The sequence below is a fragment of the Geodermatophilaceae bacterium NBWT11 genome, from assembly GCA_014218215.1.
Taxonomy (GTDB): Bacteria; Actinomycetota; Actinomycetes; order Mycobacteriales; family Geodermatophilaceae; genus Klenkia.
On sequence record CP043652.1, the window covers coordinates 401,492 to 459,162 of the forward strand.

Annotated in this window: 49 protein-coding genes, 3 pseudogenes and 1 riboswitch (2 of these 53 running past the window's edge); of the genes and pseudogenes, 26 read left to right on the forward strand and 26 right to left on the reverse strand. The window is 71.3% G+C overall.

Translation table 11 applies throughout. The features are described 5' to 3' along the window. From F1C76_01905 to F1C76_01930, 6 genes are all read right to left on the reverse strand, one after another. A protein-coding gene (locus F1C76_01905; GenBank protein ID QNG35525.1) for an ATP-binding cassette domain-containing protein crosses the window boundary here: on the reverse strand, positions 1–290 show its beginning. The gene continues 742 nt to the left of window position 1, outside the view; 290 of the gene's 1,032 nt are visible here — the first part of the coding sequence; it begins with the start codon at positions 288–290; the stop codon falls past the left edge of the window. Next, positions 287–1,270, reverse strand: a complete 984-nt coding sequence (locus F1C76_01910) for an ABC transporter ATP-binding protein (GenBank protein QNG38940.1) — start codon at positions 1,268–1,270, stop codon at positions 287–289. Before F1C76_01910 ends, F1C76_01905 begins: the two co-directional genes overlap by 4 nt. Before the next feature lie 26 nt (positions 1,271–1,296). Continuing rightward, on the reverse strand, positions 1,297–2,217 hold the full coding sequence (locus F1C76_01915; protein QNG35526.1) for an ABC transporter permease: 921 nt from the start codon (positions 2,215–2,217) through the stop codon (positions 1,297–1,299). Continuing rightward, complete coding sequence (locus F1C76_01920) at positions 2,214–3,173, reverse strand: ABC transporter permease (GenBank protein ID QNG35527.1); 960 nt, start codon at positions 3,171–3,173, stop codon at positions 2,214–2,216. The genes F1C76_01915 and F1C76_01920 overlap by 4 nt, the downstream gene beginning before the upstream one ends. A 70-nt stretch (positions 3,174–3,243) precedes the next feature. Then, positions 3,244–4,812 carry an ABC transporter substrate-binding protein gene (locus F1C76_01925; protein ID QNG35528.1) on the reverse strand — a complete coding sequence of 523 codons (1,569 nt, stop codon included), beginning with the start codon at positions 4,810–4,812 and terminating at the stop codon, positions 3,244–3,246. A 332-nt stretch (positions 4,813–5,144) separates the two neighbouring features. Beyond that, positions 5,145–5,708 carry a TetR/AcrR family transcriptional regulator gene (locus tag F1C76_01930; protein ID QNG35529.1) on the reverse strand — a complete coding sequence of 188 codons (564 nt, stop codon included), beginning with the start codon at positions 5,706–5,708 and terminating at the stop codon, positions 5,145–5,147. A gap of 87 nt (positions 5,709–5,795) precedes the next feature. Here F1C76_01930 and F1C76_01935 point away from each other — a divergent pair, with 87 nt between their 5' ends. Then, positions 5,796–6,707 carry an SDR family oxidoreductase gene (locus F1C76_01935; GenBank protein ID QNG35530.1) on the forward strand — a complete coding sequence of 304 codons (912 nt, stop codon included), beginning with the start codon at positions 5,796–5,798 and terminating at the stop codon, positions 6,705–6,707. 99 nt (positions 6,708–6,806) lie between these two features. Here F1C76_01935 and F1C76_01940 read toward each other — a convergent pair whose 3' ends face one another. Further along, on the reverse strand, positions 6,807–7,115 hold the full coding sequence (locus tag F1C76_01940) for a nuclear transport factor 2 family protein (protein QNG35531.1): 309 nt from the start codon (positions 7,113–7,115) through the stop codon (positions 6,807–6,809). Positions 7,116–7,195: 80 nt separating this feature from the next. Between F1C76_01940 and F1C76_01945 the strand changes: the two are divergent. Together F1C76_01945 and F1C76_01950 are read left to right on the forward strand one after the other, a co-directional pair. Beyond that, positions 7,196–7,988 (forward strand): annotated as a pseudogene (locus F1C76_01945) (MerR family transcriptional regulator). A gap of 16 nt (positions 7,989–8,004) precedes the next feature. Further along, entirely contained in the window at positions 8,005–8,919 is a 915-nt protein-coding gene (locus F1C76_01950; GenBank protein ID QNG35532.1) for a hypothetical protein, read from the forward strand. A gap of 2 nt (positions 8,920–8,921) precedes the next feature. Here the strand turns inward: F1C76_01950 and F1C76_01955 are convergent, their stop codons facing one another. After that, a complete protein-coding gene (locus tag F1C76_01955; protein ID QNG35533.1) occupies positions 8,922–9,668 on the reverse strand; it encodes a GntR family transcriptional regulator in 747 nt (248 codons plus the stop codon). Positions 9,669–9,728: 60 nt separating this feature from the next. Here F1C76_01955 and F1C76_01960 point away from each other — a divergent pair, with 60 nt between their 5' ends. Genes F1C76_01960 through F1C76_01980 form a run of 5 tightly spaced genes read left to right on the forward strand, consistent with a single transcriptional unit; the run spans position 9,729 to position 15,057 of the window. Next, the gene (locus F1C76_01960) at positions 9,729–11,063 is read left to right on the forward strand and encodes a D-tagatose-bisphosphate aldolase, class II, non-catalytic subunit (protein ID QNG35534.1); all 1,335 of its coding nucleotides are present in this window, start codon (positions 9,729–9,731) and stop codon (positions 11,061–11,063) included. Then, positions 11,060–12,223 carry an SIS domain-containing protein gene (locus F1C76_01965; protein QNG35535.1) on the forward strand — a complete coding sequence of 388 codons (1,164 nt, stop codon included), beginning with the start codon at positions 11,060–11,062 and terminating at the stop codon, positions 12,221–12,223. Before F1C76_01960 ends, F1C76_01965 begins: the two co-directional genes overlap by 4 nt. Before the next feature lie 56 nt (positions 12,224–12,279). Then, entirely contained in the window at positions 12,280–13,257 is a 978-nt protein-coding gene (locus F1C76_01970; GenBank protein ID QNG35536.1) for an N-acetylglucosamine kinase, read from the forward strand. 10 nt (positions 13,258–13,267) lie between these two features. After that, a complete protein-coding gene (locus F1C76_01975) occupies positions 13,268–14,215 on the forward strand; it encodes a DMT family transporter (protein QNG35537.1) in 948 nt (315 codons plus the stop codon). Between the two features lie 5 nt (positions 14,216–14,220). Beyond that, entirely contained in the window at positions 14,221–15,057 is an 837-nt protein-coding gene (locus F1C76_01980) for a class II fructose-bisphosphate aldolase (protein QNG35538.1), read from the forward strand. 10 nt (positions 15,058–15,067) lie between these two features. On the opposite strand, the gene F1C76_01985 is transcribed toward F1C76_01980, so the two are convergent. Beyond that, positions 15,068–17,764, reverse strand: a complete 2,697-nt coding sequence (locus tag F1C76_01985; protein QNG38941.1) for a glucosidase — start codon at positions 17,762–17,764, stop codon at positions 15,068–15,070. Positions 17,765–17,881: 117 nt separating this feature from the next. On the opposite strand from F1C76_01985, the gene F1C76_01990 reads away from it, so the two are divergent. Beyond that, positions 17,882–18,409, forward strand: coding sequence for a hypothetical protein (locus tag F1C76_01990; GenBank protein QNG35539.1), 528 nt, complete (start codon positions 17,882–17,884; stop codon positions 18,407–18,409). A gap of 375 nt (positions 18,410–18,784) precedes the next feature. Here F1C76_01990 and F1C76_01995 read toward each other — a convergent pair whose 3' ends face one another. The 3 genes from F1C76_01995 to F1C76_02005 all read right to left on the reverse strand — a co-directional run bounded on the left by F1C76_01995 (position 18,785) and on the right by F1C76_02005 (position 21,459). After that, on the reverse strand, positions 18,785–19,657 hold the full coding sequence (locus F1C76_01995; GenBank protein ID QNG38942.1) for a matrixin family metalloprotease: 873 nt from the start codon (positions 19,655–19,657) through the stop codon (positions 18,785–18,787). A gap of 205 nt (positions 19,658–19,862) precedes the next feature. Next, entirely contained in the window at positions 19,863–20,975 is a 1,113-nt protein-coding gene (locus F1C76_02000; protein ID QNG38943.1) for a DUF1524 domain-containing protein, read from the reverse strand. A 181-nt stretch (positions 20,976–21,156) separates the two neighbouring features. Next, positions 21,157–21,459, reverse strand: a complete 303-nt coding sequence (locus tag F1C76_02005; GenBank protein ID QNG35540.1) for a hypothetical protein — start codon at positions 21,457–21,459, stop codon at positions 21,157–21,159. A gap of 137 nt (positions 21,460–21,596) precedes the next feature. Between F1C76_02005 and F1C76_02010 the strand changes: the two genes are divergently transcribed. From F1C76_02010 to F1C76_02020, 3 genes are read left to right on the forward strand one after another with little or no spacing between them, the layout of a single operon-like run. Next, positions 21,597–21,929 (forward strand): VOC family protein, encoded by a 333-nt coding sequence (locus F1C76_02010; GenBank protein ID QNG35541.1) that lies wholly within the window; start codon positions 21,597–21,599, stop codon positions 21,927–21,929. 25 nt (positions 21,930–21,954) lie between these two features. Further along, entirely contained in the window at positions 21,955–23,688 is a 1,734-nt protein-coding gene (locus tag F1C76_02015; protein QNG35542.1) for a DUF429 domain-containing protein, read from the forward strand. A gap of 29 nt (positions 23,689–23,717) precedes the next feature. After that, complete coding sequence (locus F1C76_02020) at positions 23,718–24,317, forward strand: dihydrofolate reductase (GenBank protein ID QNG35543.1); 600 nt, start codon at positions 23,718–23,720, stop codon at positions 24,315–24,317. On the opposite strand, the gene F1C76_02025 is transcribed toward F1C76_02020, so the two are convergent. The 4 genes from F1C76_02025 to F1C76_02040 all read right to left on the reverse strand — a co-directional run bounded on the left by F1C76_02025 (position 24,298) and on the right by F1C76_02040 (position 27,845). Continuing rightward, the gene (locus tag F1C76_02025; GenBank protein QNG35544.1) at positions 24,298–26,052 is read right to left on the reverse strand and encodes a bifunctional diguanylate cyclase/phosphodiesterase; all 1,755 of its coding nucleotides are present in this window, start codon (positions 26,050–26,052) and stop codon (positions 24,298–24,300) included. The genes F1C76_02020 and F1C76_02025 overlap by 20 nt on opposite strands. 75 nt (positions 26,053–26,127) lie before the next feature. Further along, positions 26,128–27,075, reverse strand: a complete 948-nt coding sequence (locus F1C76_02030) for a D-2-hydroxyacid dehydrogenase family protein (GenBank protein ID QNG35545.1) — start codon at positions 27,073–27,075, stop codon at positions 26,128–26,130. 20 nt (positions 27,076–27,095) lie between these two features. After that, entirely contained in the window at positions 27,096–27,377 is a 282-nt protein-coding gene (locus tag F1C76_02035; protein QNG35546.1) for a hypothetical protein, read from the reverse strand. Positions 27,378–27,443: 66 nt separating this feature from the next. After that, complete coding sequence (locus F1C76_02040; protein QNG35547.1) at positions 27,444–27,845, reverse strand: hypothetical protein; 402 nt, start codon at positions 27,843–27,845, stop codon at positions 27,444–27,446. 32 nt (positions 27,846–27,877) lie between these two features. After that, positions 27,878–27,994: riboswitch (SAM riboswitch) on the reverse strand. Between the two features lie 90 nt (positions 27,995–28,084). Between F1C76_02040 and F1C76_02045 the strand changes: the two genes are divergently transcribed. From F1C76_02045 to F1C76_02055, 3 genes are all read left to right on the forward strand, one after another. Next, the gene (locus tag F1C76_02045; GenBank protein QNG35548.1) at positions 28,085–28,525 is read left to right on the forward strand and encodes a hypothetical protein; all 441 of its coding nucleotides are present in this window, start codon (positions 28,085–28,087) and stop codon (positions 28,523–28,525) included. 42 nt (positions 28,526–28,567) lie between these two features. Next, entirely contained in the window at positions 28,568–28,789 is a 222-nt protein-coding gene (locus F1C76_02050) for an antitoxin (protein ID QNG35549.1), read from the forward strand. A gap of 913 nt (positions 28,790–29,702) precedes the next feature. After that, on the forward strand, positions 29,703–30,128 hold the full coding sequence (locus tag F1C76_02055) for a hypothetical protein (GenBank protein QNG35550.1): 426 nt from the start codon (positions 29,703–29,705) through the stop codon (positions 30,126–30,128). Between the two features lie 9 nt (positions 30,129–30,137). On the opposite strand, the gene F1C76_02060 is transcribed toward F1C76_02055, so the two are convergent. The 6 genes from F1C76_02060 to F1C76_02085 form a co-directional block, all read right to left on the reverse strand. Beyond that, complete coding sequence (locus tag F1C76_02060) at positions 30,138–30,659, reverse strand: hypothetical protein (protein ID QNG38944.1); 522 nt, start codon at positions 30,657–30,659, stop codon at positions 30,138–30,140. Between the two features lie 80 nt (positions 30,660–30,739). After that, complete coding sequence (locus F1C76_02065) at positions 30,740–32,374, reverse strand: AAA family ATPase (GenBank protein ID QNG35551.1); 1,635 nt, start codon at positions 32,372–32,374, stop codon at positions 30,740–30,742. Beyond that, entirely contained in the window at positions 32,371–33,051 is a 681-nt protein-coding gene (locus F1C76_02070; protein QNG35552.1) for a hypothetical protein, read from the reverse strand. The genes F1C76_02065 and F1C76_02070 overlap by 4 nt, the downstream gene beginning before the upstream one ends. 1 nt (position 33,052) lies before the next feature. Further along, a complete protein-coding gene (locus tag F1C76_02075) occupies positions 33,053–34,087 on the reverse strand; it encodes a helix-turn-helix domain-containing protein (GenBank protein ID QNG35553.1) in 1,035 nt (344 codons plus the stop codon). Beyond that, positions 34,084–34,680, reverse strand: a complete 597-nt coding sequence (locus F1C76_02080) for a hypothetical protein (GenBank protein QNG35554.1) — start codon at positions 34,678–34,680, stop codon at positions 34,084–34,086. Before F1C76_02080 ends, F1C76_02075 begins: the two co-directional genes overlap by 4 nt. Positions 34,681–35,096: 416 nt before the next feature. Further along, positions 35,097–35,759, reverse strand: coding sequence for an NUDIX hydrolase (locus tag F1C76_02085; protein QNG35555.1), 663 nt, complete (start codon positions 35,757–35,759; stop codon positions 35,097–35,099). 84 nt (positions 35,760–35,843) lie between these two features. Here F1C76_02085 and F1C76_02090 point away from each other — a divergent pair, with 84 nt between their 5' ends. The 6 genes and pseudogenes from F1C76_02090 to F1C76_02115 all read left to right on the forward strand — a co-directional run bounded on the left by F1C76_02090 (position 35,844) and on the right by F1C76_02115 (position 40,762). Then, on the forward strand, positions 35,844–36,704 hold the full coding sequence (locus F1C76_02090) for a hypothetical protein (GenBank protein ID QNG35556.1): 861 nt from the start codon (positions 35,844–35,846) through the stop codon (positions 36,702–36,704). Then, the gene (locus F1C76_02095; protein QNG35557.1) at positions 36,701–38,086 is read left to right on the forward strand and encodes a hypothetical protein; all 1,386 of its coding nucleotides are present in this window, start codon (positions 36,701–36,703) and stop codon (positions 38,084–38,086) included. The genes F1C76_02090 and F1C76_02095 overlap by 4 nt, the downstream gene beginning before the upstream one ends. Before the next feature lie 16 nt (positions 38,087–38,102). Next, entirely contained in the window at positions 38,103–38,489 is a 387-nt protein-coding gene (locus F1C76_02100) for a hypothetical protein (protein ID QNG35558.1), read from the forward strand. Positions 38,490–38,618: 129 nt separating this feature from the next. Then, positions 38,619–39,212: a hypothetical protein gene (locus tag F1C76_02105; GenBank protein QNG35559.1), complete on the forward strand. Its 594-nt coding sequence runs from the start codon at positions 38,619–38,621 to the stop codon at positions 39,210–39,212. Between the two features lie 74 nt (positions 39,213–39,286). After that, on the forward strand, positions 39,287–39,799 hold the full coding sequence (locus F1C76_02110) for a hypothetical protein (GenBank protein QNG35560.1): 513 nt from the start codon (positions 39,287–39,289) through the stop codon (positions 39,797–39,799). Further along, a pseudogene (locus F1C76_02115) lies at positions 39,796–40,762 on the forward strand (restriction endonuclease). The gene F1C76_02110 and the pseudogene F1C76_02115 overlap by 4 nt, the downstream one beginning before the upstream one ends. Here the strand turns inward: F1C76_02115 and F1C76_02120 are convergent. Further along, a complete protein-coding gene (locus F1C76_02120; GenBank protein ID QNG35561.1) occupies positions 40,579–42,399 on the reverse strand; it encodes an SIR2 family protein in 1,821 nt (606 codons plus the stop codon). The pseudogene F1C76_02115 and the gene F1C76_02120 overlap by 184 nt on opposite strands. 7 nt (positions 42,400–42,406) lie before the next feature. Here F1C76_02120 and F1C76_02125 point away from each other — a divergent pair. Then, positions 42,407–42,523, forward strand: a pseudogene (locus F1C76_02125) (IS481 family transposase). A gap of 17 nt (positions 42,524–42,540) precedes the next feature. On the opposite strand, the gene F1C76_02130 reads toward F1C76_02125, so the two are convergent. The 3 genes from F1C76_02130 to F1C76_02140 form a co-directional block, all read right to left on the reverse strand. Further along, entirely contained in the window at positions 42,541–42,972 is a 432-nt protein-coding gene (locus F1C76_02130) for a hypothetical protein (protein ID QNG35562.1), read from the reverse strand. Further along, positions 42,969–43,943, reverse strand: a complete 975-nt coding sequence (locus F1C76_02135; protein ID QNG35563.1) for a hypothetical protein — start codon at positions 43,941–43,943, stop codon at positions 42,969–42,971. Before F1C76_02135 ends, F1C76_02130 begins: the two co-directional genes overlap by 4 nt. Before the next feature lie 128 nt (positions 43,944–44,071). After that, entirely contained in the window at positions 44,072–47,056 is a 2,985-nt protein-coding gene (locus F1C76_02140; protein ID QNG35564.1) for a DEAD/DEAH box helicase, read from the reverse strand. 63 nt (positions 47,057–47,119) lie between these two features. On the opposite strand from F1C76_02140, the gene F1C76_02145 reads away from it, so the two are divergent. The 4 genes from F1C76_02145 to F1C76_02160 all read left to right on the forward strand — a co-directional run. Beyond that, positions 47,120–49,747 (forward strand): ATP-dependent helicase, encoded by a 2,628-nt coding sequence (locus F1C76_02145; protein QNG35565.1) that lies wholly within the window; start codon positions 47,120–47,122, stop codon positions 49,745–49,747. 197 nt (positions 49,748–49,944) lie between these two features. After that, positions 49,945–50,829, forward strand: coding sequence for a hypothetical protein (locus F1C76_02150; protein ID QNG35566.1), 885 nt, complete (start codon positions 49,945–49,947; stop codon positions 50,827–50,829). 45 nt (positions 50,830–50,874) lie between these two features. Next, entirely contained in the window at positions 50,875–54,057 is a 3,183-nt protein-coding gene (locus tag F1C76_02155) for a DEAD/DEAH box helicase (protein ID QNG38945.1), read from the forward strand. Continuing rightward, positions 54,054–57,671: the 5' portion of an SAM-dependent DNA methyltransferase gene (locus F1C76_02160; GenBank protein QNG35567.1), read on the forward strand. The gene runs 405 nt beyond the window's last position; only the first 3,618 of its 4,023 coding nucleotides appear in the window; the start codon lies at positions 54,054–54,056; the stop codon falls past the right edge of the window. Before F1C76_02155 ends, F1C76_02160 begins: the two co-directional genes overlap by 4 nt.

Consider the following 57,671-nt stretch of genomic DNA (forward strand, 5'->3'; position numbering starts at 1 on the left):
CGGGAGGACTCCCGGTCGCGCTTGCCGTCCACGACGCCGTCGTGCTGCACGGTGCCCGAGGTGGGTCCGGTGCTGCCGACCAGGATCTTGGCCAGCGTCGACTTGCCCGACCCGGACTCCCCGACCAGGGCCAGCACCTCCCCCCGGCGCAGCTCCAGGTCCACGCCGTCCAGCGCGGTGAGGGTGCTGGACCCACGGCGCAGCACCTTGGACAACCACGACGTCCCGAGGCTGTAGCTCTTGGTCAGGCCCTCGACCTGCAGCGCGGGCGCCTTCTCCGTGGTGGTCACAACACGTCCCCCAGCCGGTCGGTCTCGAAGCAGGCGGCCAGCCGACCCGGGGCGACGGTGGCCAGCGGGGGCATCGCCGTCCGGCAGTGGTCGGTGACGTAGCCGCAGCGCGGGGCGAACGGGCAGCCCGGGCCGCGGTCGGCGACGTTGGGCGGGAAGCCCGGGATGGGCACCAGCTCGCGGTCGGGCCGGTCGAAGTCCGGCGCGCTCTCCAGCAGCCCCCGGGTGTAGGGGTGCCTGGGGGCGGCGAACACCTCGGCGACCGGGCCGGCCTCCACGATGTGCCCGGCGTACATGACGTCGACGTCGGAGCAGGTCTGGTTGACCACCGCGAGGTCGTGGGTGACGAACACCAGCGCCGTCCCGGTGTCGGTGCAGAGCTTCTCCAGCAGCTTGAGCACCTGCAGCTGCACGGTGACGTCCAGGGCGGTGGTGGGCTCGTCGCAGAGCAGCAGCCGCGGCCCGCAGGAGACCGCCATCGCGATCATGATCCGCTGGCGGAGACCCCCGGAGAGCTCGTGCGGGTAGGCGCGGGCCCGGCGGGCGGGGTCGGGGATGCCGGTGCGGGCCATCATCTGCACCGCGAGGTCGGCGGCCTCCTTCTTCCCCAGCCCGAGGTGCCGGCGGGGGCCCTCGGCGATCTGGTCGCCGACCCGCATGACCGGGTTGAGCGCGGTCATCGGCTCCTGGAAGACCATCGCGATCTCCGGGCCCATCAGCGCGCGGCGCCGGCGGGCGGACATGGTGAGCAGGTCGCTGCCGCCGTACTCGATCCGGCCGCCCTGCACCGCGACCCCGCGCGGCAGCAGCCCGGCGATCGCCCGCAGGGTCAGCGACTTGCCCGACCCCGACTCCCCGACGATGCCCGACCGCTCGCCGGCGGCGACGTCGAAGGAGACGCCCTCGACGATCGCGGCCGACCGGGTGCCGATCGACAGGTCCTGCACGCTCAGCAGCGGGACCGACGGGTCGAGGGTCACGCGCTGCTGGTCGGTCTCGATGACGGTCACTTCCGGCGCTCCGGGGAGAGGTGGTCGGAGAGGCCGTCGCCGAGCAGCGAGAGGCCCAGGCTGGTGACCACCACGGCCAGGCCGGGGATGGTCGCCTGCAGCCACTGGGTGGTGATGAACTCCTGGCCGTCGAGGATCATCGAGCCCCACTCGGCGGTCGGCGGGGCGATGCCCAGGCCCAGGTAGCCCAGCGTGACGATCGCCATGATGTCCATGACGATGTCGCTCATCGCGTAGATCAGCGCCTGGCTCATCACGTTCGGGGCGATGTGCTTGAGCAGGATCCGGCCGTGGCTCATCCCGCCCAGCCGCGCTGCGATGACGTAGTCCTGCTTCTTCGCGACCAGCAGCTCCCCGCGCATGATCTTGGCGTAGGCGACCCAGGAGACCGCGGCGATCGCCAGGTAGATGCTGCTCTCCCCCGCGCCCAGGACGAACACCAGCACGATGACCAGCACGTAGAACGGGAAGGCGAAGAACACGTCGACCACGCGCATGACGACGGTGTCGAACCAGCCGCCGAAGTAGCCGGCCAGCGCCCCGACCACGGTGCCGACGACGAACGGGATGAGGACGGCGAGGAAGCCGATCCGCAGGTCGACCCGGGCACCCCAGATCAGCCGGGACAGCACGTCGCGGCCGTACTTGTCGGTGCCCAGCCAGTGCGCCGAGCTCGGGTCCTGCAGGGCGTCCTGCAGGTTCTGCTTGACCGGGTCGTAGGGCGCCAGCAGCGGCGCGAAGACCGCCGTCAGCACCAGCAGGCCGGTGATGACCAGACCCACCACGAGGGTGCCGTTGCGGTACCAGGGCTTGAGCTTGCGGGAGCGGACCGGGCGGCCGGCGTCGGCCGGGGTGACCTCGGCGTCCGCTTCGGCCTGCACCGCGTCCACCGCCGGCGGGGCGGGTGTCGTCGTCATGCGCGCTCCTTGGAGGCGAGGTCCACACGGGGGTCGATGGCGGTGTAGACGACGTCGGTGAGGATGCCGACGACGACGACGAACAGCGCGACCACCAGCGCGACGGCCTGGATGGTCGGGAAGTCGCGGGCGAAGATCGCGTTCACCATCAGCGAGCCCAGGCCAGGGACGGCGAAGACCTTCTCGATCACCAGGGAGCCACCGACGAGGTAGCCCAGGTTGACCCCGATGATCGACACGGTCGGGATCGCCGCGTTGCGCAGCACGTGCTGGCGGAACAGCGGGACGCCGGCGGCGCCCTTGCTCCGCGCCGTCCCCACGTGGTCCGAGCCCAGCACCGCGATGGTGGAGGCCCGCAGGCTGCGGATGGTCGTCGGCGACATGGCGATCGCCAGCGTCAGCGCCGGGAGGAACAGGTAGTAGAGGTGCTCGCCGGGGGTCTTGCCGTAGCCGCCGACCGGGAAGGCCTGGGCCTTCACGCCCAGCAGCAGGATGAGCATGATGCCGACCCAGAACTGCGGCATGCCCTGCCCGAGCAGGGTGAACGCCCGGACGGCGGCGTCCCGGACCCGGCCGGGGGCGCTGGCGGCCACGGCGGCCAGCGGGATGCTGATCACCAGCGAGAGCACCAGCGCGTAGGCCAGCAGCGACAGCGTGATCGGGACGGCGTCGGCGACCAGCTCGGTCACCGGTCGCTGGTAGGTGATGCTCTGGCCGAGGTCGAGCTGGACCAGGTTGCCCAGGAAGCGCAGGTACTGGTCGAACAGGGGCTCGTTGAGGCCGAGCTGCTCGTTGAGCGCCGCGACCCGCTCGGGGGTGGCGGACTGGCCCAGCAGCACCAGGGCGGGGTTGCCCGGGAGCAGGTGGACCATGAAGAAGACGACGATCGTCACCCCGAACACCACCGGGATGGACTGCAGCAGCCTGATCGGGACGAACCGGAGCCGGTCGAACACGTGCCCACCTCCTCGGTGAGGCCGGGGGGTGCCCCGGGGGCGGCGCGCAGGCCGCCCCCGGGGCGTGGACTCACTCGGTCTTGTAGACCTCGGCGAGCGGGTAGTTGCCCAGCGGCGTGACCTGGAAGCCCTGGACGGCGTCGGTCATCGCGTAGGCGTAGGGCGAGTAGTAGAGGTAGGCGAGGAAGGCGCTCTCGCCGGCCTGCTCCTGGATCTGGGTGTACAGGTCCTGGCGGGTGCCCTCGTCGATCTCGCGCTGCGCCTGCTGGTTGAGCTCGATCACGGCCGGGTCGTCCCAGTAGGTGAAGGCGGAGTGCGAGCCGCCCTCGGGGTCCACCGCGAAGGAGGTCCACTGGTCGGGGTCCGGGATGTCCATGGTCCAGGCGGAGATCGTCATGTCGAAGTCCGAGGCCAGCCGGGCCTGCTTGTTGGCGGTCGGCTCGAGCTGGCGGATCTCCATGTCGATCCCGAGCTCGGCGAGCTGGGACTGCATGATCTGGGCGACCGAGGCCTGGTTGGGGTCACCGGAGGCGATGAGCAGGCTGGTGGAGAAGCCGTCCGGGACGCTGGACTGCGCCATCTCCGCACGGGCCTCGTCCAGGTCGAAGGTCGGGCCCTCGACGCTCTCGTCGTAGTACGGGGTGCCCGGGCTCAGCAGGGAGTTGGCCGGCTCGCCGTTGCCGTAGAGGACGGCGTCGACCATCGACTCGCGGTCGATGGCGAAGGCGATAGCCCGGCGCACGTGGACGTCCTGGAAGGGCTCCACCTGCTGGTTGAAGGCGATGTAGTCCATCCGGGTGGACGGGAACGCGGTCGCCGTGACGCCCGGGGTGGTGGACAGCGACTCGAAGCTGGACCAGTCCGGGGTGTCGTCGATGTCGATCTGGCCGCCCTGCAGCTGCAGCTTGCGGGTGTTGGCGTCCGGGACGACGGTCCAGGTCACGCTGTCCAGGTAGGGGCCGTCCTCGCCCCAGTAGGAGTCGTTGGCGGTGAGCGTCAGGTACTGCCCGCGCTGCCACTCGTCCCAGACGAAGGGGCCGGTGCCGACCGGGGCCTCGTAGAACTGCTCGGCGGTCTGGCCGTCGTAGTCGGCCGGGATGATCGCGTTGGCGAAGATCGACAGGTCGGCGATCAGCGGGGCCCAGGGGTACTTCACGGTGATCGAGACGGTCTGGTCGTCCACGGCCTCGACGGTGTCGATGGCGGCGTTGACGAAGCCCCAGCCGTCGGCGCCGGTGGCGGTGTTCTCGTCGAGGGAGAACTTCACGTCCTCGGCGGTCAGCGGGTCGCCGTTGGAGAAGGTGACGTCGTCGCGCAGCGTGATCGTGTAGGTCAGCTGGTCCTCGCTGACCTCGTAGCCGGTGGCCAGCAGCGGCTCGACGGTCGAGCCGTCCTCGCTGACGGTGAACAGCGGCTGCATCATCTGCTGCATCACGTAGATCGAGTTGTTGTCGAACGTCGTCGTCTTGTCCATCGAGATGGCGTCCGCGGCACGGGCGATGGTCAGGTCACCCCCCATGACCGGCTCGGAGCTGCCGCCGCCGGCGCTGGAGCTGTCGCTCCCGCCCCCGCAGGCGGTGAGCGCGACGGCCGCGACGACGGCGATCGCGGCGGACCTGGTTCGGGTTCTGCGTGTCATGACTGTCCTCGTCGATCTGCCCGCGACGCGGGTGGGTGGGAGGTGTGCCGAGAGACGTGCTGGGGGGTGCGCCGGGCCCTCCGGACGAGCTGCGGAGGGATCACCTCGGCCATCGCTCGTTCGGGTGAGGGGACCGTAGCGTTCATTACAAGGACAGCCAAGAGGCTGCTGCTCGTTACGTTTGTAACGTCTTGGTTGCGTCGGCCATCCGGATCGCTGACCTGCGCCTCAGCCCCCGAGCGCCCCTGGAACCGATCCCACCCGCCCCACGAACCCCACCCCTCCCGTGGCGACAAACGCCCTTCTCGTCAGCCCCGGGAGCCGGGCGGGCGTCAGTCGGTGGCGACGGCGCGCAGCTGGGCGAGGAGCTCGGTGATGACCCGGGGCAGGTCGGGGCCGGCCGGGTCGCCCGCCCACCGGTCGAAGGCCAGCCGGAAGACCGTCACGCCGGTCTCGGCGGCCAGCGTGGCAGCCGGTTCGGCGACACCGCGCTCCCCCAGCGCCCCGGCGACGGCACGGGCCAGCGCCGCCATCTTCTGCAGCTCGCGCTCGCGCAGCTCGGGGTGGGAGGTGACGACGGCGGCGCGCCGGCGGGCGTCCGCGCCGAAGGAGTCCAGCAGCAGCCCCCCGGCGTGCAGCCCGGCGGCGACCGCCGGCAACGGCGCCTCGTCCGCGGGTGCGGCGACCACCGCGGCGACCACCAGGGCCTCGAGCTCGCCGGTGCTGTCGAAGAGCACCTCGCGCTTGTCGGCGAAGTGCCGGAAGTAGGTCCGCTCGGTCAACCCGGCCCGCTCGGCGATGTCGGCCGTCGTCGTCCGGTCGTAGCCGTGCTCGACGTAGAGCTCCATCGCAGCCTGCATGAGCCGCCCGCGCGCGTCCGGTGCCCAGCGACCCATGAGGGCGAGGCTACCGATGACAGTGACTGACATCTGGTGCTAGCGTCCATGACAGTCACTGTCATCCCTCGTCCGGAGGTACCTCCCATGCACGTCCTCGTCACCGGCGCGTCCGGCTGGATCGGCTCCGCCGTCGTCCCCGAGCTCCTCGCCGCCGGCCACCGGGTCACCGGCCTGGCCCGGTCCGAGGCCTCCGCCCAGGCCCTCACCGCAGCCGGCGCCGCCGTGCTCACCGGGTCGCTGGACGACCTCGGAGTGCTGCGGACCGGCGCCGAGCAGGCCGACGCCGTCGTCCACCTGGCGTTCAAGCACGACCTGACGTTCAGCGGGCAGGGCGCCGCGGCCGCGGACGCCGACCGTGCCGCGGTCCAGGTGTTCATCGACGCACTGGCCGGGTCGGACCGCCCGCTGGTCATCGCCTCCGGGGTGCTCGGGCTGACCCCGGGGCGGCTGGCCACCGAGGACGACGGCCGGGTCGTCGAGGGCGACCCGCAGGGCGTGCTGGCCCGGCACCACACCGCCCAGCTGACCCTGGAGGCCGCCGACCGCGGGGTGCGCTCGGTGGTCGTGCGGCTGTCCCCGTCGGTGCACGCCGAGGGCGACAACGGGTTCCTGCCCGCCCTGGTCGCCGCCGCCCGGCAGAGCGGCAGCTCGGCCTACGTGGAGGACGGCGCCGCCCGCTGGCCCGCGGTGCACCGGACCGACGCCGCCCGGCTGTTCCGGCTGGCCCTGGAGCAGGCACCGGCCGGCTCGGTGCTGCACGCGGTCGCCGAGGAGGGCGTGCCCGTCCGCGACATCGCTGCGGCCATCGGGCGCGCCACCGGGCTGCCGGTCACCTCGATCCCGGCGGCGGACGCCGACGCCCGGTTCGGGTTCCTCGGCGGTCTGCTGTCCCTGGACAGCCCGACGTCCTCGGCCCGGACGCAGGAGCTGCTCGGCTGGACGCCGACCCACCCCACGATCGTCGAGGACCTGGACGCCGGCCGCTACACCCGCTGACCCCGGCCCCCGTCGACGAGAGTGCAGGTGCGGTCGTCGACACGGTGCGACCCGCCGGCGCTGGCGACCGTAACTGCACTCTCGCCCGCGGCCGCGGCGTCACGGGGCGATGTGAAGCCCCGCGATCAGCTCGCCGCGCAGCGTGAACCGGTAGGCCAGGTCGACCACGCCGCCGGGGAAGTCGCCCTCCAGGTGCTGGGTGACCGTCCAGTGGTCGTCGTCGTCCCGGACGGCGCCGGTGAACGTCGTGGTGAACGTCCACTCCGAGGCCGAGCGGGCGAGCCAGGTGGCGACGGCGTCCCGGCCGACGTGGGTGCGTCCCTCGTCGGTGACGACGGCGTCCTCGGTGAACTGGTCGATCGCGGGGGCGGCGAGGTGGGCGGTGACGGGGGTGGGGAGTTCGGTCATGCGGCCACCGTGCGGGCTCCCCCCACGACCGGGTCAACACGCTGGTGTCTCCCCCGGGGAGAGGGTGCAGAGTCGGCGGCGTGATGGGCATCGGGGAGTTCGCGGGCGTGACGCACCTGAGCATCCGGACGCTGCGCCGGTACCACGACGCAGGCCTGCTCGAGCCCGCCCGCGTCGACCCCGTGACGGGCTACCGCTCCTACTCCCCCGAGCAGGTCCCCACCGCGCAGGTCATCCACCAGCTGCGCGCACTGGACCTGCCGCTGGACGACGTCCGGGCGGTGCTGACCTCACCCGACCCGGCCGGTGCGGGCCGCCCGGGTGGCCGAGCACCTGGACCGGCTGCAGGCCCAGCTCGCCCGGACGACGGCCGCGGTCGCCTCGCTGCAGCGCCTGCTGGACCCGGGCCCGGTGGAGGTGGAGCTGCGCTCGGTGCCGGCGACGACGGTGGCCGCGGTCGCCGACGACGTCGACCTGGCCGACGTGCTGGTGTTCTACGCCGGGGCGATGGCCGAGTTGGACGCCGCCGTCCCCGCACCCGCCGGACCGCCTGGGGTGCTGGTGGACGACGCGATGTTCACCGTCGGACGCGGGCAGCTCGTGGTGCACGTGCCCGCCGACCGCGCGCCGACGACCGGTCGGGTGCGGCCCCGGGAGGTGCCGGCGGCCGACCTCGCCGTCCGCACGCACGTCGGTGACCACGACACCATCGACGTCACCTACGGCGAACTGGGCCGCTGGGTGGCCGAGCACGCGCTCGCCGTCGACGGCCCGGTCCGCGAGACCCACCTGGTGGGCCCACGGGACACCCCGGACGCCGCCGCCTGGCGGACCGAGATCGCCCGACCCGTCTTCCGGGTCTCGGCCGGTTAGGCCAGGGTGGGGCCGCATGGAGCTGTTCCCCCCGATCCCCTACGCCGGCTGGTCGGACACGCTGGCCACCGTGCACCGCGTCGCCCAGGTCGTCGGCCGGGTGCGGCTGCTGGCCAGCCCACGCCGCAACCACTGGTGGAACGTGCCCTTCCACCTGTCCGGCCGCGGCATCACCACCCGCCCGATGGGCCTGGACCCGACGTTCACCGTCGACCTCGACCTGCTCGACCACCGGCTGGACGTCAGCACGATCGAGGGACGGCGGGTGTCGTCCTCGCTGCTCGGCCGCTCCGTCGCCGACGTGCACGCGGGTCTGGTCGCCGCGCTGGCCGAGCTGGGCATCGACGTCGACATCACCGACGCGCACCCCTTCGACCTGCCCGACGCCGACCGGCCCTTCTCCGCCGACACCGAGCACGCGAGCTGGGACGCCGCTGCCGTCACCCGGTACTTCCAGGTGCTCAGCCAGGTCAACCTGGTGCTGGAGGAGTTCGCCGGCGGGTTCAGCGGCAAGACCAGCCCGGTGCACCACTTCTGGCACACCTTCGACATCGCGGTCACCCGCTTCTCCGACCGGGTGGTCGACCTGCCGGCCGCCGACCCGGTCACCCGGGAGGCCTACTCCCGCGAGGTCGTCAGCTCGGGCTTCTGGTTCGGCGACGCCTCCTACCCCGACCCGGCCTTCTACTCCTACACCGCCCCCGAGCCCGCCGGCCTGGAGACCGAGCCGCTGCCGGAGGGCGCGTCCTGGCTGGCCCGCGGCGGCAGCCACCTCGCCGTCCTGCCCTACGACGTCGCCCGGACCGCACCCGACCCCCGCGCCGCCGTCCTCGCCTTCTACGAGGCCGCCTACACCGCCGGCGCCACCCGGGCCGGCTGGGACGTCGCCGCCCTGGCCTGCACCGACGGCGTCACCGACCCCCTCGGCTGAGGTCAGTCGGTGATGGAGGCGCGGAAGCGGTAGCGGTCGCCGCGGAAGACCTGGGTGGTCCACTCCAGGGCGCGGCCCTGCTGGTTGTAGGTGAGCTGGTCGGCGACCAGCATCGGCACCTCGCCCTCGATCTCGAGCAGGGCGCGTTCCTCGGCGTCGGCGTACCGGGCCTCCACCGAGTAGTCGGCCACCCGGGGCAGCTGGGGCGGGTCGTTGCGGCGCAGCGTCGCGTACAGCGACGCGTGGTGGAAGTCAGTGGTCGCCAGCGCCGGGCACAGCGCGAGCGGGAGCCGGTTGACCTCCAGGGCGACGACGACGTCGTCCAGGAACCGCAGCCGGCGCATGGCGAAGAGCCGGGAGCCCGGCGCGACCTGCAACCGCTCGGCCTCGACCATCGTGGCGGCCCGGGTGCCCTGGGCGAGCACGGCGCTGCGGGCGGCCAGACCCCGCTCGGCTGCGTAGTCGGCGAACCCCTGCACGGTGTGCCCGACGTCGTCGGCCACCGGTCCGGTGTCGACCTCGACGGTCCACCCACGGGCCGGGGAGACCGACACCAGACCACGCCCGGCGAGGTCGCCCAGCGCGCTGCGCACGGTCACCCGGCTGACCCCGTAGCGCTCGGCCAACGCCCGCTCGCTGGGCAACCGGTCGCCTGACCTGGCCCGCCCGGCGACGACGTCGGACCACAACCGGTCGGCCGTCCAGGCCGGCAGCGACTGACCCTCGGCGAGCAGGCTCCCAAGCGGCATACCAGTTTCATACCAGTAAGACCGTCAACGGTCCAGTGGACCCGACCTAGCGTCGCTGCCGTGACACAGACCACCACCCGCCCGACGGCCGCCGTCCTCGACGACCTGGTGGCCGCCCAGCACGACGGCACCGCCCGGGGCATCACCTCGGTGTGCTCCTCGCACCCGTGGGTGCTGGAGGCCGCGTTGCGCCAGGCCGCGGACGACGACACCGTCGTCCTGGTCGAGGCGACCTCGAACCAGGTCGACCAGCACGGCGGCTACACCGGCATGCGCCCGGCCGACTTCCGCGACGCCGTGCACTCCCTCGCCGACCGGTGCGGCCTGCCCCGCGAGCGGGTGCTGCTGGGCGGGGACCACCTGGGCACCAACCGGTGGCGCTCGCTGCCGGCCGCCGAGGCGATGGCGCAGGCCCGCGACCTGGTCGCCGCCTACGTGCGCGCCGGGTTCACCAAGATCCACCTGGACTGCTCCTACCCCTGCGCCGGCGACCCGACCCCGCTGACCGACGAGCTGGTGTCCGAGCGGGCCGCCGACCTGCTGGCCGTGGCCGAGGCGACGGCTGCCGAGGTCGGCGCCACCGGCGAGCTGCGCTACGTCGTCGGCACCGAGGTGCCGGTGCCCGGCGGCGCCGACCACGCCCTGCACGACCTGGTGCCCACCGACGCCGACGCCGCCCGCGCCACCCTGGCCGCACACCGGGCCGCCTTCGCCGCCCGCGGCCTGGCCGACGTCTGGCCCCAGGTGATGGGGCTGGTCGTCCAGCCGGGGGTCGAGTTCGACGCCCTGCAGGTCGTGGACTACCGCAGCGACCGCACCGCCGCCCTGCGCGAGGTGCTCGCCGACGAGCCCGGGATGGTCTTCGAGGCCCACTCCACCGACTACCAGACCGTCGAGGCGCTCACCGAGCTCGTCGCCGACCACTGGGCGGTGCTCAAGGTCGGGCCGTGGCTGACCTTCGCCATGCGCGAGGCCCTGTTCGCCCTGTCCGAGGTCGAGCGCGAGCTCGTCCCGGCCGACGAGCAGGCCCGGCTGCCCGAGGTGCTCGAGCAGGTGATGCTCGACCAGCCCGACCACTGGCGCGGCTACTACGACGGGGACGCCGCCGCCCAGCAGCTGGCCCGCCGTTACTCCTACAGCGACCGGGCCCGCTACTACTGGCCCGACCCCCGCGTCGAGGCCGCCGCCGACGCGCTGCTGGCCAACCTGCGCCGCCACGACGTCCCGCTGCCGCTGCTGTCGGCGCACCTGCCCGTGCAGCACGCCCGCGTCCGCGCCGGCGCCCTGGACGCCGACCCGCTCGCCCTCGTCGTCGACGCCGTCCGCGACGTGCTGCGCGGCTACGCCACCGCCTGCGGCACAGCCCCCTCCACCGCCACCCGGGAGACCCGATGACCACCGTGCTCGACACCCTGCCCGACCTCGAGCTGGCCGGCGCCGGCGCCACCTCCCGGGAGATCGCCCAGCAGCCCGACCTGTGGCGCGACGTGGCCGAGATCGTGGCCGGCCGCCGGGCTGACATCGACACCTTCTTGACCCCGCTGCTGGCCCAGCCCCGGCTGCGGGTCGTGCTCACCGGGGCCGGCACGTCGGCCTTCGCCGGTCAGGTGCTCGCCCCGGCGCTGTCCCGTCAGCTGGGCCGGGTGGTCGAGGCGGTGCCCACCACCGACCTGGTCTCCGCGCCGCGGGAGTCCTTCCCGGTCGACGTCCCCACCCTGCTGGTGTCCTTCGCCCGCTCCGGGGACAGCCCGGAGTCCGTGGCCGCCACCCGGCTGGCCGAGCAGTGCCTCACCGAGGTGCACCACCTCGTGGTCACCTGCAACGCCGACGGCCGACTGGCCCGCGACCACACCGGCGCCCCCCGCTCGCTGGTGCTGCAGATGCCCGCCGCGTCCAACGACCGCGGGTTCGCGATGACCTCCAGCTTCACCTGCATGGTGCTGGGGACGGCGCTGGCCCTGGGCGGTGACCTGCCCGGCGACGGCGTCGACCGCCTCGTGGCCGCCGGCCGGGCGGTGGTCGCCGAGGCCGGACCGGTCGTGGACGCCCTCGCCGCGGCCGGCCCCCGGTCGGTGGTCTACCTCGGCAGCGGCTCGCTCAAGGGCCTGGCCGAGGAGTCCGCGCTGAAGCTGCTGGAGCTCACCACCGGTGCCATCACGGTCACCGCGGACAGCCCGCTGGCGTTCCGGCACGGCCCGAAGGCGGTGCTGGACGACGCCACCGTGGTCGTGGTCTACCTGTCCACCGACCGCTACACCCGCGCCTACGACCTGGACCTGGTGCGCGAGCTGCGTGCCCAGCTCGGCGCCGGGCAGGTCTACGTGGTCGACGGCGACGCCGAGGCCGACCCCGCACTGGGCGACGGGCCGCGCATCGCCGTCCCCGGGCTGGCCGGGCTCGGGGACGTCGTCCTGGCCGTCGCCGCCGCACCGGTCCCCCAGCTGATGGGCCTGGCCAGCTCGCTGGCGATCGGCCGGACGCCGGACAACCCCTTCCCCGACGGCGAGGTCAACCGCGTCGTGCAGGGCGTGACCGTCCACCCGCTCGCCGACTGACCCGCACCACCCCCACTCACCCCGGGCGACGACGACGTCGCCGGAGAGGACCCCTCGTGTACCTCGGCGTCGACGGCGGCGGGACCAAGACCGCGCTGTGCCTGGTGGACGGCACCGGCCGGGTGCTGGCCCGCCGGACCGCACCCTCCATCTACTACTTCGCCTCCGGCATCGAGCTGGTCGCCGAGGTGCTCACCCCGGCCGTGCGCGAGGTCTGCGCCGACGCCGGCGGCACCCCCGCCGACGTCGCGTACGCCTTCTTCGGGATGCCCGGCTACGGCGAGGCCAGCGGCGACGTGCCACTGCTGGACGCCGTCCCCTCCCGCGTGCTCGGCCACGACCGGTACCGCTGCGACAACGACATGGTCGCCGGCTGGGCCGGGTCGCTGGGTGCCGTCGACGGGGTCAACGTGATCAGCGGGACCGGCTCGATGACCTACGGCGAGCGGGCCGGCCAGGGCGCGCGGGTCGGCGGGTGGGGCGAGCTGTTCGGCGACGAGGGCTCGGCCTACTGGATCGCCCGCGAGGGCCTGGCCGCCTTCTCCCGGATGGCCGACGGCCGCGAGGAGGCCGGCCCGTTGCTCAGCGTGCTGCGCGAGCACCTGGAGCTGTCGGCCGACCTCGACCTCGTCGACGTCGTCCTCAACCGGTGGCACGGCGACCGCGGCCGGATCGCCGCGCTGTGCCGCCCGGTCGTGGCCGCCGCCGAGGCCGGTGACCGGGTGTGCGCGGCGATCGTCGAGCGGGCCGGTGCCGAGCTGGCGCTGCTGGTGTCGGCCACCCGCTTCCGGCTGGGCTGGCCGGCCGGGGAGCCGATGCCGGTCTCCTACTCCGGCGGCGCGCTGAACGCCGAGCCGCTGCTGGCCGCGTTCTCCCGCCGGCTGCACGACCTGGGCGACCCGGTCGACCTGCGCCGCCCCCTGCTCGCCCCCGATCTCGGCGCTGCCCTGCACGCCGCCCGGCTGGCCGGACACCCGGTCGACCAGGACGCCGTCGCCCGGCTGTCCGCCCACCCCACCCCCGCAGTTGCCTGAGGAGACACCGATGTCGACCACCACTGCCCGCACCGGGACCAACCGGAGCTGGATCACCTACGCCGGACTGCTCGTGCTGTCCTGGGGGGTGTGGGGCGCGTTCTCCAGCCTGCCCACCGCCACCTACGGCTACCCCGACGAGATGGTCTACGTCATCTGGGCGTTCACCATGCTCATCCCGGCGTTCTTCGCCCTGCGCGGCAGCACCTGGGACAAGCGGCCGGTCGCGATGCGGTACGGCCTGCTCGTGGGGCTCACCGGCGCCGGCGGCCAGCTGCTGCTGTTCAAGGCCCTCACCCTCGGCCCGGCCTACATCATCTTCCCGGTCATCGCGCTGTCCCCGGCGATCACCGTGCTCATGGCCGTCGTCCTGCTGCGCGAGCGGCTGAGCCGGCTGCCGATGATCGGCGTCGGGCTGGCCCTGGTCGCCGTCGTCATGTTCAGCATCAGCTCCGGCGACGGCACCGAGGGCCGGGGCGCCTGGCTGCTCATGGCCGTCGGCGTCTGCGTCGCGTGGGGTGTGCAGGCCTACTTCATGCGCAAGGCCGCCACCGTCGGGGTCAACGACGGCACCACCTTCGGCTGGATGACCATCAGCGGCCTGGTCCTGGTGCCCGTCGCGATCGTGATGATGGGCGGGCTGCCCTCCGGCGCCCCGTGGCAGGCCCCGACCCTGGCCGCCGGCACCCAGCTGCTCAACGCCGTCGGCGCGCTGTTCCTGGTGATGGCGCTGTCCCGCGGCAAGGCCTCGATCGTGGCGCCGACGACCAACGCGCTGGCCCCGGTGCTGACCATCCTGCTGTCGCTGGTGATCTACCAGACGCTGCCCTCGCCGACCGCCGCGATCGGCATCGTGCTGGCCCTCGTGGGCTCCACGCTGATGGTCTACAGCGACGAGAAGCGCGGGGAGGCGGTCACCGACGGGGCCGTCGTCCAGGACCAGGGCCTCAGGGTCTGACCTCCGTGCCCCAGGTCTCCACCGCCGCCCTCGCCCGCGACGCACGTCGTCGCGGGCGGGGGCTCGGCGCGTTCAACGTCGTCCACCTCGAGCAGGCCCGGGCCTACGAGTCCGCCGCCCGCGAGGCCGGCGTCGGCGTCGTCCTGCAGCTGTCGGAGAACGCGGTCGCCCACCACGGTGGGCTCACCGCCTACGCCGCCGGGGTGCTGGCGCTGGCCCGTGGCTCGGACGTGCCGGTCGCGGTGCACCTGGACCACGCCGAGGACGTCGACCTGGTCTCGGCCGCGGTCGACCTGGGCTTCAGCTCGGTGATGTACGACGGCTCGCGGCTGCCCTACGAGCAGAACCTGGCCGCCACCGCCGGGGTCGTCAGTGCCTGCCGGTCGGCCGGGGTCGACGTGGAGGCCGAGCTCGGCGAGGTCGGCGGCAAGGACGGCGCCCACCACCCCACGGCCCGCACCGACCCCGCCGAGGCGGCCGCGTTCGTCGCCGCGACCGGGGTCGACCTGCTCGCCGTCGCCGTGGGCTCCTCGCACGCCATGGCCGACCGGGACGCCCGGCTGGACGTCGAGCTCGTCGCCCGGCTGGCCGCCGCCGTCCCGGTGCCGCTGGTGCTGCACGGCTCGTCCGGGGTGTCCGACGCCGGGCTCGTCGCCGCCGTCGCGGCCGGGATCGTGAAGGTCAACGTGGCCACCCACCTCAACCGGGTCTTCACCGCCGAGGTCCGCCGGGTGCTCGCCGCCGAGCCCACCCTGGTCGACACCCGCCGCTGGACCACCGCCGGTGCCCGCGCCGCCGGCGCCGAGGCCCAGCGCCTCCTCGAGCTCTACCGCACCGCCTGAGCCGCCTCGGTCAGGACCAGCGGGGGTCGGGGGGCAGGCGGGGGTTGAGCAGGTGCGCGACCAGCGCGGTCCAGCCGGTCTGGTGGGTGGCGCCCAGTCCTTCGCCGGTGTCGCCGTCGAAGAACTCGCTGAAGGTGGGGTGCACCGACCACAGCGGGGAGTCCGAGGACTCGATCCGGTCGCCGTCGGCCGGGCGCTTGCCGTCGACGGGGCGGAACAGCGCGGTCAACCCGTTGTCGATGAGGTCCGCGGCGTCGACCAGGGTGCAGTGGTTGCCCGAACCGGTGGGCAGCTCGATGGTGAACGAGTCGCCGTAGTGCCGGCCCAGGGTGCGCAGCTTGTCCGCCAGCAGCACGTTCACCGGGAACCACACCGGCCCGCGCCAGTTGGAGTTGCCGCCGAACAGCGCGGTACGCGACTCCCCCGGCTCGTACTCGATCCGGGCGTCCCGGCCGCCGACCTTGGCGATCACCTCACCGGTGGACTTCGACAGCGAGCGGATGCCGAACGGGGAGAGGAACTCCTCGGTGTCGAACATCCGGGTGAGGATGCGCTCGAGCCGGTCCTTGTCCACCAGCGAGAGCAGCATCTTGCGACCCTCGGGGGCCGACCGGCTGCGCAACGGCGTCACCAGCTCGGGACGACGACGCTGCAGCCAGCGCAGCCGCTCGGTGACGTCGGGGACCTCCTGGGTGATCCAGTGCGGCACGTCGGTGACGCCGAGGATCGGCAGCAGGCCGACCATCGAGCGCACCCGCATCGGCTGCGGGGTGCCGTCGGGGGCGACGAGGACGTCGTAGAAGAAGCCGTCCTCCTCGTCCCACAGCGACACCTCGTGCGAGCCGAAGGCGTTCATCGCCTCGGCGATGGACAAGAAGTGCTCGAGGAACTTGGTGGCGGTGCCGTCCCAGGCCTTGTCGTACCGGGACAGCTCCAGGGCGATCTTGAACATCTGCTGGCAGTAGAACGCCATCCAGCTCGTCGCGTCGGACTGCTCCAGCCGGTAGCCCGGGGGCAGCGGCGCGGAGCGGTCGAACAGCGCGATGTTGTCCATCCCGAGGAAGCCGCCCTCGAAGACGTTGGACCCGTCGGCGTCCTTGCGGTTGACCCACCAGGAGAAGTTCAGCAGCAGCTTGGTGAACACCCGGATGAGGAACTCGCGGTCGCGGTAGCCGTCGATCCGGTAGACGTGCCAGGCGGCCCAGGCGTGCACCGGCGGGTTGACGTCGCCGAAGGCCCACTCGTAGGCCGGCAGCTGGCCGTTGGGGTGCATCGCCCACTCGCGGCACATCAGCACGAGCTGTTCCTTGGCGAAGTCGGGGTCGACGTGGGCCAGCGGGATGGTGTGGAAGGCGGTGTCCCAGGCGGCGAACCAGGGGTACTCCCACTCGTCGGGCATGGAGATGACGTCGGCCAACGCGACGTGCCGCCACGTGGTGTTGCGCCGTCCCTTCTTCGACCGGTCGGCCGGGGCGGGGACGTCGGGGTCGCCGTCGAGCCACTGGCTGACGTCGAAGCGGTACAGCTGCTTGGTCCACAGCAGGCCGGCGTAGGCGCGGCGGGCCACGTGCCGGTCGTCGGCGGACAGGCCGGGGTGGATGACGGTGTCGTAGAAGTCGTCGGCCTCGGCCTTGCGCTGGGTGAAGACCTGGTCGAACTCCGGCCCGAACATGCCGTCGACCGGCTCGGCCTGGGTCAGCCGGAGCTTGACGGTGACGGTCTCGCCCGGCTGGACGGCGTCCCACTGGTACCAGAACGCGGCCTTCGTGCCGGAGTCGGCGGGGTTGATCGCGGACTTGTCGCCGTGGACGACCCGGCGGTTGATCCCGTCCTTGGGGTACTTCGAGGCGTTGCGGCGGTCGCCGAACAGCCGGACGGAGTCGGTCTCGTTGTCGCAGCACAGCACCTGCGGGTCGCCCTCGGCGGCGAGCACGTAGCGGCCGAGGAACCCGTGCTCGGCCTCGACGGCCTCCAGCCCGGACGCCGTCAGCGTGGGGGCGAGCAGCTGGGTGAGGTGGCCCTGGCGCTTGTCCCCGCCCCAGGACCAGGTGTTGCGGAACCAGACCTGCGGCAGCAGGTGCAGCGGGGCGGCGTCCGGCCCGTGGTTGGTGGCGCTGACGGTGATGCAGACGTCGTCCGGTGAGGCCTTGGCGTAGCTGACCTGGACGTCGAAGAACCGGTCCTCGTCGAGCACGCCGGTGTCGGACAGCTCGTACTCCCGCTCCATGCGCGAGCGCTTGCGGTTCTCCTCGCGGAGCTTCGCGTAGGGGTACTCGGCCTGCGGGTAGCGGTAGAGCCACTGCACCCAGGAGTGCGTGGGGGTGCCGTCGACGGCCCACCAGTGCTCCTTGGCGTCCTCGCCGTGGTTGCCCTCGTCGTTGGTCAGCCCGAACAGCCGCTCCTTGAGGATCGGGTCCTTGCCGTTCCACAGCGCGACGGAGAAGTTGAGGAACCCGTAGCGGTCGCAGAACCCGCCCAGCCCGTCCTCGCCCCAGCGGTAGGCGCGGGCCACGGCGTGGTCGAAGGGGAACCCGGCCCAGGCGTCGCCGTCGGCGGAGTAGTCCTCGCGGACGGTGCCCCACTGCCGGCCGGCGAGGTAGGGGCCCCAGTGCCGCCAGGGCGCGTTCATGTCGGCGGACTCGGCCAGCCGCGCGTGCTCGGCGCTGCGGGGCGCGACGGCGTCCTGCGGGCCCGGTGGCGGGGCCACGGGGACGTCGGCGGGCTTCGGGGTTCGGGCAGACACGCCGACACGGTGTCACGCCGGTGTGTCGGTCTCGTAGACGCCGGGCGGGAAGCGGGCGACGTCACGCCTAGGGTCGGCGTCGTGCGCGCACCCCTGACACACGAAGACGTCGAAGAGCTCGAGGGGCACCGCTCCCCCGACGAGCACCGGGTGCTGGCCGAGAAGCTGCTGGCCTGGGCCGAGGAGGTGCACCCCGACGACGAGCCGACGACGGCGGAACTGCTCTCGGCGGCGGGCTGGCAGCACGACCTCGCCGGGGACACCGACGGCGCGCTGGCGGTGTTCCGGCGGGCGCTGGCCGCGGACGGGGTGACGTACCCCGACGTCCGGGTGCCGATGGTCGCGGTGCTGCTGGCCGCCGGGCGGACCGAGGAGGCGGCGGGCGCCGCGGACGAGCTGCGCCGCAGCAGCCCCGGCGTCGGGGACTGCGCGATGGCGGCGGAGGTCTACGAGCTGGCCGGGGACCTGCCCCAGGCGCACCGCTGGACGGCGATCGGGATGACCCGCGCGGCGCTGCTGGCCGACGACGAGCTGGACGAGCAGGAGCTGGCCCGGCTCACGAGCGTGCGCAGCCGGGTGCGGCTGGCGCTGGGGATGCCGACCGACTGAGCGGTGTGCGGCCCCGCACGGGGCGGGGCCGCGACGGCCACTACTTCTTCTTGGCCTTGGCCTTCTTGCCCTTGGCCTTCACCTTGAGCTGCTTGGCCTTCGCCTTGAGCTTGTCGGTGGCCTTGTCGACCTTCTTGCCCGCCTTCTTGCCGGCCTTGCTCTTGTCCTTCTTGTCCTTGGCCATGCCGGGGTCCTCTCCCTGGATCGCGCTCCGGTGCGGAGTTCACCAGGAGTTCTACCAAACGGCCTTACACCGTCAGCCTGGCGATCGAGCCCACCTCCACCCCTCGTGGTGATCATGGGGTTGTTGCCAGGGACGCGCCGAACGCCCGCGCGTCCACCGGCGAGGACCCCATGATCAACCGCCAGGAGGCGTCAGAGCTGGGGCACGCACTCCCCTGCGCCCAGGCGGGCGAGGCCGGCGAGGTCGCCCTCGGCGAAGTCGAGCAGGCCGCCCCGGGTGGTGGCGTACATGAGCTGCTGGGTGTCCCAGACGTGCTGCAGGCCGACGACGTGGCCCAGCTCGTGCAGCAGGATCGAGCGGGCGATCGCCGCGCCCCGGTCGGTCTCGACGAGCGAGGCGAACTCGGGGCCGTCGAGGGTGACGTTGCCGCTGACGTAGACCCGGGTGCCGTCGGCCGGCGCCGCCCAGGCGCTGCCGCCCAGGCCGGCGACGTCCCCGGCCAGCGCCGGCAGCTGCTCGGGGGTGCGCCAGCCGACCAGCACCGGCGCCCAGCGGTCGCCGTACCGGTCGGGCTGGAAGACCGGGCGGGCATCGCTGGGCAGCTCGTCGGTGACGCCCTCGAAGCGGAACTGCAGCCCGGTGGTGTCCTGCATCCGCACCAGCGCGTCCTGCACCATCGCCTCCGCGCCGACCGGGGCGCCGTCCAGGTTGACCACCACGTCGACCGGCCGGCAGGGGTCGTAGGCGACCGGGGTGGTGTCGTCGGCCTGCAGGGTGACGAAGGCGAAGGAGTCGCTGTCGGGTGCCTCGGGCGGGGCGCCGAGCGGCGCGTCCGCGGCGCCGACGCCGGGGGTCGGGAAGTCGCTGGGGGCCGCCGGCTGCTCGGTGACGGCCTCGGGGGCGGCGGTCGGCGGCGCCGTCACCGTCGACCGGTCGTAGAGCACCACCCCGGTGACGACGGCGACGAGCACGACCAGCGCAAGCACGGTCCGACCGCGACGCCGTTTCCTGGGCGGCAGCGGGAGGGGCTCGTCTGCGAACCAGTCGCGGCCGGTGACCCCCATCGGGACCCGGCCCTCGGCCTCGTCGAGCACCCACTGCGGCACGCGCCCGGACGCCGAGACACGCAGCGGCTGCGTGCTGTCGTGCTCGGTCACTGCTGCTCCCGTCCCCCGTGAGCCCTCAGTGTCCCGGATGCACCGCAGGAGCTGCGGTCACTCGCAGCCGACGCCGTCCCCGTCCCGGTCCAGACCGGCTCGGTAGCCGGGGTCACCGCGGAACACCGGGGCCGCGCCCGCCGCGCGGGCCGCGTCGCAGTTCTCGAAGTAGGCACCCGCCGGAGCCGGCGCCGGAGCAGGGGCAGGGGCCGGGGTGGGGGCCGGGGCCGGGGCCGGGGGCACGGTGGTGACCGGGGCCGGAGCGGGCGCCGGGGCCGGGGCCGGGACGACGGGAGCCGTCGTCGTCCGGGGGGGCAGCGGTCGGGGCAGGAGTGCCGGGCGCCGCGGTGGCGACCGGCGCGGGGAGCACCGCGACGACACCGTCGGGCAGCAGCTGGTCGGGGCAGCTGGAGAGCACGGTCGCCATCGCGTTGTGCTCGGCCTGCGTCGTCCACAGGCCGTAACTGACCTTCACCGCGACCTGCCGGGCCACGTAGTCGCAGCGGTAGGAGCGGTTCGGCGGCAGCCAGGTCGCGGTGTCGCCGTCCCCCTTCTGCTGGTTGAGCCGACCGTCGACGGCGAGCAGGTTCAGCGGGTCGTTGGCGAACTGGGTCCGCCGGGTGTCGTCCCAGCCCTGCGCGCCGGTCTGCCAGCTGTTGGACAACGAGACGACGTGGTCGATCTGGACGAGCTCGCTGGTGCCCTGGCCGCGCTGGAAGGTCAGGGTGACCCCGGCGTAGGGCTCGGCGAGGGTGCCGGAGAGGACGACGCAGTCCCGGGTGCCGGCCTTGAACGCCTCCCCGGTGAGGTCACGGGCGAGGACGTCGTTGCGGGTGTCGCACCCGTTGCGGTCGGTGTCGACCCAGCCGGCTCCGAACAGGTCCCGCTCGTAGCCCGTCTTGGGGGCGCGCCCCTGGACCGGGAGGGCGGCGAGCGCGGCCAGAGCGGTCGTGGGACCGGCGGCGGCCACGACCGACGCGGCGTCGGCGTCGCTGAGCAGCCCGGTCCCCGGGTCGCGGGTGGCGGCGGTGCCCTCGTCGGTCTCCGCCAGGGCCGCTGCTTCGTCCGCCGCGGCGGCCTCGAGCTCGACGTCGGTGGTGGGCGCCGCGGCGCTGGTCGGGGCGGTCGAGGCGGTCGGCGCCACCTCGGGGTCCCCGCCGGCGGCGACGCCGATGCCGAGCAGCACGGCGATCGCGGCCACCGCGGCGAGGAGTGCCGTCTTCATGCGACGGGGACGTCTGGGCTCGGCAGAGGAGGCCGGGGTCGCCGACGGTGCCACGTGCCGCGGCCATGAGGGCACCACAGGCGCAGCCGGCACCGGCAGCGGCGCCCGACCTCCGTCGGCGATCACGACGAAGGCGTCGAGCACCTCGGTGGGGAACGCGGTGTCGAAGCGGAAGTGCACGTCACGGGCCCGGACGTCGGCGCCGGGCACCTGCATCGCCTGCTGGCGCACGGCGGTCCCGTTCGAGCTCAGCTTGGCCCCGTCCAGGTACAGGACGACGTCGTGCCCGGCCCCTCCACGGACCAGCCGCAAGTACTTCGCCTTCCCGTTCGGTGGCACGACGTCGAACCCCAACCGGGCGGCGCGGGCGGCGACGGCGCGGGCGGGAGTTCCGGGTGTCGCGGCCTCGAAGCCGGTGAGCAGTGCCTCGACGGCATCGGACGACATGCGGTGTTTCCCCCGTGACTGTTCTCTGGACGAGCACGGCGATCCTGCGGGGTCTCGGTGGCGACAGGCCGGTCCGACACGCATCGCCATCCCGGGTGCCCCACCCGCCTCACCGATGAGTCCGTGGGCCCGACGGAGTCCAGCCGAGGACACCCCCACCGACAGGAGAGCCCGATGACCATCACGAACGCACTGGCCAGCCTCGCCGTCTCCGACCTGGACCGCGCCGAGCGCTGGTACGCCACCCTGTTCGACCGCGCCCCCGACGCCCGCCCGATGGACGGCCTGCTGGAGTGGCACCTGCCCGACGGCGGCGTCCAGGTGTTCCTCGAGGCCGACCGGGCCGGGCGGTCCGGCGTCACGCTGGCCACCGACGACCTGGACGCGGTGGTCGCGGCGCTGACCGCGGCCGGGATCGACCACGACGGTCCCCAGCAGGCGACGGCGTCCCGGCTGCTGCAGCTGGCCGACCCGGACGGCAACCGGGTCGTACTGACCGGAGCCTGACCGCCGACAAGGCAGGCTGTCCCCCGTGCAGCACATCGGGATCGACCTCGCCTGGGGGTTCAAGTCGCCCACCGGGCTCGCGGTGCTCGACGACGACGGGCGGCTGGTGCACGTCTCCGCCGTCCGCACCGACGAGCAGATCGAGGCCGCGCTCGCCCCGTTCGTCGCCGGCCCCTGCATCGTGGCCATCGACGCACCGCTGCTGGTCACCAACGCGACGGGCAACCGGGACGCCGAGAAGGAGCTCAACGCCGACTTCGCGAAGTTCCAGGCCGGGGCGCACCCGACCAACCAGGGCAAGCCCGAGTTCACCGACGGCGACACCCGCGGCGGCCGGCTGGCCCGTCGGCTCGGACTGGACCTGAACCCCCGCTCGGGCCGGGAACGGCGCGGCATCGAGGTCTACCCGCACGCGGCGACCGTCTCGCTGTTCCGGCTGGGCAAGACGCTGAAGTACAAGAACAAGCCGGGCCGGGAGTTCCCCCAGCTGCAGGCCGAGTTGCTCGTGCTCATGGACCACCTGGCCGCGGTGTCGGAGCTGCAGCTGGGCTCGCTGTTCGCCGACCTGCGCGACCAGGTGGTCACGGCGACGAAGAAGTCGCAGCTGCGGGTGGTCGAGGACCAGGTCGACGCGGTCGTCTGCGCGTACGTGGGTTGGATCGCCGTCCGCCGTCCGGACGACGTGACCACCTACGGCGACGCGACGTCGGGCGCGATCGTCACCCCCACCCTGCCCTCGGACCTGCTGCCGCTGAAGGCCACACCCCCACCCGACCTGGACCCGGTGCCGCGTGCCATCCAGGCCTACGCCGACACCTACCCGGAGACCGTCACCGCTGCAGAATCGGCGTTGGCCCTGGTCAGCGGTCTGCTCAACGAGGCTGGGATCAACTACCTGTCGGTGACCGGGCGGGCGAAGACGATCGCCTCCTACGCGGAGAAGGCGACGCGGGAGATGGACGGCGTCCGGCTGTACGCCGACCCGGCCACCGAGATCGGCGACGTGATCGGCGTCCGGGTGATCACCTACGTGCAGAGCGACGTCGTCGTGGTGGCCGAGCTGCTCGCCGAGCAGGTGGTGGTGCTCGACGACCGCGACCTCGCCTCGCAGACCGCACGCGAGGGCCGGTTCGGCTACGCCAGCCGGCACCTGCAGATCGCCGTCGACCCCGCCCGCGCCGACGAGTGGCCGGCGCTGCGCGACCGGCGGGTGCAGGTCCAGGTGCGCACCGTGCTGCAGCACGCGTGGGCCGAGTTCGAGCACGACATCCGCTACAAGGGCACGGTGCCCGCCGAGCACGCCTCGGAGTTCGACCGCCGGTTCACCCTGGCCGCGGGCCTGCTGGAGCTCGCCGACCAGGAGTTCACCGCGATCCGCGAGCGGCTGCGCGCCCCGGCGATCGAGGCCACCGAGGACGAGGACCCCGACGACCCGCGCATCGCCCCCCGCGAGCTGGCCGCCTTCCTGGCCGGCCAGTACGCCGACGCCGACTGGTCCCGCCCGGACCACTACGACTGGATCTCCGGCCTGCTCCTCGAGCTGGGCGTGACGTCGCTGGTGGAGCTGGGTGACGTGCTCCGGACGGCGGACGACGCCGCGATCGCCGAGAAGATGGGCTACCGGTACCCGCCGGGCGCCGTCCGCCGGCTCGACGACGCGCTGCTGTCGGCGTTCGGGGAGCGGTACGTGGAGCTGCACGGCAACGCGCACCGGGCGCCGGCGCTGCGGGCGAGGCTGGAGAAGCTCACCGGGCGATGAGTCCCGGGCCGCGGCCCGGTCCTCCTCGCATGGGAATCGTGACGACGTCGGCATCGGTGTCCGTGGACGGCTTCATCGCCCACGACGACGACACCCCCGGGCACCTCTTCGACTGGTACGGCAGTGGGGACGTCGAGGTGCCCAACGCCGGGGACCTCCCGCCGTTCCGGCTGAGCCGGGCGAGCGCCGACCACTGGACGACGTGGCGCGCGTCGCTGGGTGCGCTGGTCGTCGGGCGCCGGTTGTTCGACCTGACCGACGGCTGGCACGGGGTGCACCCGCTGGGTGTCCCGGTCGTCGTCCTGACCCACGAGCCGCCGCTCGACTGGCAGTGGGCCGGCCCGTCGACGACGTTCGAGACCTCCCTGGGGGACGCGGTCGCGACGGCTCAGGAGCTCGCCGGGGACGCCGTCGTCGGCCTGGCCGCCGGGACGGTCGCCGGTCAGGCGCTGGCCGCGGGCCTGCTGGACCGAGTCGACATGGACCTGGTGCCCGTCGTCCTCGGGTCGGGACGCCGGTACTTCGGAGACGTCCCCCTGGACACGGTGCTGCTGGGTGACCCGACGGTGTGCTTGCAGGGCGACCGGGTCACCCACCTGTCGTTCCCGGTCAGGGCTGCGGCGCGCTGACCTGCGCGTCGTCGGACCAGCCGAGGCCCGCGACCACCTCGGCCAACGGCGCCGGCGGGCCGTACAACCAGCCCTGCCCGTAGGTGCAGCCCAGGGTGTCCAGCAGCGCTGCCTGCTCGGCGCTCTCCACGCCCTCGGCGACGACGTCCAGACCCAGCCCGGTGGCCAGCCCGACGATGCTGCGCAGCAGCTGGGCCCGCCGCGGTGAGGTGGTGATGGTGGCGATGAACGAGGAGTCGACCTTGAGGACGTCGGCCGGGAGGGTGTCCAGCCGGCTCAGCGAGGAGTAGCCGGTGCCGAAGTCGTCGATCGCGACGACGATGCCCTGGGCGCGGAGGGTGTCCAGCGCGCAGACGGCCTCGGTGGACTCGGCGTCCAGCAGACTCTCGGTCACCTCGAGCACGGTCTCGGCGGCCGGCCACCCGGTCTCGGCGAGGATCGCCCGCACGCGCTCGGGGTAGCCGGGGTCGCAGAGCTCCAGTCCGGACACGTTGACGCCCAGGCGCAGCCGCCGGCCGGTGCGGGCGTACAGGTCGGCGAGCTGGCCGGTGGCGCTGCGCAGCACGTGCTCACCGAGCGCCCCGATGAGGTGGTGCCGCTCGGCGAGGGCGATGAACTCCTCCGGCGGCACCGGGCCCACCCCGGGTCGGTTCCACCGGGCCAGGGCCTCGACGCCGAGGACGGAGTCGGTGGCCAGCTGCTGGATGGGCTGGAAGTACACGTGCACGTCCCCGGCGCGGACGGCGGCGGCCAGGTCGCTGACCAGCTGGGGGACGTCGCCGCCCTCCAGCTCGCAGCGGCCGCGCCCGGCGGCCTTGGCCGCGTAGAGCGCCTGGTCGGCGCGGCGCATCAGCTGGGCCGCGCTCTCCCCCGGCACGTGCTGGGCCACCCCCACCGAGAGCCGCAGCTCGGGGTGCCGGGCGCAGACCCCGCGCACCAGGGCGAGGGCCTCGGTGCCGGCCAGACCGGGGAGCAGCAGCGCGAACTCGTCGCCGCCGTGCCGGGCCAGCACCGCCCCCGCCGGCAGCTCCGACGTCCACGCCTCGGCGACCTGGCGGAGCACCAGGTCCCCGGCGGCGTGGCCCTGGGTGTCGTTGACCGCCTTGAAGCCGTCCAGGTCGAGCAGCGCGCCCGAGAGCGGGGCGTCGTCCCCGGTGGCGAGCAGTTCCTGCATGGCCTGGTCGAAGCCGCGGCGGTTCTTGAGGTCGGTGAGCGGGTCGCGGCTGGCACCCGAGGCGCGCAGCACCAGGCTGCGGGTGACGGTGCCCAGCGCGACGACCACTGCTTGCAGGGCCAGCGCGGTGGGGAGGGCCACATCGCCCTGCACGTGGAGGGCGAGTGTCGCGGCCACCAGGGCGCCCACCAGGTAGGCCGTGCCGACGACGAGGCTGAAGAACAGGTAGCCGACCACGACCACGAACGACATCAACGCGGCGACCACCAGCGCGCTGGCCGCGTCCGGCGCCAGCACGACGGCGACGGCGATCAGGACCACCGCGGAACTGATGGCGACGTGGAAGGCCCAGCGCGGCCAGCCACGCGCCCAGCGGTGGACGACGACCGCGCAGGCGAAGGCCGTGGCGGACAGCGTCAGGAGTGCGACCTCCTGGGCGCCGCGGGTGTCTGCGCCCCAGGTGATGAGCAGTCCGGCCAGCCCGCCGACGACGTAGAAGACGGCGATGGTGCCCGCCATCGCCCGGGGTGTGGCGACCTCGGGCGTGCGGAGCAGCTTCACCGACCCATTTCAGCACCGATCCGGTTCCGCGCCGGGGATGTCGGCGCGGTTCCCCCGGCAGGGTGACCACTGTCGCTACAGCACCCGCACGGGTGCGCCCGCCAGCCAGGCCGCGACGTCGGCGACGGCGTCGCGCCAGAAGACCTCGTAGGTGCGCTCGGTGACGTAGCCCAGGTGCGGGGTGAGGACGGCGTGGCGCAGCTCCCGTAGTGGGGAGTCCACCGGGAGCGGTTCGGTGTCGTAGACGTCGAGACCGGCGCCGCGGATCGTCCCGTCCCGGAGTGCCGCGACGAGGGCGGTCTCGTCGACGATCGGCCCGCGGCTGGTGTTGACCAGGATCGCGGTCGGCTTCATCAACGCGAGCTCGGGTGCGCCGAGGAGCCCGCGGGTGCGGTCGGAGAGCTTGAGGTGGATCGAGACGACGTCCGCCGTGCGCAGCAGTTCGTCACGCTCGACCCGACGGACGCCGACCTCGGCGGCGCGCTCGTCGGTGAGGTTCTGGCTCCACGCGACGACGTCCATGCCGAAGGCCTGCCCAACCCGGGCGACCGCCGAGCCGAGGTTGCCCAGCCCGATGACGCCCAGGGTGGCGCCGGCGAGATCGCGGCCGACGGTGTGCTGCCAGCCGCCGGCCCGCATCGAGGCGTCCTCGACCGAGATGTTGCGGGCGACGGCGAGGATCAGCGCCCAGGTCATCTCGGCGGTGGCCGGCCCGTGCGCGCCGGTGCCGCTGACGGTGATGCCCAGGTCACTCGCCGCGTCGAGGTCGATGGCGGCGTTGGCCGCGCCGGTGGTGACCAGCAGGCGGAGGTCGGTGAGGCGTTCCAGCACCTCGCGGGGGAAGGCGGTGCGCTCGCGCATGGCGACGACGACGTCGAAGCCGCGGAGCCTGGCCACGAGGGCATCGGGGTCTTCCACGTGGTCGGCGAAGGCGACCACCTCTGCCTCGGCTGGCAGCGTCGACCAGTCGGCAAAGCGGGCGGCGGCGGACTGGTGGTCGTCGAGGAGCGCGATGCGGTGCACGTGCTCCGGTCTACTCCCGGTCAGCCCCAGCTGCCTGCTCGGGCCGCGGCGGTGTTGGGGTCCTCGTCGACCAGCCGCCACCAGTGGCCCCCGACCACGGACTCCTCGTCGCCGTCCTCCCCCGGGTCGCCCCGGCGGACGGCGACGCCCATCGACGTGACCACCAGTGCCGCGAGCCCGCAGAACAGCCAGACCGTCGCGATCCCGGCCAGTGCGGGCACGAAGCCGCCGACCAGCAACGGGGTGAGGACGCCGAAGAGCAGCAGGCGCGGGGAGACGGGGTCGTTGACGGTGCGGTCCACGGGGCGGGCTCCTGTCGGGGTGGTCCCGCTCGCATCGGCGCCTGCCCCGTGGTTGTTGAGGCGGTCTCACCCGTCGGCGGGAGAGCAGGGGCTGGCTCCCTCACCGGGGAGCCGCACGGAGAAGGCGGCCCGGTGGCCTTCGTCGGGCAGGTCGAGCAGCAGGAGGTGGTGCCGCCGGTCGAGCTGGGCCACCGCCCCGTGCCGGCGGACGAGAGCGGCCAGCCGCGGGGCGTCGTGGGTGCGGACGCGGAGCAGTTGGTCGCCCGCCGCCACGACCGCGGACTCCCGGTCGACGTCCATCACGACCACGACGTCGCGGGTCAGAGCCTCGGCGGACAACCGGACCTGGATGTGGTGCGGACGGTGACCGGGGGCCTGCCGTACGCAGTCGGCGAATGACGGCAGGTGCCGCGGGACGTCGGTGTACGGCGGCTCGAAACGGTCGCCGTGGGAGGTGTCATCAGGCATGGGAGCCCTCTCGCCCCGGGGCGCCGTCTGGCGCCCCGTCCTTGCCGACCGCAGACGCGGTCGACCCGGTCTTCTCCCGGAGGCACCTTGCGCGGAGCGAGGTTGCCGGGACAGCAAGCCGGGAGGCTGTGCGCTGTCCGCTCTGGACCTGGCTCTCACTTTAGGACGGGGGTCTGACAGAACCGCACCCTGTGGACAAGATCATCGCGGTGGCCGCCGTTCGCGCGAGGCTGCCGGGCATGACGGCAACCCCGCTGCCCACCATCCCCGTGACCACCGACGCCGAGCTGACCGAGCGCTGGGAGGGCCTCCTCGCTCTCGGCAGCCAGCCCTCCCGGCGCTCTCTCTTCCTCGCCTGGCTGCGGCCCGACGGCACGATGGTCCCGCTGTGCGTCCCGGTCGAGGACCTCGACGCCGAGCCCGACAGGCGGGCCATCGGCAACCTGGTCCAGCTGCACGACGTCGTCGCCGAGTCCGAGGGTGTCGACCGGGCCGACCTGCACCTGGCCATGTGCCTGGAGCGACGTGGACCCGCCGGGCTCTCCCCCGACGACCACGCCTGGGCGTCCGCATTGGAGTCGGTGCTGCGCGACCGGGAGGGGCTGGACTGCAGCCTGCACGTGGGGAACGGGCGGGCGGCGGTGTGTGTCCTGCCCCGGCCGATGTGGCCGGCTGCCTGAATCGTGCTTGCCGCGCGCGGTGGTGGTCCGGACCATCACGTCATGGCGACGCTGCACCTGAGGAACGTCCCGCCCGAGGTCATCGCCCGACTGGAGGTCATCGCGGTGGCCGAGCGGTCATCCGTGAGTGCGGTGGCCGTGCGCGAACTCGACATGCTTTCCCGGCGGGCGGACAACGCGCGACTGCTGAACAAGCTCCCGGACACCGACGTGTCGACCGATGTCCTCCTGACACACCTCGACGCGGGCCGCGACGAGCGGTGATCGTGCTCGATGCGTCAGCGCGGCTGTCGGCCCATGCTGCACGCGGGCCCGGCCCGCAGCGCTCTCACCACCGAGCAGGTGCACGTCCCCCACCTGGCTGATGTCGAGGTCGCGTAGGCCCTCCGTCAGATGGCTCGCTGCGGTGTCATCGCCGAGGAGGCGGCTCATCGAGCTGTCACGACGTGGTCAGAACTGGGGCTGGTCCGCCACTCGGTCCAGCCCCTGCTGGCGCGGGTGTCGGAGCTCCGCGACAACGTCACGGCCTGCGACGCCAGCAACGCCGCGCTGGCCGAGGTCCTGGGGTGCGCACGGCTCATGGCCGACGCGCGGCTGGTCAGGGCCGGTGTCATCAGGTGTCCGGTGACGGTCGTCCCGCGCTGAAGCGCACCACGGGGCGATCCAGGGAACTCGGGCGTTTCGACCCGAGGCTCCACGAACGGCCGTCACCCCTGACGACAGCGCTCTGAACTCGAGCTGAGCTGCATCACGAGATTCCCGTCCGACAAGTGGAATCGACTGTGCAGAGGGCCATGGGGCGCTCCCAGCAGTGCGAGCTGCACCAGGCGAGGCGCGCTGTCGGCTGCGGACGTGGCCGGAATGTCAGAGGACGCCAGTACAACCACCACGTGGCATCTCTCCAGCTGGCGACCTGCGGCCCAGATCCGATCGCGCACGGTGAGGCTCTCCGGGCAGTGTGCGGGTACGCGAGGGCTGACCGCTGGCTCCACGTCCTGACGCCCAGCCACGCGACCGGGCACTGGGTGCAGGTGCCGGCTTACCCGTTCGGCGTCTACGACGCTCAACCGGCCGACACCGTTCCCGGCTCCCTCCTCCTGAGCGTGCTGGCGGCTCAGGGACTCTGCGGCCTGGACCGGTCGGTCGACCTCCGGGACTTCACCCGCGAAGTGCAGGGGTGCTGCCCCTGGTCGATGGAGTACTGGGCGCAGCCGACGGTCGGCCCTACTGGCAGCTCCCCGTCAAGGACCTGGACGAGGGCCCCGTCGTGGACGTGCTCGATGCGGCCCAGTCGCTGAGCGACCCCGACCGAGCAGCGGCCGTGCTGCATCACCACCGCCGGGACCTCTTCCCGCTGCTCACCGCGAGCACGCGCCGAGTGGTCCACCCCTTGGCGGCGGCCCTGTCCTGCACGCCCTGGGCCGTCATCCACCGAGACCTCACATCGAACGACCCGGGGTTCACCCAGCTCGAGACCGACGTCGAACAAGAGCTCGGGGTGCGGCTGACGCGCCTGCGGCTGCACGACCTGCTGACCTGGCTGGTGGTCACCCGCCGCTGGGCGGACGCGCTCGCCGCTGGGGCGGCAGCGCCCCCGACCTGACGGGCTACGTCACCCCGCCGCCCGAGGCTCCCCGCCGAGCAGGAAGAGGCCCAGGTCGACGTCTCGGGCGGTCCAACTCAACCCTTGCGCAGTGTTGACGTCGTGGCGCATCGACTCGATCAGCGTCATGTAAGCGCCGTAGCCGTACTCGGGCTGGAAAGCGACACCGAGGGCCGTCAGCCCGATGCGTGCGCGCTTGTCGTACACGGCCATGGTGTCGGGAGACGCGGCGACGAGTAGGGCGGATGCCACGGAGTACGAGGCCCTGGATCGGAAGCCCGGCAGAGCCTGGAGCTCAGTGCGTGCGGCCTCTGCACGCTCAGGCACAATCGCTCCCTTCGCCCGCACTGCCCTGACCGCCCGCCCCGTGACACGCCGCACCTCCTCATCAGAGACGCGATGCAGGTCAAGAACCCACTTGGCGTTGGCCTGAATTCGCTTCCAGAACACGAGCGCGCCGATGTCGGCCTTGCCAGCGGACCCGTTGTCCGCGATCCGTCCCTCCACCTCCCGCAGCACCTCGTCGTACACCCCGAACGTATGGTCCCCTCGGGCTGCGACGAGCCGGTCGATGTCGTGTGGGCTCAGCATCTGCTTCTCCTGTCTCGCGGTCAGACCGCGCCGAGTCGGTGCGCGACGGCGTCCCCGCCCACCCGCCGAATGAGGTCCAGGTCCCCGCAGACCACCAGCAGGTCCCGGGCCCGGGACAGCCCGACGTAGAGCATCTCCCGGGCCCGCGCCTCGTCGCGGAACCCGTTGACCGCCAGGACGACTGCCGGCCGCTCCAGGCCCTTGAACCCGAGCACGTGGCCGTAGAAGAGGTCCTCGTCGTCCCAGTAGGAGGCCCAGTAGGCGTCCTGCCCGGCGGCCTGGCGCTCGGCCTGGACCGGGTGTCGGCGGTAGGTCGTCAGCAGCGCCAGCGCCTCCGGGGGCCAGCCCTCGTCGAGCAGCTCCTCGGCAACGCCGTCTGCGGCGTCGACGGCGTCGTCGGTCGCGCACGGCACGAAGCGGACGGGCGCACCGGTCCCGCCCAGCAGCCTCATCTGCGCCGGCGCCAGGCTGGAGAACGTGCCTCCGATCTGCTTGGTGTTCCGCAGGTTCTCGTTGAGGTCGTAGGTGCCGAGCTCGACGGTGGGGCGGCCCTGCCGGGCGAAGACGCGCTGGCCCTCGTCGGCAAACACGTAGAGGCAGCCGCCGTCGGGGTCGCGCAGCGACGCGAGCACCGCCGGCCACCAAGACTGGTCGAAGTCCTGGGCCTCGTCGACGACGATCGCGTCGAAGCGCTCCTCGGACGGCAGCGCGGATGCCAGCTGGACCATCTGCTGCGGCAGCCGCTCCTCCCAGTAGGGACTGTCGTCGTCGGTGCCCCGTTCGACGCCCCACCGGATGCCGAGCGCGTGGAACTCCCCCACGTAGGCCGGTTGCTGCTTGGGCGGCAGCAGGGCCACGCGGCGGCGGAGGAACTCGGCCAGGCCGCGGGAGTAGCAGAGCAGCGCGACCCGCTGACCCGCGGCGGTCAGCCGTCGGGCCTTCTCCACCGCCAGCCAGGTCTTGCCCGACCCCGCGCCACCGCGGATCTCGACCCGGTCGTGGGACTCGCAGAAGTCCAGCAGCTTGGCCTGCTCACGGGTCAGCAGCTCGACGGTGGCCTCCCGCTCCCCGAGCTGGGCGACCAGGTCGGCCTGTGGGATCAGGGTGCCGACCAGGCAGTCCACGAGCAGGTCGACGTCGTCCTTGGTCGGGGCGTCGGGCTGGTTGTCCGCCTGCCGCAGGGCCGAGGAGATCCGGCCGGCCGCGACCGGCAACTCGCTCCGGTCGATCAGCGCCCAGCGCGGCGCATCGGGTGCGGCGAAGCCCTCGGGCAGCGTCGTCGTCGGCAGGGCGACCATGTGCACCAGCCGCGGGTTGCCCCGCGACCACCGCGGCGCGGCCCACAGGAAGTCCCGAAGGGCGTACTTGCACTTCAGGGCCTGTTCGACCGGGTGGATGGCCTTGCTCTTGCCGCCGGTCTGCCACCACTGCCCGTCACGCAGCGAGACGCTGCCGCCCTTCACCTCGAGGACGGCGACGCCGTGTCCGGGCCAGGCGACGATGACGTCGGCCTCGCGGTCGGCGCCGCGGTCGGTGAACCGCTGGTTGCAGATGAGCACCGCGTCGTCGGGCAGCTGGTCGCACAGCGCCGTGACGAACAACCGCTCCGCGTCCGAGGCGAACGCCGCGTCCACCGGGACCATCCGCGCTGTCATGTCCGCTCCCCCGTGTCCGCGGGTGTCGGCACCGACACCCGCGCGGGCAGCATGTCAGGCAACCGGCCCTCGGCCGTCGACATGGCGGCCCGCCGCGCGGCGGCCAGGGCCCGGCCCGCGTCGAGCCTGGCTCGCAGCACGGCCCGCTGCGCCGCGGCCTTCTCCCGTGCTTCCTGACGGACGTCGAGCAACCGATGCTGGACCGGCGTGGCGGCGCCGACGACGCGGAACAGCGCCGGAGAGGGCGGCTGGACCGCCAGGTTCAGAGCCGCGAGATCGCTGCCCACCAGCGGCACCGGGACGACGAGGACGTGCCGGGCGACCCAGTCGACGAGACGCAGGGACCGTTCGCGCCCGAGGTCGAGCAGCGGCCACAACCGGATGCGGAGCAGGGACAGCAGCCGCGGGTCGAGCAGCCGGCGGGCCTGCCCGGCCAGGGTGTCCAGGGCGGCACCCTCCCGTTCGTGGTCGGCCGGAGCCATCCACCAGGTGAGCAGGTCGCCCTCCATCGGCATGCCCAGTCGTCGTTCCACCGCCCACCGGCCCTCGCCGTCGAGCCACGCGCTCATCAACCCGGGCTGGTGCCAGCGCACGGAGTCCCCGTCGGCGATCCAGGCCGGGGGGACGGCGGCGTCCTGGACGAAGAGCGCAGTTGACACCTCGGTGGCCGTCGGCACCTCAGAACACCGTCCCGCGGTGCTCGCTCATGCAGTCGTGGCACTCGTCGCCATCCATGTGCCATGCCGAGCGCTGCCGGCGGCACAGCGCGCACCAGCGGACGGCGGCGCGGCTGGCTCCCACCAGCGCGGCCGCGACGGCGGCGACCTCCGCGGGGCGGACCAGCAGGTCGGTCAGGTCGAGGACGTGCTGGTCGACCGGGTGCAGCACCGGCCGGTGGTCCTCCCAGCGGCCCTCGGGGCGGGCGAGCGCGAAGGAGGACTGGTCGACCCCCAGCAGGAGCTGCGCGGGCTCACCGCTGACGAACCAGGTCCGAGAGAGCAACCCTCCCTCGGCCTCCAGCACGTCGGCGCCGCGGCGCCATCCGCCGCCGAGCACGTCGACCAGGAGGCCCACCGGGAGCCCCACCTGCGCTTCGACGACCCGCTCGAGCTCGGACACGGAGACGCCATCGTCGTCATCGTCGTCGGGCTCGGGGACCCTGGCCGGTGGCGGGAGCGGTGCCGCGCCAGCAGCGACGTCCTCGACGACGTCCCAGAAGTCCACGAGATCGAACGGGAAGGCCAGCGCCACCTCGGCACCGGGACCGCCCAGCCACACGTGGTCGTGGCCCACGCGCAGCTGGACCTCAGAGCCGGCCAGCCTCGCCAGGTCCGCGAGACCGCCGGAGTCGGTGTCGTCGAGCAGCTGCGCCAGGTCGTGCACCTCCGTGGTGAGTCCTGCGACCTGCTGCTGCCGGGCCAGGTCGGGGTGCCAGCGGACGCCGGACTTCATGAGCACCACGTGCAGGACCTGCTCGTCGATGTCGGCGTGCGGGGCCGCTCGGTTCTCGATGGCCGCCAGCCGGTGGACGCGCAGGCGCGTCCTCTGGGCAAGCTCCGGGAGACTCAGCCCCAGGACCGCGCGCATGGCCCGGAACTCCACGCCGGTGGGGATGGGCCCCTGCGGCATCTCCTCGGCCGGGTGCCAGTCCGGGGAGTTCATCTCGGCCTCGGTGGGCAACCGGTCGGTCCACCGGCGACGTACGCCGCTCACCGGTCGATCCCGTGGTGCCGCCCGGCGCAGTCGTTGCAGACTCCGCGGTAGCCCGAGAAGTCCTCCGGGGCGTGCGGACGGCGGCAGGTGGGGCACCAGCGGAAGCTGCGCCGCCGAGCCCGTGCGAACTCGTCGGCCGCTGCGGCGAGCCACTCCGGGGAGCAGAGCAGATCGTCCCGACTGAAGGACCGCCCCTGGTCCCACGCGACCTCGACGTCCCCGGCGGCGGCGACCGGCGCCAGGGTCAACGTCCCGAGCCCCACGCCGAGGGCCACCTGCGCCGGCTCACCGCTGACGAACCAGTCCACCCCGGCGTCGTCCAGACTCACCCGCCGCCACCCGGCGCCCACCGCGCGGACGACGTCCTCGCCCCCGACCCCGAGCAGGTCGGCGAGCTCCCGCTCGTCGGTCGTGGGGTCGTCGTGGGACCCCCAATCGTGCGAGCACCCACGGCAGACGAACGCCGCCTGGTCCTCGAACACGATGCACCCGGCCAACGCGACCAGGCCACGCTCGGCGGCCAGCGCCAACTCCGCCGTCGGCATGCCGTGCACCACGCGCACCGCGTCCTCGACGCCGCACTCCGGGCACACCTGCCCCCGAACCACTCCGTACTCGACCAACCCACACCCCCGTGCTGGTCGCCCCCGTGACGACCGGATGCGGACTGTGGCACAGGGGTCCGACAAAACCCCCGGCCATCGCTCCTCCCGGCTCCGACGCGCTAGGTTCGGCCCGTGGAGCGGAGCGGACTACCCCGCCCTCCGTGGCGGGTGTAGTCACGGACAAGGAGCCCCCATGGCTCACTCCCCGCACAAGCAGTGGAAGGGCTGCCGGGTCTGCCGGCCCCACAGGGACCGCCGCCTCGGGCGGTCCCACCGCGACCCGTTCCGCGAGCTGAGGAAGCTCGGCAAGCTCTCGCGCGTCAGCCGCCAGGACCTGGGCGACGTCGACCTGGAGTGACTGCAGCGGGGTGGGTCGCGTCCGACGGCGTGACCCACCCCGTCGCTCAGCGGGCCGGCCGGCGCCGGTAGAGCTGCGCCGGCTTGCCGACGGTCCCCTCCCGCACCTCCCCCGACACCTCGTCCAGGGACGGGAGCATCGCCCGCCGGAACGTGTCCGCCGAGCGGGGCAGCCGACCGAGCACGGCCTCGTGCACCAGGCGCAGTTCCCGCAGGGTGAACGGCTCGGTGACCAGGCCGGCGGGGTCGGGGTCGGCGCGGTAGCCGGCGCGGACGTGCTCGGCGGCAAGCATCACGATCGCGTCGTGGTCGAACGCCAGGCCGCGCACCTCGTCGCACGGGCGGTGGGTGACGTCGTCCGGACGGCGCTCGAGCACCGGCGCCAGCTCGGCCCACGGGACGACGTCGACGTGCGCGACGCTGAGCACCCAGCCACGGCTGTCCCGCGCCGGGTCGTCGAACACCCGCAACTGCTCGGGATCGCGTCCCCGGAGACCCACCTTCACCCGCAACGAGCGCTGGACGGCGTCGGCGAGCCGCTCCCCCTCGTGGAGGAAGGTCCCCGGCAGCCGCCAGGTCCCGTCGTCCGAACGGACCACCAGCACGTCGAGGGTCGACGAGTCCGGCGGGACCGTCAGCACTGCGGTGTCGACCGCGAGGGACGGGCGCTCGTAATCGGTGAGGGCCTTGCCTGCGGAGTCGAGGTGCACGGCTTGACTTTAGCGCAGAACCCGCCTATCTCTTGTTACAGCGAACTTGCGCTAACTTGCGCTAACTAGAACGGGGTGGTCAGCATGACCCGCATCCGACTGCACGTTGGGCAGGGCACCCACCGCGGCTCCCTCACCGTCTTCCCGGTCTGGACGGACGCCGCGCCCGTCACCGGCCTGCTCACCGGCGCTGCGGCCCAGGTCGACGTGGTGGAGCGGGCCGGCTCGCCGTCCGTCGACCAGCTCGTCGTCACCAACCGGACCGAGAAGCCCGTCCTCCTGCTGGCCGGCGAACTGCTCGAGGGCGGCTGGCAGAACCGAACTCTCACAGCGTCCACCGTGCTGGCACCGGCCACCCCGACGGTGCTGCCTGTGCTCTGCGTCGAGCACGGCCGATGGGGTGGCGGCGAGGCGCACCGCCGCCAGGCGCGCCGGGCACCCGTCGCGCTGCGGCCCGACCTCGAGCACCCCGATGCTCAGGCCCGGGTGTGGCGCCGGGTGTCCGGCTACACCGCGGTCGCCGGCCCCTCCCCCACCGACTCACTGCTCGACCGGCTGGACCGCACCCGTCCCGAGGCCGAGCGCCTCACCGCGGGCCTTACGCCCCTGGCCGGGCAGAGCGGCGTCCTGCTGGGGATTGCCGGCCGACCGGTGTCGCTCGAGCTCTTCGGCTCCCGCCGGTCCTTGACCGAGCACTGGATGCCGCTCCTCGAGGCAGCCGCCCTCGACGCGCTCGGCCGCCCGGCGGTCCGGACCACCGCGGCCCTGGCCCGCGCCTTCGCCGAGCGGGTGCAGGGCACCGACCTGACCGCGGTCCGCGGCGCCGGCGCGGGCCGCCGGTACAGCGGGGGTGGCCGCGTGCGGGTGGACGACGTCCGCTGGCGCGACCGCACCGTGCACCTGAACGCCCTCGACCTCACCCACCCCGTCCTGGAGGCGTCATGACCATGCCCCGCTCGCACCGCGCCGCCGGCGCGGTCATCGGCTCCGCCGTCGGGGACGCCCTCGGCGCCCCGTTCGAGTTCGGACTGGCGGGGCGCTTCTCGGCCCGATTCCCCGTTGACGCCCGCGGGTCGGCCACGGAGATGTGCGGCGGCGGGTCGCTCGGCTGGGAGCCGGGCGAGTTCACCGACGACACGCAGATGGCCCTGCTGGTCGCGCAGTCGCTGGTCGAGCGCGGCGGCCTGGACGAGGCCGACCTCTTCGAGAGGTTTCGCCGGTGGGCCGACGCTCCCCCGCCGGACATCGGCACCCAGACCCGTGCCGTCCTGGGTTCCGGCTGGCCGTGGGACGTCGCCGCGAGCGAGCACTTCGCCCGATCCGGGCATGCCGCCGGCAACGGCTCGCTCATGCGGACGACGCCCGCGGCCGTGTTCTTCGCACCCCAGGGGAGGACGGCGACGATGAACGCCGCGCGATGGATCTCCGCGCTCACCCACGGTGACCCGTCCGCCGGGGAGGGCTGCGCGGTCTTCCACGAGCTCGTCCGGGTCGCCCTGGACGGCGGGGACCCGCTGGCCGCCATCGACGACGCCCTGGCCGCGGTGGCACCCGAGCACCGCGACCGATGGGCGACCGTGTTGGCCCCGGACTGGACGCCGGCGGACGCGACCGAGAGCAACGGCGCAATCTGGCCGACGCTGGGGCAGGCGTTCTGGGCGCTGCGCGGGGCGACGTCGTTCGCGCAGGTGATGCGCCGGGTGATCGACCTGGGCGGGGACACCGACACGGTCGCCGCCGTCGCCGGCGGACTGGCCGGCGCGGTCTTCGGCATCGCCGGCATCCCGATGCGCTGGACATCGGTCGTGCACGGCCGGGTGCCCGGGCACGGCGACCACCAGTGGGACCTGACGGACGTGCACGCCCTCACCGCAGGGCTCACCGACGGTTCGACGGCGAGGTACGAGGCGCCGCAGACCCGAGGGATCGAGCCCCGGGAGGTTGCGGACGGCGTGTGGGCCAGCGACCTGGACGGTGCGCGCCACAGCTCACGGGACTTCGCCGTCGTGTCGTTGTGCCGGACCGGCGAGCCGTTCGGCCACGAAGTCCAGCGGTTCGCCTACCTGACCGACGACGACGCCAACAGCGAGCTGGACGCCGTGCTCGCCGACGTCCTGGACGACATGGCTGCGCTGCGGGCCGAGGGGCGCCCGGTGCTGGTGCACTGCTTCGCGGGGCAGTCCCGGACCGGCCTGGTGCTGCGGGCCTGGCTGCGCAGGACCGAAAGTCTGTCGGCACGGGAGGCGACCGAGCGGGTCGCCGAGACCTGCCCCCACCTGGGGCTCTGGAACGACAGCTTCACCGCCGCGCTCGAGCGCGTGCGCTGATCAGGGGAGGGACACCATGAGGTTGGTCGCGTCATCGGATCCAGGAGCGGTCGCCCGCTGGAACGCGGGACAGCTGCTCGACGAGCGGGTCGTGCTGGCCACCGCAGTGGTGCGAGAGCTGCAGAGGAGTGGCGGTGCCGACATCGGGGGCAGGTCCCGGGTGGCCCTGGACCTGCTGCGGCGGTGGGTGGGCGAACGCTACAAGGGCGGGGCGGAGACGCACGCCCGGGACGGGCTCGCCGACATGGTGGTGCCCGAGGGCTACGAGGACACCATGCGGGAGCTCACGGCGGCAACGGCCATCTGCGAGGCTCTGGCCATGGCCTGGACGGCAGACACCCAGCGCGAGCTGGACGGCGACATCGCCGAGATTCGCAGCCTGGTGGCGGGCCATGCCTGGTGAGGTCGTGCCGCGCTGCGAGACATGCTCATCGCTGCAGAGCGGACGTTGCATCGGCCCGTCCCTGCTCAACGGCGCTGCCTGTGGGAAATCAGACGGCCCGATGTGGGAGAAAGACCAGTGAAAGAGGACGTGCTGGAGCAGGTCGTCGAGGACTACCTGCAGCTCAACGGCTACTTCACCCGCCACAACCTGAAGTTCCGGCCGTCGAAGACTTTCCCGGGCTACAGCGCACACGAGCACTCAGTAGCCAGCGACGTAGACGTCATCGGCATTCATCCGCGCCGATCTGGGCCCGATCGAGTCCGGGTCGTGTCGTGCAAGGCCTGGCAGGCTGGCTTCTTCCCTGCAGCGAAGCTGGCCGAGCTGCGCGAGGAGAAGGCCAACCCCAAGCGGGCAACATGGCGCCACTTCCGTGAGCTGTGGCGGCCGGAGTGGTCCGAGGCCTTTCGGGATGAGGTCGAGAAGGCGGCTGGTCAGCGCGACTTCCACTACTCCATCGCGGTCACCGCACTCAAGGGTCCAGGTTCGGATGATCCCACCGCCGCCGCGGCAGTGTGGTCGGCGGACCCGACCATCGCCAAGCATCTGGACGGGTGTTCCTTCAGCTTCCTGACCATGAAGGACATGTGGGCTCACCTTCAGGCATCACTCACCACCACACCTGCCGCGTCCGAGATCGGCCGGCTGGCCCAATTGCTCCGCGCAGCGGGGGTCCAGGCCTGACCGACCGCTTCGACGGGATCCGGTGGACGCCAACCGCTTGTCACCTGGGTCACCGTTCTGATTGCCTGGGTGGCATGACGGGTGATGCACGGCCGAGCAATGTGGTCTACGGGGTCTACCCACTGCACGAATCGCTCTGCGTCATCGACAGAGATCGCGCACGGGCATTGAGCGACGCAATTGCGCGGGTGAAGGAGTGCACCACCATTGGCCAGGCCATGGATCTCAACCGCGAGCTCAGCGCGACGTGGGTCCCGGGTGCGCCCGAGAGCGCGGAGGAGATGGAGGACGAAGACCTCACTCCGGAGTCGCCGTACTCGTGGGACGACACCGGCGCCGTCCAGGACGGCGACTGGCCGCCCATGCCGACCGCGCTGACGTTGGAGTTGTTCGCGGAGAGCGACGTCGAGGCGTGGGCTGCGCTGGAATCACCGCCCGTCGGCGCCCGCCGCGTCACGACGACGCTCAACGGCGACTACCTCGAGATCGACCCAGCGCGGGCGCAGGTGCTCGTCGATGCGCTGAAGGGCTTGGGTATCGACGCCGTCCGCGACGACGCGCTCATCGACACCTTGTCGGGAGAATGACGTCTACCGCCGACGACGTCCTCCGACGTTTCGGAAGCCTGAAACAGCACCGCCGCGACGGCACCCGGTCGCCACACAAACCGCTGCTGGTGCTGCTCGCTCTCGGTCGACTGCAGTTAACCGGCAGTTCGGCGGTGCCGTGGTCGATCGCCGAGATCCAACTCGCAGAGCTCATCGCCGAGTTCGGTCCGGCGTCCCGGACATCGCCTGCGCAGAGTGCCGCGTACCCGTTCACCCGACTCCGAGCGGACGCCGTCTGGCAACTGGACCACGACGTTGCCATGGACTCAGTAGGGCCTCTTCGTCGGGAGGGAGTCAACGGGTCCTTCGTCCCGGACATCGAGAAGCACCTCCTGTCGACCCCGGCCGCTGTCGCCGAGCTGGCTCGCTCGCTCGCTCGTGGACAGTCAGTTCCCTGCCAGCATCTCCGACGACGTCCTCACTGCCGTCGGCCTCGTGGAGCTGGTGGAGACAGCCGTCAGCCCGTCGACGAGGCTGCGCCGGCGGGACACGACGTGGCGGATGTCCGTGGTCGAAGCCTGGGATCGGCAGTGCGCGTTCTGCGGTTACGACGGCCAGGTCGCTGGCATCCCGGTGGGGCTCGAGGCGGCGCACGTTCGCTGGTTTGCCTTCGACGGTCCGGATGATCTGGACAACGGTTTGGCACTGTGCATGCTCCACCACAAGCTGTTCGACCGAGGAGTCCTGGGGCTTGACGACCAGCACCGGGTCACGGTGTCTGGTTCTTTCACGGCGAGGACCGAGGAGGGCCGACAGGTCTACGGGCTCCACGGCCGTCCTCTGTCCGGTCGACCCGGTACGCCGCTTCCCGCATCTGTGCACGTCGCGTGGCACAGGGACCAGGTCTTCAGGGGCGCCGCGCTCGCCGCCTGGGAGTCGGCCGACGATCCGCCCGCCGAGTCCAAGGCATCGAGGACGTCGCGCCAGTCATCGGCATGCTGACCGGACGTCGCCCACTTCTCGACCCAGCTCCGCAACTGTGCGAGCTTATGAGCCGTCGTGCGCTCGTCGTCGTCCCGGATCAGTGCCGAGTACCTCGGGTCCAGGAGGGTGGCGGTGCCGCGAGCCGCGTGCTGCGCGACGCGGTCGAGGAACACGTCGAGCTCCCGGGCCGCGCCCACCATCCGGGCCGTGCGCTCATCATCCGTCTCCTCGGCGGGTGCGGCGCCACCGACCGCGAGGTAGCGCAGCTCCGGCGCCCAGAGATCTGCGGAGAGAGGATCGTCCTGGAGTGTCACAACGGTGCCCAGCTCGGCCTTGCCACCTCGCTTCTCCTTCAGGACCGCCACCTCGTGTACGAGCCTGATGACGTTGTCGTCGTTCATGGAGGCGCCCACCACGAACAGGTGGCGGGTCAGCAGCGTGGCTTGCAGGACCGCGGCCAGCGGGCGCTGCTCGGCGTCGTAACGGACGAACGATCGACGGTCCAGGACGATGGTGTCCGGCTCGCTGGCGTCCCCGTGCAGCTTGAGCAGCCACTGTCGCCAGTCGCCCTCTGGTTGCTCTCCCTTCGGGAGCAGGACTCGGGGCCGGGCGCCGGTCGCGCTCTCGACGGCGCGTTCGTACAGGTCGTCAAAGTTCGTGGTGATCGCGTTGCCGACGTCCAGGGCCGCGAGCAGTGCGTGGCTGAGCGCGAACCGAGGGGGCGTGCTGATCACGTCGGCGACCCGCTCACCCAGCGAACGCGTCTCGCCGCTCGCTTTGCCGAATGCTCGCCGCAGCACCTCGGCGGCGTCCAGCGGGTTCATGCGGCCAAGTGCTTCAGCTCCGCCAGGAATGCGCACGCCTTCGGCCAGGCGCGCCAGCAGACCGCTCCAGAGCGGAAGACCAGCCGCGACCCCTGTCCCGGCTCCCATGAAGAGCGCGAGCTGGCCGCGCAGTGCCAGGTCGCCCAGTCGTCGAGCGTCCTCCTGGAGGTGTTTGGCGAGTCCTCGCCCAGGTGCCCTGCGCCGGAGGGATTGGAGCGCCGAGTAGTCAGAGGCCGCTCTCGCGACGATGACCACATCCAGGCCGTGCAGTTGGGCTGCGTCCTCGCACGCCTCCAGCAGCTTCTCAACGACTTCACCGCGCTGCCCGTCGAGGCCACCGCCGTCCACCCCGAAGACTGGTACTGCCACCCGCCTCGGCCGTCCCGGGGTCAGGTGCTCGGCACTCTGGGAAGCGATGGCCTCCAGCACCTCGCGAACGCCGTCGGCGACCCAGGATGGGCCTGCACTTTGTCGAGACCCGACGGCGAGCAGCCATCGCCCCGGCTCGACACCGGTGCTGGACGCAAGCCGGGTCCACCGCCCCCGTGCGTCCTCTGGCCGCGCGGCTGACCGGTCTGCTTCAGATGCCCACCCCAACGCGGTCCACCACGACCTGCGTACGCCGGCAGGTCCCCGGCCATCTGTGGACACGACGAGGTCATCGCACACGATGCCCTCGACGCTGCTGCGGACGACGAACACGTGACCGGTCACGGCTCCATCATCAGGTCCCGCTCGCTCAACCATGACGGCGGTCCCTCCACGGGGTGGGGCGCGGGCGTCCTGAGCGGCTCTGCACCACAGATTAGATGTCACCCATTCGTGCAGCATTCCTGCCCGCCGCGAAGCCCTGCCGCCCTGCGTGCACGAGCACAACCATCACCGGCCTCTCACCGCAATCGGCAATCGGGCACCCATCACTGGCTTGACCAACCTGTCTGGGCAGTACAGCTAGCACCCCGTCCAACGGCGTCAGAACTTCCACTCGTGGTTGGGATCGTCGAGCGCCTTGCGAATCTGGCCGAGGTCGCCCATCGCGGCCAGTGGCGAGGACTTCGCGATGTCGACGATGCCTACCAGCACTGCGGCTGCCGCGGTGTCGTCCCCGCGGGACAGCGCTTCGTCGAATCGTGTGAACAAATCCGTCGTCGTCCGCGACCGTTCCGCGAAGGCGTTGGCCAGGTAGCTCTCGAGCGTCCGACGCGCAGCATCGATCTTGGCGACCTCGACAGTGCGATAGACGTCGAGCTCCTCCCGCTTGGATTGCTCGACCTCCTTCGTCCGGCCGTATTCCCGGAGTGCGTCGACGATGTTGTTCAGAGCTCCGAGCGCATCGGCACTGGTGACCATGGTCTTCGCAGCGGGCGGGATCACCGTCCCCTCCACAGGCTTTCTGGTGGTCATCGGCCGGCCTCCCTGTAGCTCAGGATCATCCTCATCGACTCCGAGTTGATCTGTCCGTCTTCGCCCAGCAACTGAAGGCTGCAGATCTCCCGTACTGCAAGCACCAGAGTCATCGCCCGTTCGAAGTCTGGCGCGTGCATCCCTGAGCCGAAGTCCAGGGCGTCGAGTGCGTCGAGGGCAGCGACTCCGCGCTGCACCAGCTGGCTCAGCACCATCTCTGCTTCGTCGACCCGCAGGTGCACCCCGTCGAGCGTGGACCGGAACGCGTGATGGTCAGCGATGACGATGTCGATCTTGCTCGTTGCCTCGCGCGTCTTGGTCTTTGCTTTCTCGCCCTGCACGTTGATGGCGATCCCGCTGATGAGAAGAGCCGGGCCGACGGTCACGACGTTGAGCGCTGTGGCTCCGAGTGCAACCCCGCCGCCCCCCGCTGCAATCGATCCGCCCCCCAACCAGGCGAGGAGTGCGCTCTCAGCTGCAGCCCCGGACAGGGTGCCAATGGCCGTCCCCGTGCTCGCAGAACCAACAGCTGTCACAGCCGCCTGCACGCCCGCAGACACGCCGTACCCGCTCGCAGCGGCAACGCCGGCGGCTGCGAACAGCGAGCCTTGGTCTACGAGCCGCCCAGCAGGACCCACCAGGTCTCGCTGTTCGACCGATACGCCGTCGAGGCAGGCCCAGGCCGACTCGCGCACGATCCGACTGTGCCTACGGATGAAGTCCGCCATCCTGAGGACCACCGCGCGGCGGGCAGCCTCCTGCTGCTGCCCGAATGCCCTGACCCGGTCGTTGACGGAGGCGACTGCGGCTTCGGTCTCGGCGGCTGCCTCGGCGAGCCGCGCGCGCGCTTGATCATCATCGGACCTGGCGCCCTTGATCATCAACCCACCTCGGACACCCGCGATGACGCCGCCGAGTGCGGTAGTTGCGCCGGTACCGACGAGAATCAACGGAATCAACGGCAAGACCATGCGTCCTCCTCCAAGAGCAGCAGAGTTGACGCTATCGGCAGTCCGTTATTTCAACTAGAAGGACGAGTTCACCATGGTCAGTTCGGGTTACGGATCCGGTCGGCCCCACCGTGGCACGAACGCCGCATTCAGATCCGCGGGATGACGACAGCCGCCGACAGGACTCGCGGGGGTTGAGCTGAGACCTGCATCTGCAGGTCGATGCGCCGCATGCGCGCTTCCAACCGACTCGTCAGGTCGGCCGCCTTCTGCAGCAGGCCGTCTGGCGACTCGCCGCTCTGGGCCCGACGCGAGTCCCTGGCCGCCTGCTCGTACTGCTCGATCTCGCTCGCGAGACGGTCGCGCACGAGCGTTCTCTCACGCTCCAGGTCTCCACGCCGGCGCCCGGCAAGCGTCTCGACGTAGTCGGACAGGCCAGCAGTCACGACCGCAGTGATCAGGCTGGCCTCAGCGTTCTGCAGCCAAGGATCGGCCGTGATCCGGGCGATGATCGCGGGCTCGACAGGCGTGGAGCCCTCGAAGGGATGGGCGCCCGCCGGGGCTGACCGTCCGAAGGCATCGATGGAGAAGTATCCGAAGTGTCTGTCGAGCACGAGGTCCTCACCGTCCACGATCGTTTGCTCGAGACCCAGCACCAGTGTCGGTTCGGACACCCACGCAGACCGGACAACAGACCCATGGCGCAGAGCCCCACCGGCATGATCGAGCGCCTGGCCGATTACAGCATCGAGGAGCGGGTGGCCAGGTCCGAGCAGCTGTGCTGGCTCTCCTCCCGGGACCTCGACCAGATCGGGATCGAAAACCACGCGGTCGTAGGACGCGGGCAGCGGCGCTGACGCGGCGCCGCGAACCTTCGGCGGGATGCTCAGCACCTCGTAGCGCCCACGCTCGCGTCGCACGACGCGCCCACCGATCCGGGCGAAGGCTGTCGTCCAGACGCGCTCCAGGTCACCCCAGCCGACACGCCGCGCGCGCGCCTCCTCCATGTCGCTCTGGATCGAAACGAGATCGGACCCGAGGAGTTGCTCGGTCACCAACGCACGCTCGGCCAGCAGCTCTGCCAACCCGTCAGACACCGAGGTGTCGATGACGTCGCGCATGCGGGCTCGGGTGTCCGGGTGTTCTCCGTACCGGATCGCTTCGACCAAGAGATCCCGCAACGGGGTGTCGGCGAAGGACTTGCCCAGGACGTCAAAAACCTTGCCGCCGTACGCCTCCCTCTGCTCCTCGATCTTCTCCAGGAGCCTGCTGAAAACCTCGCCTTCCCGTGTGTTGGTGGCGACGAGGTTCCAGAGCCGACACACCTCCGTCTGTCCGATGCGATGAACGCGCCCGAATCGTTGCTCGATTCGGTTGGGGTTCCAGGGGAGGTCGTAGTTCACGACGAGGTGGGCCGCTTGCAGGTTGAGCCCCTCCCCCGCGGCATCCGTCGCGACCAGCACGCGCGAGGACGGCCGGTCGCTGAAGTTCGAGACAGCACGGCGGCGCGCATCCCGCGGCAAGCCGCCGTGGATCGTCACGACCGACGAATCGCCCATGGTCGATCGGATGCGGCTGGCTAGGTAGTCGAGGGTGTCGCGGTGCTCGGTGAAGACGATGATCTTCCGAGGCTCCCCATGGTTTCCCAGCACATCGGCCCTGTCCCGGAGGATGGTGTGGAGCTCGGCCCACTTCCGGTCGGTCGAAGCAGCGCGAACGCCGGCCGCCGCGTCGGTGAGTGCCCGCACCTCGGCAATCTCCGCATCGAGCTCGGCCACGGTCTGAGCGGCTGTCGCCCCGTCGGCGAGTTCGTCCTCGGTGAGCTCCATCGTCTCGGGTGGCAGGACGTCGTTGTCCCAGTCGTCCGGGTCGACAGGCGGTAGCTGCCACGAACCCTTCGAGGACAGCAAGTCGGTGCGCTTGTCGCTCAACCGCGCCAGACGGCGGACGAGGCTCTGGTGGATGGCCGCTGGGCTCGAGGCCAGCCGACGCTGGAGGACGGTGAGCGCGAATCCGACGGTGTTCTTGCGCTGGCCTCCGACCCGCTCGGCTCGATTCATGCCTTCGCGGACGTAGTCGGTCACTTGCTCGTACAGGGCGTACTCGAGCTCGCTGAGCTCGTACGGGACGGTCTCGGCGATCCGCTCCGGGAAGAGCCGACGTCCATCGAACGTGAGCAGGTCTTCCTTGATCATGCGCCGCATGACCCCGGTCGTGTCGGGCCGTCGCGGTGCGCGTCCGTGGAAGCGATCGGGGTCCAGGAGTGAGAGAAACAGCTGGAAGTCGTCGTGCTTGCCGGCGTGGGGCGTCGCTGTCATCAAGAGCAGGTGACGGGCGACCCGACCGAGGGCTTCCCCCAGCTCGAAACGCTTCGTCTTCCGCACCTCGGTGCCGTAATGGTTCGCACCCATACGGTGGGCCTCGTCCACCACCACCAGGTCCCAGCGACTCTGCTCCAGCTGGGCGACGAGTTCGGGGCTGCGCGACAGCTGGTCCATCCGTGCCAGGAGCAGCGGTCGTGAATCGAACACGTTGGTGCCCCGATGGCTGTCGATGAGGTCTCGCCCCAGGACGTCGAACCGCAATCCGAACTTGAGGAGCAACTCGTCGTGCCACTGGTCGATCAGGCCGCCTGGCGCGACGACCAGGCACCGTTGCACGTCCTGGCGAAGGATCAGCTCCTTGATGTACAGCCCGGCCATGATTGTCTTCCCTGCACCCGGGTCATCCGCGAGCAAGAAGCGCAGAGGGGTTCTTGGCAAGAGCTCCTCGTAGACCGCTCGGATCTGGTGCGGGAGGGGCTGCACATCGCTGGTCGCGACGGCGAGCATCGACTTGGACAAGCCCGCCCGGCTGACGCGCTGCACGTCTGCCGCGAACAAGAAGTCGTCACCCAGTGCGTCGAAGGCCCGCACGCCTCCGTCCCCTGCGGACAGCTTTGGTTCATCACCGCGGAAGAGCATGCGCTGGCCGATCTGCCCGCTCGCCGACTTGTAGGTCAACTCCACCGTCGCCGGTCCGTGCCACTGCGCATGGAGGACGGTGACCGGTTCCCCCACGACCCCGGTGACCCTCGCTCCGGCGACGAGATCCTCGAGTCGGGCCACGACACTCCTGTTCGGCTGGGAACACATCCGCGATCAAGACGGACCCCGGATGATTAGCCTCACACTGTTCCATCGACCGGGCGGGGGCCTGTGAACGGCGCGGAAAAAGCAGAGCTGACCGAAGCCACGGCAATTGTCTCTGGATGGGTTGCCGCGGCAGGGAGGGTCTCGTCCGCTAGGCAGGGCGTCCTGAGTGCCGCAGCACAAGCGGACTCCCAGCTGCGCAGTCGACTGGTAGACGTGCCCCACGGGAAGACCGTGGGGTGGCGGGTTCTCGTCCTCGGTCGCGAGGACGGTCAGCTCCTGGCATCGCTTGCCGCCGCGGAGAGACTCCCCCCGCTCACCAAGGACGACGCCGCCACCATGTCGTTGTTCGCTGAAGCGATACCTCGCGCCATAGACAGATCCCGCGGTGCGGTCGGTCTCGGGCGGTTGTTCCGCGGCTCCGCAGCCAAGCAGGCGGCAGACGAAGCTGCCCAGTACGTGATGCGGGTCCACGCCGAAGGCAATCGCAAGGGCATTAGCCGGCACCTCACGAAGCTCAAGAACGACACGAACAGCCCCACGGTGGCAGTTCACGACGCGCTGTCGCCTGACGTCGGACTGTCCCGTCGTCTGGCACCAGTCAGCCGGAAACAGGCGCTGGAGAGCGCGACCCCCTTTGCGCAACTGCCCGGCGTTCTGAGGACGCTCAGCAACCTCGCTCAGCTCGAGGCCGCGCGCCGCCAGTCTGTCGTCGCCAGTGGCCACGAGGTGCGCGCCGACGAGACGAAGGCCCTGGTGGCCTCCATGCCCGTCGAGCGGTTGAAGGACGCTACGCGCGATCGATTGCGCGTGAACGCACTCCTGGACGCCGGCATCCGAACCGTCCAGCAAGTCCTGGATTCCGAAGCGAGGCTGCAGCGCCTGCCTGGCGTCGGCGTCAAGACGGCAGATCGAATGGTGGGCGCTGCGATGGCCCTGTGGCAGGCGACCTACGACGACATGCCTGCCCGACTGGACATGAAGCGCCGGTCTCCGGCAGCGACCACGTTGTTGCGGGACCTCGCGGCGTGGGACGCCGTTCGAAGGACCATGGCCGATGGTAGCCAGCTGCCCGATCTCGCCGCCCTTCGAACCCTCGCGAGCGCTGTCGGCCCACGCGCAACCCACCTCGTCGTCTTCGCGATGTCAGGCCGCAGCCCCGGTGAACTGATCCGGCAAGTCATGCCGGTGCTGGAACGTGCTCGCCGGGTCGCGTTGGCATCGGGCCCAGGGCTGGCTGGTGATCCGTGGGACGACTTCCTCACCCGCCCGGCTGACTACTACGCGCTGTTGAGCGAGCTGGGGTTCCTCGCCGAGGACGAGGCCAAGGCGCACGGCGACCTGCCGGACGAGATCGTCGAGGCTGTTCGCGCCCTCCAACTTGACACGACGTTCCTAACTGCGTCACTGCGCGGGTACCAGAGCTTCGCCGCGCGGTTCTTGCTGGTCCAGAAGAAGGTCGTGATCGGCGACGAGATGGGCCTCGGCAAGACGGTCGAGGCATTGGCCGCGCTGAGCCACCTGCGCAGCAAGGGCGAGGGCCACAGCCTGGTCGTGTGCCCGGCCGCGGTAGTCACCAACTGGGTCCGAGAGGTGGGCAACAAAACCAAGCTCGTTGCTCATCGACTGCACGGGCCAGATCGACTGAGCGCTGCCCGCCGGTGGGTGCGCAGCGGGGGCGTGGCAGTGATCACCTACGACACCCTCGGATGGCTGCTGGACGCGATGCCCAGCGTCCCCGATCTCGCTTGCGTGGTCGTCGACGAAGCCCACTACATCAAGAACCCGGACGCGAAGCGCACGGGCAGGGTGAGGCACTTCCTGGAGAACGCCCCGCGAGCGGTGCTGCTCACCGGCACACCGCTGGAGAACCGCATCGAGGAGTTCGGCAACCTCGTCAGCTATCTCAGGCCTGACCTGGTCGTCGACACCGATGGGCTCTCCGCGAGGCGGTTCCGCCAGCAGGTAGCCCCTGCGTACCTCAGGCGGAACCAGGAGGATGTCCTGACCGAGCTCCCGGAGTTGGTCGAGATGGAGGACTTCGCGCCTTTCACCGACGAGGACGCACACGCCTACCGCCGTGCCGTGCGGGACGGCAACTTCATGGCGATGAGACAAGCGGCCCTTCGTCGCCCCGACTCGGGCAAGGCCCAACGGTTGGTCGAGATCGTCCGAGAAGCGGAGGAGAACGACCGTCGTGTCATCGTCTTCTCCTACTTCCGAGACGCACTCGACATGGTCGCCCGCACTCTCCCGGGTCGAGTCGTCGGCCCGTTGACCGGGTCGGTGAACGCGAACAAGCGGCAGGCGATGGTGGATGAGTTCAGCAGGGGGAAGGGCGGAGCGGTCCTGGTGGCGCAGATCGATGCCGGGGGCGTCGGGTTGAACATCCAGGCTGCGTCGGTGGTGGTGATCTGCGAGCCGCAGCTGAAGCCGACCACCGAATGGCAGGCCATCGCACGCGCCCGGCGTATGGGACAGCTCGAGTCCGTCCAGGTGCACCGTCTGCTGTCCGAGGAGGGAGTCGATCAGCGGGTCCGCGAGATCCTGGCGAAGAAGGGCGCGTTGTTCGATGACTTCGCCCGGGTCAGCGCCACGGCCGAGAGCGCACCGGAGGCGTATGACGTGTCCGAGGCAGAACTAGCTCGCGAAGTAGTCGAGGACGAACGGCGCAGATTGTTCGGAACACCATGACAGCTGCACCTCGGCGCAATCGCGCCGTCATCCTCGACAACAACGTCTGGTCCTACCTGGCTGCCCAATCATCGGACGTCCGGTATGTGGAACGAGCAGCAAAGCGGGGCAACTGGACGCTGCTGACTCCGCCGAGCATTCTCCTCGAGGCACTTCGGCGTCCCCACGCCCGCGAGCGACGCGCGACGGTGAGAGCCATGAGCGTCGGCCCTCAGCGCCGACGTGTTCTCCCCGAGATCGCCATGGAGGTCGACGACTTCATCGCTCTCGTCGGCCGCCATCTGCCTGCGCTGCTCAGGCCGACTCCCGATCGACTCCGTCGCAAGGCCCTCGACGACTACTGGACGGCAGGCATCTGGACCGAAGTAGCGAACGACGACCGACACTCGCACCAGAACCAGGTCGCTGCCGCCTCCCAGCGGGCGTCGCTCATCGCGACAGCCCGTGAGAACAAGACATCCCTGGGCAGGATCGGATTCGACGCCAGGCAGCTGCACACGCTGCTGCACCTGACCGACGAGAGAGCACCAGCGTCTTACCTGCTCGGCTGGGACGGCTCTCAACGCGAAGCGTGGCGAGTGCAGCTGCGCGACCACTGGTTCAGGGCCCTGATCTGGAGCGACCACCAACGCGACAGGAGCGCGGCTCTCTACCGCGAGTGGGCCGGCTGCCATCTCGATCTCGACGCGATCTCGGCCGCGGGGCCAGCCCTGACGGAGCTCTTCCTCTCGACCGTGCAGCCGATCGATCTTCCGCACGCCTGGTTCCGATGGGCCGTCAACATGGCGCAGGAGGCGCGGAAGATCGGCAGCGGGAATGCTGTCGACAACCAACACAGCGCGTACCTACCGAACGCCGACCTGTTCATCACAGCTGACCGCAGGATGGCTGACGCACTCGCCATTGCCAGCGGCCAGACGCCCTTTCCTGTCGCGCACACCTTGCTGGCCATCGTCGAACCACTGCACACATTTGCTTCTCGTATCGGGGACCTGCTGCAGGAACAGGTGGCGCCGGAATCGACGACGGGCTCCCGACACGAGGCGTCCCGGGGGCGCATGTCGCCGCCTGTGACCGGTTAGTGTCGATTCGTGATCACGGGGGCACGCGAAGGCGTGGCGCAGAAGATGGCTGGTCTGACGAGCGCACGCATGGTGCCGCAGCAAGGCCAGATCGCGCAGGTGCGCGGAGCGACCTGGGCAGTCACGGATGTCCGCGTCCAGGGTCTGCCGCGTAGCGGTGCAGACGACGCACTCACGGGCCTGCAGCACGCCGTCACCCTCCAATCTCTCGACGAAGACCGGCTCGGCGACGAACTGCAGGTCGTGTGGGAGCTGGAGCAGGGGCGATCACTGAAGCCCGAACTCGGTCTGCCAGCGACCATCGACCCCGCGGGTTTCGACCACCCCGGTCGCCTGGCCGCCTTCATCGATGCATTGCGCTGGGGCGCCATCACGTCCGCCGATTCTCAGATCGTCCAGGCACCGTTCCGAAGCGGCGCTAACGTCGAGGCTTACCAGCTCGAACCGCTGCGACGAGCTCTCCGTGAGTCGCGTGCCAACTTGCTCCTCGCCGACGACGTCGGCCTCGGTAAGACCATCGAGGCCGGCCTCGTCGTCCAAGAGCTCTTCCTCCGCCACCGTGCACGCACCGCGATCATCGTCTGTCCCGCCGGCCTGGCGCTGAAGTGGCAGGACGAGATGCTGGAGAAGTTCGGGCTCGACTTCACGGTGATCAACTCAGAGACGATGCGCGAGGTCCGGCGCAGCCACGGGTTGCACGCCAACCCGTTCACGCTCTTCCCGCGCATCATCGTCTCGATGTCCTGGCTGCCCGGGCAGCGCGCCCAGCGCCTCCTCCGCGACGTCTACTCGCAGACAGCGAAGCGAGAGGGCGCCCGCCGCTTCGCCTACGACATCCTGATCGTCGACGAGGCGCACCACGTCGCGCCGTCGAGCCCGCAGCGGGTCGACAAGCTGAACATCACCCGCCGCGGCTACGCCGTCGACTCGCACCGCACGCACGCCGTCCGCGAGTTGGCCGAGAAGTGCGAGCACCGCCTGTTCCTCAGCGCGACCCCGCACAACGGCTACGTCGAGTCGTTCACCGCACTCCTGGAGATGATCGATCCGCAGCGCTTCGTCCGCGGCTCGCACATCGACCGTTCGGCCTTGCGCGAGGTCGCCGTCCGCCGGCTCAAGCGCGACTTGAAGGAGGCGAAGGGCTTCCAAGAGCGCAAAGTCACCGCGTTGCCGTTCGAGCCCACGCCGGGCGAGGAGGAAGCGTACGAGCGCCTCCTCGCCTTCACGAACCGGCGCGACAAGGCGGTGGTCACGGGGGATGGCGCCGCCAAGCAGGCCCGCGACATGGCGACGCTCCTCCTGAAGAAGCGCTTCTTCTCCTCCCCCGTCGCCTTCGCCCGCACGGTGGACGTCTACCTGGAGACGCGGCTCCGCGGTGTGGACGCCGAGCTGACCGGCGACTACGACGACGTCCTTGGCGTCGACGCCGACGACCTCGAGGAAGGCAAGTCGGACCAGACCGAGCTGCTGACCCTCGCCCGCACCCGGCGGAAGCTCCCTCCCCTGACCGACGAGGACGTCGCGGGCCTGCGGTGGCTCAGCCGGTGGGGCCACGAGTTCGACGGCACCGTCGACTCCCGCCTTGCGGCCCTGGTCCACCACCTCGACGGGGTGCTATTCGCCGGCGATCTCTGGATCGACGAGCGGATCGTCGTCTTCACCGAGTACGTCGACACCCTGTACTGGGTCAGGGACAACCTGCTCCAGCACGGCTACGACGCCGATCGGATCGCGGTGATCGACGGCAGCACCGACCCCGAGCAGCGCGAGATCACGCGCGCTCAGTTCAACGAGCCGCCGAGCAAGACGAAGGTGCGCATCCTGCTCGCCACAGACGCGGCCGGGGAAGGCATCGACCTGCAGGCCAACTGCCACCGGTTGTTCAACTACGACATCCCGTTCAACCCGAACCGGCTTGAGCAGCGCATCGGCCGGGTCGACCGGTACGGCCAGGAGCACCAGCCCGACATCCGCCACTTCACGCCGGTGGCGGGCCCCTCCGGCCTGGCGTCGGACGTCGACTTCCTCGCCCGGGTCGCCACCAAGATCGCCCGGGTCGAGCTGGACCTAGGCTCGGCGAACGAGATCATCGCGCCCGACATCCAGCGCAAGCTCACCGGCGCCGCGCTCACGCCAAGGTCGAACGAGCAGGCCCCCAAGGGAGACCGCGCAGTCAACGAGATGCTGCTGGGCCAGCGGCAAGTGAACGCCGAGCTGACCGCGCTCGAGACCCAGCTGGAGGAGGATCGGGAGAGCCTTCATCTGCGGCCCATGAACCTCCGACGCGTAGTCGAGACCGCTCTGGACCTCGACATGCAGCCTCGACTGGTCCCCACCCAGCTCAAGGACGGCGGCGCCGAGGTCTTCGAGTTGCCGTCCCTCGCTCGCTCCTGGGAACCCGTCACCCGGGGCCTGGCCAGCCGACTGGAGCCGGACCGTCTGCGGCCCATCACGTTCGACCAGGACGTCGCCCGCGCCACCACGGACGTCGTCCACGCCCACCTGGGCCACCCGTTGCTCCAGCGGTCCACTCGGCTGCTCCGATCCGCCCTGTGGAGCGGCGAGACCGACCTGCACCGGGTCAGCGCCGTCGTGGTCCCCGGGCTCGACGAGTCCTTCGCCGCCGCCGTCGTCCGACTCGTCCTGGTCGGTCGGGGCGGCCTCCGGCTGCACGAGGAGGTCTTCCTGGCCGGCACGCGGCTGGCCCGTCGGCAGCAGGTCGGAGTCGAGCGAGCCGAGGAGCTGTTGGCCCGGGCGCTGGACGGCGACCAGCTGACCGCCGCGCCGAACGAGTTCGCGCACGGCCTCGCCACGGCATGGGACGACGAGGCGACGGGCCTCCGCTCCCGCGTCGAGGACGCCATCCGGGTGCGGGTTGAGCGGCGGACACGGGAGGTCGAGGACCGACTGGCGAAGCGGCGCGAGGAGGACCTCGGCCGGGTGGACGCCATCTTCACGCGCTTCGCCGGCACCCTCCGCGAGTCGATCGCCGCGGCAGAGAAGCTCGAACAGGAAGCGGAGGCGATGTTGTTCGACGTCGAGCAGCACCAATCGGAGCGGGACCTGCGGCAGATGCGCGCACGGCTCGACGAAATCGACGACGAGCGCCGCCGCGAACGAGAGGCGGTGGAGACCCGCTACCAGGACGTGAAGCCATGGCCGTTCCCTGCCGCGGTGCTCTTCGCGATCAGCCCCGCCGACGTCGAGCGGGGGGTGTCGGTCCGATGAGGCGTCGTCCGCCGAGCACGACGCAGCTACACCAGGACTGGTTGGCGCAGGTCGAGACCGACGGCCCGTTCCTGTCCCTGCCGGTCCTGAAGGACACGTGGCCCAACGGGATGGAGCCACTGAGCGACGTCGACGACCGGCTGGTCACGTTCAAGCAGAGCCACGCCGCCTGGGAGCAGGCCTTCGACAGTTCCCGGAACGCGCCGGCCGCGCAGTACGCCGACGTGGCGCGCTCCTGGGTGGACGTGGTGCTCGACGTCCTTGCCGGGTGGGAGGGGCATCGAGTCGCACCGGGCGAGCTGCCGGAGGACCTGGTGGTCCGGTCGCCGGGCGAGACGATCGCGGTTCGACCGGACGGCGCCCTACGTGGCCGGGACGGCGAGCTCGTGTGCCTGTTGCGGGTCGTGGCGCCGACCGACAGCCTGCAGGCGGCAGGCCTGGACGGCTGGTCGGCGAGCGAGGTCGACCGGATGGCCGCGCTGATGCGCAGGGCCGACGTCGCGGTCGGGGTGGTGACCGACGGCCGCTGGTGGTCGCTGGTCTGGGCCGGCGAGGGCACGACCACCGGGTCGGGTGTGGTCGACGCGCTGAGCTGGCGCGAGGAGCCCCGGCTGCGTGACGCGTTCCTGACGCTGGTCAGCGCGTCGACGCTGCGACATGCGAACCCCGAGCGCCGTCTCCCACGCTTGTTCGCACGCAGCGTGCTCGAAGCCGAGGAGATCACCGAGGCCCTCGGCGTCCAGGTCCGCAAGTCCGTCGAGCTCCTGGTCCAGGCGTTCTCCGAGGCGCGCCTGTCCGCGCGAGGCAGGGGGCTCGACGACCCGCTGTCCGAGGACCCGGACGAGATGTACCAGGCCGCAGTCACCGCGATGATGCGGGTGGTCTTCCTGCTCTTCGCCGAGGAGCGCGGGATGCTGCCGACGCCGGAGCTCTACCGGGCCGCCTACGGGATCAGCGACCTGCTCGACGACCTGCAAGGCCGGGCGCAGCAGGAGGGAGAAGAATACCTCGACCACTCCACGGACGTCTGGCACCGGCTGCTCGCAGTCAGCACCGCGCTCTACGGCGGGGCGAACTTCGACGAGGTCCGAATGCCCGCCTACGGCGGTTCCCTGTTCGACCCCCAGCGGTTCCCGTGGCTGGCCGCCGAGCGTCCCGACGGCGGACTACGCCTGCGGGTGTCGGACCGGGTGATGCTTCACGTGCTCGAGTCGGTGCAGGTGGCCAAGGTCGGCGGTCAGGCACGGCGGATCTCCTTCCGGGACGTCGACGTCGAGCAGATCGGCTACATCTACGAGGGCTTGCTCGGCTACACCTGCCGCGAGGTCGACGCCGAGGTCGTAATCGGACTCGTCGGCAAGGACGGCGAGGAACCCGAGATCGACCTGGACACCCTGGACGAGATCTACGAGGAGTCGCGGGGCGCCAAGGACTTCGCCGCGAAGCTGACCGACTGGGTCAAGCAGAGCCAGCCGGCGGCGAAGCTCGTCTCCGCGACGAAGCTGGCCAAGCTGCACGACGCCGACGTCGACGAGGCGGAGATGAACCGCCTCCTCAAGCCGATCGCCGGAGACGACCCCGACCTCCTTCCTGCGCTGGTGTCGTGGGGCAACCTCATCCGCCGCGACCTGCGCGACCTGCCCTACGTCGTGCCGCGCGGCGGGCTGGTCGTGTCGGAGACCCCGTCGCGGAAGAACGCCGGCGCCCACTACACCCCCCGCTCGCTCGCCGAAGAAGTCGTGCTCCACGCCCTGCAGCCGCTGGTCTACGAACCCGGACCGCTGCAGACCAACGACGAGGACGCCTGGCGGCTCAAGTCGAGCTCGGCGATCCTCGACCTCAAGGTCGCCGACATCGCCGCCGGCTCCGGAGCCTTCCTCGTCGCCGCCGCCCGTTACCTCGGCGACCGCCTCGTCGAAGCCTGGACCGCCGAAGCCATCATCGACGGCGACCACGTCGACACCGGCCTGCGCACCCGCGCCATCCGCGAAGTCATCGCCCACTGCCTCTACGGGGCCGACATCAACGGCATGGCGGTCGAGATGTGCAAGCTGTCGCTCTGGCTGGTGTCACTGGACCCGTCCAAGCCGTTTTCGTTCGTCGACGACAAGGTCTTCCACGGCAACTCACTGCTCGGCCTCACCACGCTCGACCAGCTCCGCCATCTGCACATCGCACCGAAGACGAAGAAGTCCCAGCAACTCAGCGCCTTCGTCGGCGCCGAGGCCGTACTCGACGAGGTCACCCGCATCCGCCACCAGCTCGCCACCACCGTCGACGAGGACGATCCGCAGCGCACACGCAACGGCAAGCGTCGCCTTCTCGAACAGTCAGCACAGGTCACCGCCAAGCTTCGCCTGATCGCCGACGGCATCGTCGCCACCGCACTCCGCCTCGGCGGCAAGGGTGGTACTGCCCTAGACGACGCATTCACCGCGCTCGAAGGCGCCCTCATCCGAGCGTTTCCCGCCGACAGAAGCACCGGCGACGCCACCGCCCTGAACCGGATCATCGAGCAGGGACTCACCCCCACCGTTTCTACCGACTACAAGCGCTGGGAACCGCTCCACTGGATTATCGAAGCCCCCGACGTACTCCTTGAGCATGGCGGATTCGACGCCATCGTCGGCAACCCCCCATTCCTCGGTGGCAAGCGCATTTCGCCAGCCCTTGGCTCTAATTTTCGCGAGTGGCTAATGCAGGGAGTCGCCAACGGTCGGACCGGCAATGCCGACCTAGCTGCATACTTCTTCCTGCGAGCATGGTCGCTACTGACCAAGGGCTACCTTGGGCTGATCGCGACCAACACAATCGCGCAAGGCGATACTCGAGGTGTCGGACTCGACCAGATCGCCATGGCAGGAGGCGAGATAATGCGTTCCATCAGAAGCGCGCCTTGGCCTTCAGCGTCAGCAAATCTGGAGTATGCGGCGATCTGGATTTCAAAAACCGCACCGGAGGGGCCGATCGAGCGCGTCGCGGATGGTATCGCCGTGGCTCGCATTTCGACCCTTCTGAAAGCCGAGGGCCGCATCGCAGGGAACCCACTCGCGCTGGCAGAAAATGCAGGAATTGCATTCAAGGGATCCATCGTATTGGGGTCAGGCTTCTTGCTCAGCATGGCGGAAGCTCAGACGATTCTCGAACAGGACCCCGCCTGTCGCCCGGTCCTCAAGCCATACCTCGGCGGCGAGGACGTGAACACCAGCCCGCGTGCGGCTGCCAATCGCTGGGTCATCGACTTCGGCGAATTACCTGAGTCCGAAGCGTGTCAGTTCAGTTCGGCCTGGAAGATTGTGAGCGAGCGCGTGAAACCCGACCGCGCCACAAAAGACGCCGGTCGTTATCCCCGCATGGTGCACGAATGGTGGAAGTTCTGGAATTCGCGACAGCGCCTGTACGCTGCAACCGACGAAATGGACGAGGTCCTAGTCGTAGCCGTAGTCACGAAGTACTTGATCCCCATGCGCGTGCCTACCGGTCAGGTTTTCAACGACAAGCTCTGCGTCTTCGCGCGGGCAGATTACGCATTCCAAGCCGTGTTGTCCTCGGCAGCCCACGAGTGGTGGACGCGCAAGTTTGCCTCGACCCTAGAGACCCGACTAAACTACTCG

Bases quoted from the DNA above. Each gene is read 5' to 3' on its own strand.
- F1C76_02010 (QNG35541.1), top strand. From the start codon at position 21,597: ATGACCATCACGAACGCACTGGCCAGCCTCGCCGTCTCCGACCTGGAC.
- F1C76_01935 (QNG35530.1), top strand. From the start codon at position 5,796: ATGCACGTCCTCGTCACCGGCGCGTCCGGCTGGATCGGCTCCGCCGTC.
- F1C76_01940 (QNG35531.1), bottom strand. From the start codon at position 7,115: ATGACCGAACTCCCCACCCCCGTCACCGCCCACCTCGCCGCCCCCGCG.
- F1C76_01925 (QNG35528.1), bottom strand. From the start codon at position 4,812: ATGACACGCAGAACCCGAACCAGGTCCGCCGCGATCGCCGTCGTCGCG.
- F1C76_02155 (QNG38945.1), top strand. From the start codon at position 50,875: ATGGCTGGTCTGACGAGCGCACGCATGGTGCCGCAGCAAGGCCAGATC.
- F1C76_02050 (QNG35549.1), top strand. From the start codon at position 28,568: ATGGCGACGCTGCACCTGAGGAACGTCCCGCCCGAGGTCATCGCCCGA.
- F1C76_02120 (QNG35561.1), bottom strand. From the start codon at position 42,399: ATGCTGCACGAATGGGTGACATCTAATCTGTGGTGCAGAGCCGCTCAG.
- F1C76_01955 (QNG35533.1), bottom strand. From the start codon at position 9,668: ATGCCGCTTGGGAGCCTGCTCGCCGAGGGTCAGTCGCTGCCGGCCTGG.
- F1C76_01915 (QNG35526.1), bottom strand. From the start codon at position 2,217: ATGACGACGACACCCGCCCCGCCGGCGGTGGACGCGGTGCAGGCCGAA.
- F1C76_01930 (QNG35529.1), bottom strand. From the start codon at position 5,708: ATGGGTCGCTGGGCACCGGACGCGCGCGGGCGGCTCATGCAGGCTGCG.
- F1C76_01995 (QNG38942.1), bottom strand. From the start codon at position 19,657: ATGGGGGTCACCGGCCGCGACTGGTTCGCAGACGAGCCCCTCCCGCTG.
- F1C76_01950 (QNG35532.1), top strand. From the start codon at position 8,005: ATGGAGCTGTTCCCCCCGATCCCCTACGCCGGCTGGTCGGACACGCTG.
- F1C76_02040 (QNG35547.1), bottom strand. From the start codon at position 27,845: ATGCCTGATGACACCTCCCACGGCGACCGTTTCGAGCCGCCGTACACC.
- F1C76_01975 (QNG35537.1), top strand. From the start codon at position 13,268: ATGTCGACCACCACTGCCCGCACCGGGACCAACCGGAGCTGGATCACC.
- F1C76_02020 (QNG35543.1), top strand. From the start codon at position 23,718: ATGGGAATCGTGACGACGTCGGCATCGGTGTCCGTGGACGGCTTCATC.
- F1C76_02135 (QNG35563.1), bottom strand. From the start codon at position 43,943: ATGGTCTTGCCGTTGATTCCGTTGATTCTCGTCGGTACCGGCGCAACT.
- F1C76_02065 (QNG35551.1), bottom strand. From the start codon at position 32,374: ATGACAGCGCGGATGGTCCCGGTGGACGCGGCGTTCGCCTCGGACGCG.
- F1C76_02090 (QNG35556.1), top strand. From the start codon at position 35,844: ATGACCCGCATCCGACTGCACGTTGGGCAGGGCACCCACCGCGGCTCC.
- F1C76_02100 (QNG35558.1), top strand. From the start codon at position 38,103: ATGAGGTTGGTCGCGTCATCGGATCCAGGAGCGGTCGCCCGCTGGAAC.
- F1C76_02150 (QNG35566.1), top strand. From the start codon at position 49,945: ATGAGCGTCGGCCCTCAGCGCCGACGTGTTCTCCCCGAGATCGCCATG.
- F1C76_02110 (QNG35560.1), top strand. From the start codon at position 39,287: ATGACGGGTGATGCACGGCCGAGCAATGTGGTCTACGGGGTCTACCCA.
- F1C76_01965 (QNG35535.1), top strand. From the start codon at position 11,060: ATGACCACCGTGCTCGACACCCTGCCCGACCTCGAGCTGGCCGGCGCC.
- F1C76_02045 (QNG35548.1), top strand. From the start codon at position 28,085: ATGACGGCAACCCCGCTGCCCACCATCCCCGTGACCACCGACGCCGAG.
- F1C76_02140 (QNG35564.1), bottom strand. From the start codon at position 47,056: ATGTGTTCCCAGCCGAACAGGAGTGTCGTGGCCCGACTCGAGGATCTC.
- F1C76_02130 (QNG35562.1), bottom strand. From the start codon at position 42,972: ATGACCACCAGAAAGCCTGTGGAGGGGACGGTGATCCCGCCCGCTGCG.
- F1C76_02000 (QNG38943.1), bottom strand. From the start codon at position 20,975: ATGAAGACGGCACTCCTCGCCGCGGTGGCCGCGATCGCCGTGCTGCTC.
- F1C76_02095 (QNG35557.1), top strand. From the start codon at position 36,701: ATGACCATGCCCCGCTCGCACCGCGCCGCCGGCGCGGTCATCGGCTCC.